The 56,130-nt window shown below is 64.3% G+C and carries 51 protein-coding genes and 3 pseudogenes (1 of these 54 only partly in view); 30 read left to right on the top strand and 24 right to left on the bottom strand.

The genetic code is table 11. The annotated features are described in order from the left end of the window. From FJ957_RS30330 to FJ957_RS30305, 5 genes and pseudogenes are all read left to right on the top strand, one after another. Positions 1–851, top strand: partial view of a LacI family DNA-binding transcriptional regulator gene (locus tag FJ957_RS30330; protein ID WP_140836837.1) — the 3' portion only. 199 nt of this gene lie to the left of the window's left edge; the window shows 851 of its 1,050 coding nt (coding positions 200–1,050); its start codon lies beyond the left edge, outside the window; its stop codon occupies positions 849–851. Positions 852–926: 75 nt separating this feature from the next. Further along, positions 927–2,175: pseudogene (locus FJ957_RS30325) on the top strand (sugar ABC transporter substrate-binding protein). Between the two features lie 462 nt (positions 2,176–2,637). Continuing rightward, the gene (locus FJ957_RS30315) at positions 2,638–3,558 is read left to right on the top strand and encodes a sugar ABC transporter permease (protein ID WP_140836834.1); all 921 of its coding nucleotides are present in this window, start codon (positions 2,638–2,640) and stop codon (positions 3,556–3,558) included. Next, on the top strand, positions 3,558–4,415 hold the full coding sequence (locus tag FJ957_RS30310; protein WP_140836833.1) for a carbohydrate ABC transporter permease: 858 nt from the start codon (positions 3,558–3,560) through the stop codon (positions 4,413–4,415). Before FJ957_RS30315 ends, FJ957_RS30310 begins: the two co-directional genes overlap by 1 nt. Before the next feature lie 18 nt (positions 4,416–4,433). Beyond that, the gene (locus FJ957_RS30305; RefSeq protein ID WP_140836831.1) at positions 4,434–6,398 is read left to right on the top strand and encodes a glycoside hydrolase family 127 protein; all 1,965 of its coding nucleotides are present in this window, start codon (positions 4,434–4,436) and stop codon (positions 6,396–6,398) included. Positions 6,399–6,409: 11 nt separating this feature from the next. Here the strand turns inward: FJ957_RS30305 and FJ957_RS30300 are convergent, their stop codons facing one another. Both FJ957_RS30300 and FJ957_RS30295 read right to left on the bottom strand, forming a co-directional pair. Continuing rightward, positions 6,410–7,219: an endonuclease/exonuclease/phosphatase family protein gene (locus tag FJ957_RS30300; RefSeq protein ID WP_181177513.1), complete on the bottom strand. Its 810-nt coding sequence runs from the start codon at positions 7,217–7,219 to the stop codon at positions 6,410–6,412. Positions 7,220–7,243: 24 nt separating this feature from the next. Then, positions 7,244–8,704 (bottom strand): phospholipase D-like domain-containing protein, encoded by a 1,461-nt coding sequence (locus FJ957_RS30295; RefSeq protein ID WP_140836862.1) that lies wholly within the window; start codon positions 8,702–8,704, stop codon positions 7,244–7,246. 220 nt (positions 8,705–8,924) lie between these two features. Between FJ957_RS30295 and FJ957_RS30290 the strand changes: the two are divergent. Continuing rightward, a pseudogene (locus FJ957_RS30290) lies at positions 8,925–9,116 on the top strand (helix-turn-helix domain-containing protein); the annotation flags it as partial. Positions 9,117–9,120: 4 nt separating this feature from the next. Here FJ957_RS30290 and FJ957_RS30285 read toward each other — a convergent pair. The 4 genes and pseudogenes from FJ957_RS30285 to FJ957_RS30270 all read right to left on the bottom strand — a co-directional run bounded on the left by FJ957_RS30285 (position 9,121) and on the right by FJ957_RS30270 (position 12,135). Beyond that, positions 9,121–9,795: a class I SAM-dependent methyltransferase gene (locus FJ957_RS30285; protein ID WP_246686010.1), complete on the bottom strand. Its 675-nt coding sequence runs from the start codon at positions 9,793–9,795 to the stop codon at positions 9,121–9,123. A 37-nt stretch (positions 9,796–9,832) separates the two neighbouring features. Beyond that, complete coding sequence (locus tag FJ957_RS30280) at positions 9,833–10,855, bottom strand: aminopeptidase (protein WP_140836829.1); 1,023 nt, start codon at positions 10,853–10,855, stop codon at positions 9,833–9,835. A 191-nt stretch (positions 10,856–11,046) separates the two neighbouring features. Next, a pseudogene (locus FJ957_RS30275) lies at positions 11,047–11,235 on the bottom strand (hypothetical protein); the annotation flags it as partial. Between the two features lie 150 nt (positions 11,236–11,385). Further along, complete coding sequence (locus FJ957_RS30270) at positions 11,386–12,135, bottom strand: DUF899 domain-containing protein (RefSeq protein ID WP_140656496.1); 750 nt, start codon at positions 12,133–12,135, stop codon at positions 11,386–11,388. A 121-nt stretch (positions 12,136–12,256) separates the two neighbouring features. Between FJ957_RS30270 and FJ957_RS30265 the strand changes: the two genes are divergently transcribed. The 3 genes from FJ957_RS30265 (at position 12,257) to FJ957_RS30255 (ending at position 15,253) form a co-directional block, all read left to right on the top strand. Further along, positions 12,257–13,477, top strand: a complete 1,221-nt coding sequence (locus FJ957_RS30265; protein ID WP_140836827.1) for a helix-turn-helix domain-containing protein — start codon at positions 12,257–12,259, stop codon at positions 13,475–13,477. Positions 13,478–13,504: 27 nt separating this feature from the next. Next, on the top strand, positions 13,505–14,509 hold the full coding sequence (locus tag FJ957_RS30260; protein WP_140836825.1) for an NAD(P)-dependent alcohol dehydrogenase: 1,005 nt from the start codon (positions 13,505–13,507) through the stop codon (positions 14,507–14,509). Positions 14,510–14,611: 102 nt separating this feature from the next. Then, on the top strand, positions 14,612–15,253 hold the full coding sequence (locus tag FJ957_RS30255; protein WP_140836823.1) for a glutamine cyclotransferase: 642 nt from the start codon (positions 14,612–14,614) through the stop codon (positions 15,251–15,253). 25 nt (positions 15,254–15,278) lie between these two features. Here FJ957_RS30255 and FJ957_RS30250 read toward each other — a convergent pair whose 3' ends face one another. The 3 genes from FJ957_RS30250 to FJ957_RS30240 form a co-directional block, all read right to left on the bottom strand. Further along, the gene (locus tag FJ957_RS30250) at positions 15,279–16,367 is read right to left on the bottom strand and encodes an acyltransferase family protein (protein ID WP_140836821.1); all 1,089 of its coding nucleotides are present in this window, start codon (positions 16,365–16,367) and stop codon (positions 15,279–15,281) included. A gap of 108 nt (positions 16,368–16,475) precedes the next feature. Beyond that, positions 16,476–17,738: an MFS transporter gene (locus tag FJ957_RS30245; RefSeq protein WP_246686009.1), complete on the bottom strand. Its 1,263-nt coding sequence runs from the start codon at positions 17,736–17,738 to the stop codon at positions 16,476–16,478. Next, positions 17,735–18,538 carry an MBL fold metallo-hydrolase gene (locus FJ957_RS30240; RefSeq protein WP_246686008.1) on the bottom strand — a complete coding sequence of 268 codons (804 nt, stop codon included), beginning with the start codon at positions 18,536–18,538 and terminating at the stop codon, positions 17,735–17,737. Before FJ957_RS30240 ends, FJ957_RS30245 begins: the two co-directional genes overlap by 4 nt. A 41-nt stretch (positions 18,539–18,579) precedes the next feature. Here FJ957_RS30240 and FJ957_RS30235 point away from each other — a divergent pair, with 41 nt between their 5' ends. Then, positions 18,580–19,245 (top strand): metalloregulator ArsR/SmtB family transcription factor, encoded by a 666-nt coding sequence (locus FJ957_RS30235; protein WP_140836815.1) that lies wholly within the window; start codon positions 18,580–18,582, stop codon positions 19,243–19,245. Positions 19,246–19,324: 79 nt separating this feature from the next. Here the strand turns inward: FJ957_RS30235 and FJ957_RS30230 are convergent, their stop codons facing one another. Then, on the bottom strand, positions 19,325–20,827 hold the full coding sequence (locus FJ957_RS30230; RefSeq protein WP_140836811.1) for a winged helix-turn-helix domain-containing tetratricopeptide repeat protein: 1,503 nt from the start codon (positions 20,825–20,827) through the stop codon (positions 19,325–19,327). Between the two features lie 171 nt (positions 20,828–20,998). Between FJ957_RS30230 and FJ957_RS30225 the strand changes: the two genes are divergently transcribed. Beyond that, positions 20,999–21,721, top strand: coding sequence for a phytochelatin synthase family protein (locus FJ957_RS30225; protein ID WP_140836809.1), 723 nt, complete (start codon positions 20,999–21,001; stop codon positions 21,719–21,721). A gap of 141 nt (positions 21,722–21,862) precedes the next feature. On the opposite strand, the gene efp is transcribed toward FJ957_RS30225, so the two are convergent. Further along, entirely contained in the window at positions 21,863–22,432 is a 570-nt protein-coding gene (gene efp / locus FJ957_RS30220) for an elongation factor P (protein WP_210243271.1), read from the bottom strand. Between the two features lie 129 nt (positions 22,433–22,561). Between efp and epmA the strand changes: the two genes are divergently transcribed. After that, positions 22,562–23,602, top strand: a complete 1,041-nt coding sequence (epmA, locus tag FJ957_RS30215) for an EF-P lysine aminoacylase EpmA (RefSeq protein WP_140836803.1) — start codon at positions 22,562–22,564, stop codon at positions 23,600–23,602. Positions 23,603–23,604: 2 nt separating this feature from the next. Here epmA and FJ957_RS30210 read toward each other — a convergent pair whose 3' ends face one another. Together FJ957_RS30210 and FJ957_RS30205 are read right to left on the bottom strand one after the other, a co-directional pair. Next, positions 23,605–24,711, bottom strand: a complete 1,107-nt coding sequence (locus FJ957_RS30210) for a glycosyltransferase family A protein (protein ID WP_140836801.1) — start codon at positions 24,709–24,711, stop codon at positions 23,605–23,607. Beyond that, positions 24,711–26,426: a glycosyltransferase gene (locus tag FJ957_RS30205; RefSeq protein WP_181180774.1), complete on the bottom strand. Its 1,716-nt coding sequence runs from the start codon at positions 26,424–26,426 to the stop codon at positions 24,711–24,713. The genes FJ957_RS30210 and FJ957_RS30205 overlap by 1 nt, the downstream gene beginning before the upstream one ends. Before the next feature lie 409 nt (positions 26,427–26,835). Between FJ957_RS30205 and FJ957_RS30200 the strand changes: the two genes are divergently transcribed. From FJ957_RS30200 to lpxK, 6 genes are all read left to right on the top strand, one after another. After that, positions 26,836–28,179 carry a TldD/PmbA family protein gene (locus tag FJ957_RS30200; protein ID WP_140836796.1) on the top strand — a complete coding sequence of 448 codons (1,344 nt, stop codon included), beginning with the start codon at positions 26,836–26,838 and terminating at the stop codon, positions 28,177–28,179. Next, a complete protein-coding gene (locus FJ957_RS30195; protein ID WP_140836794.1) occupies positions 28,166–28,975 on the top strand; it encodes a 3'(2'),5'-bisphosphate nucleotidase CysQ in 810 nt (269 codons plus the stop codon). Before FJ957_RS30200 ends, FJ957_RS30195 begins: the two co-directional genes overlap by 14 nt. A gap of 73 nt (positions 28,976–29,048) precedes the next feature. Beyond that, positions 29,049–29,294 (top strand): DUF4170 domain-containing protein, encoded by a 246-nt coding sequence (locus FJ957_RS30190; protein ID WP_140836792.1) that lies wholly within the window; start codon positions 29,049–29,051, stop codon positions 29,292–29,294. A gap of 5 nt (positions 29,295–29,299) precedes the next feature. Further along, on the top strand, positions 29,300–30,079 hold the full coding sequence (locus tag FJ957_RS30185; RefSeq protein WP_140836789.1) for a lysophospholipid acyltransferase family protein: 780 nt from the start codon (positions 29,300–29,302) through the stop codon (positions 30,077–30,079). After that, positions 30,076–31,392, top strand: a complete 1,317-nt coding sequence (waaA, locus tag FJ957_RS30180; protein ID WP_140836787.1) for a lipid IV(A) 3-deoxy-D-manno-octulosonic acid transferase — start codon at positions 30,076–30,078, stop codon at positions 31,390–31,392. Before FJ957_RS30185 ends, waaA begins: the two co-directional genes overlap by 4 nt. Before the next feature lie 74 nt (positions 31,393–31,466). Further along, on the top strand, positions 31,467–32,495 hold the full coding sequence (gene lpxK / locus FJ957_RS30175; protein WP_140836846.1) for a tetraacyldisaccharide 4'-kinase: 1,029 nt from the start codon (positions 31,467–31,469) through the stop codon (positions 32,493–32,495). A 75-nt stretch (positions 32,496–32,570) separates the two neighbouring features. On the opposite strand, the gene FJ957_RS30170 is transcribed toward lpxK, so the two are convergent. The 3 genes from FJ957_RS30170 to FJ957_RS30165 all read right to left on the bottom strand — a co-directional run bounded on the left by FJ957_RS30170 (position 32,571) and on the right by FJ957_RS30165 (position 34,064). After that, the gene (locus FJ957_RS30170; protein WP_246686007.1) at positions 32,571–33,509 is read right to left on the bottom strand and encodes a UDP-glucuronic acid decarboxylase family protein; all 939 of its coding nucleotides are present in this window, start codon (positions 33,507–33,509) and stop codon (positions 32,571–32,573) included. A gap of 107 nt (positions 33,510–33,616) precedes the next feature. After that, positions 33,617–33,739 carry a hypothetical protein gene (locus tag FJ957_RS32500; RefSeq protein WP_281407703.1) on the bottom strand — a complete coding sequence of 41 codons (123 nt, stop codon included), beginning with the start codon at positions 33,737–33,739 and terminating at the stop codon, positions 33,617–33,619. Between the two features lie 91 nt (positions 33,740–33,830). Further along, positions 33,831–34,064, bottom strand: a complete 234-nt coding sequence (locus tag FJ957_RS30165) for a DUF2093 domain-containing protein (protein WP_140836778.1) — start codon at positions 34,062–34,064, stop codon at positions 33,831–33,833. Positions 34,065–34,178: 114 nt separating this feature from the next. Between FJ957_RS30165 and FJ957_RS30160 the strand changes: the two genes are divergently transcribed. Continuing rightward, positions 34,179–34,784 carry a hypothetical protein gene (locus FJ957_RS30160; protein WP_140836772.1) on the top strand — a complete coding sequence of 202 codons (606 nt, stop codon included), beginning with the start codon at positions 34,179–34,181 and terminating at the stop codon, positions 34,782–34,784. Positions 34,785–34,791: 7 nt separating this feature from the next. On the opposite strand, the gene FJ957_RS30155 is transcribed toward FJ957_RS30160, so the two are convergent. Then, the gene (locus tag FJ957_RS30155; RefSeq protein WP_140836765.1) at positions 34,792–35,718 is read right to left on the bottom strand and encodes a LysR substrate-binding domain-containing protein; all 927 of its coding nucleotides are present in this window, start codon (positions 35,716–35,718) and stop codon (positions 34,792–34,794) included. Between the two features lie 90 nt (positions 35,719–35,808). On the opposite strand from FJ957_RS30155, the gene FJ957_RS30150 reads away from it, so the two are divergent. Next, positions 35,809–36,702, top strand: coding sequence for an EamA family transporter (locus FJ957_RS30150; protein ID WP_140836761.1), 894 nt, complete (start codon positions 35,809–35,811; stop codon positions 36,700–36,702). Between the two features lie 120 nt (positions 36,703–36,822). Continuing rightward, complete coding sequence (locus FJ957_RS30145; protein ID WP_140836759.1) at positions 36,823–37,581, top strand: hypothetical protein; 759 nt, start codon at positions 36,823–36,825, stop codon at positions 37,579–37,581. A 19-nt stretch (positions 37,582–37,600) separates the two neighbouring features. On the opposite strand, the gene mutL is transcribed toward FJ957_RS30145, so the two are convergent. Both mutL and FJ957_RS30135 read right to left on the bottom strand, forming a co-directional pair. Beyond that, positions 37,601–39,475, bottom strand: a complete 1,875-nt coding sequence (mutL, locus tag FJ957_RS30140; RefSeq protein ID WP_140836757.1) for a DNA mismatch repair endonuclease MutL — start codon at positions 39,473–39,475, stop codon at positions 37,601–37,603. 61 nt (positions 39,476–39,536) lie between these two features. Continuing rightward, entirely contained in the window at positions 39,537–40,499 is a 963-nt protein-coding gene (locus FJ957_RS30135; protein ID WP_140836752.1) for a helix-turn-helix domain-containing protein, read from the bottom strand. Between the two features lie 108 nt (positions 40,500–40,607). Between FJ957_RS30135 and FJ957_RS30130 the strand changes: the two genes are divergently transcribed. Then, complete coding sequence (locus FJ957_RS30130; protein ID WP_140641219.1) at positions 40,608–40,916, top strand: antibiotic biosynthesis monooxygenase; 309 nt, start codon at positions 40,608–40,610, stop codon at positions 40,914–40,916. 52 nt (positions 40,917–40,968) lie between these two features. On the opposite strand, the gene FJ957_RS30125 is transcribed toward FJ957_RS30130, so the two are convergent. After that, positions 40,969–41,871, bottom strand: coding sequence for a LysR substrate-binding domain-containing protein (locus tag FJ957_RS30125; protein WP_140641221.1), 903 nt, complete (start codon positions 41,869–41,871; stop codon positions 40,969–40,971). Positions 41,872–41,960: 89 nt separating this feature from the next. On the opposite strand from FJ957_RS30125, the gene FJ957_RS30120 reads away from it, so the two are divergent. From FJ957_RS30120 to FJ957_RS30105, 4 genes are all read left to right on the top strand, one after another. Beyond that, a complete protein-coding gene (locus FJ957_RS30120) occupies positions 41,961–43,511 on the top strand; it encodes a trimethylamine methyltransferase family protein (protein WP_140836750.1) in 1,551 nt (516 codons plus the stop codon). A gap of 63 nt (positions 43,512–43,574) precedes the next feature. Next, on the top strand, positions 43,575–45,224 hold the full coding sequence (locus FJ957_RS30115) for an ABC transporter substrate-binding protein (RefSeq protein ID WP_140836748.1): 1,650 nt from the start codon (positions 43,575–43,577) through the stop codon (positions 45,222–45,224). A gap of 94 nt (positions 45,225–45,318) precedes the next feature. After that, a complete protein-coding gene (locus FJ957_RS30110; protein WP_140836746.1) occupies positions 45,319–45,792 on the top strand; it encodes a DUF3828 domain-containing protein in 474 nt (157 codons plus the stop codon). A 4-nt stretch (positions 45,793–45,796) separates the two neighbouring features. Then, positions 45,797–46,411 carry a hypothetical protein gene (locus FJ957_RS30105; protein WP_140836744.1) on the top strand — a complete coding sequence of 205 codons (615 nt, stop codon included), beginning with the start codon at positions 45,797–45,799 and terminating at the stop codon, positions 46,409–46,411. Positions 46,412–46,422: 11 nt separating this feature from the next. On the opposite strand, the gene queF is transcribed toward FJ957_RS30105, so the two are convergent. Beyond that, positions 46,423–46,884 carry a preQ(1) synthase gene (gene queF, locus FJ957_RS30100; RefSeq protein ID WP_140836742.1) on the bottom strand — a complete coding sequence of 154 codons (462 nt, stop codon included), beginning with the start codon at positions 46,882–46,884 and terminating at the stop codon, positions 46,423–46,425. A 119-nt stretch (positions 46,885–47,003) separates the two neighbouring features. On the opposite strand from queF, the gene FJ957_RS30095 reads away from it, so the two are divergent. Then, positions 47,004–49,049, top strand: coding sequence for an NADH:flavin oxidoreductase (locus FJ957_RS30095; protein WP_140836735.1), 2,046 nt, complete (start codon positions 47,004–47,006; stop codon positions 49,047–49,049). Positions 49,050–49,176: 127 nt separating this feature from the next. Here the strand turns inward: FJ957_RS30095 and FJ957_RS30090 are convergent, their stop codons facing one another. Further along, complete coding sequence (locus FJ957_RS30090) at positions 49,177–49,584, bottom strand: hypothetical protein (RefSeq protein ID WP_140836728.1); 408 nt, start codon at positions 49,582–49,584, stop codon at positions 49,177–49,179. 162 nt (positions 49,585–49,746) lie between these two features. On the opposite strand from FJ957_RS30090, the gene FJ957_RS30085 reads away from it, so the two are divergent. Continuing rightward, positions 49,747–50,154, top strand: a complete 408-nt coding sequence (locus FJ957_RS30085) for a MarR family winged helix-turn-helix transcriptional regulator (protein WP_246686006.1) — start codon at positions 49,747–49,749, stop codon at positions 50,152–50,154. Here the strand turns inward: FJ957_RS30085 and FJ957_RS30080 are convergent. After that, positions 50,145–50,879: a polysaccharide deacetylase family protein gene (locus tag FJ957_RS30080; RefSeq protein ID WP_140836719.1), complete on the bottom strand. Its 735-nt coding sequence runs from the start codon at positions 50,877–50,879 to the stop codon at positions 50,145–50,147. The genes FJ957_RS30085 and FJ957_RS30080 overlap by 10 nt on opposite strands. A 70-nt stretch (positions 50,880–50,949) precedes the next feature. After that, entirely contained in the window at positions 50,950–53,019 is a 2,070-nt protein-coding gene (locus FJ957_RS30075) for an EAL domain-containing protein (RefSeq protein WP_140836717.1), read from the bottom strand. Between the two features lie 299 nt (positions 53,020–53,318). Here FJ957_RS30075 and FJ957_RS30070 point away from each other — a divergent pair, with 299 nt between their 5' ends. Together FJ957_RS30070 and tdh are read left to right on the top strand one after the other, a co-directional pair. Next, positions 53,319–54,506, top strand: coding sequence for a glycine C-acetyltransferase (locus FJ957_RS30070; protein WP_140836714.1), 1,188 nt, complete (start codon positions 53,319–53,321; stop codon positions 54,504–54,506). A 53-nt stretch (positions 54,507–54,559) separates the two neighbouring features. Beyond that, positions 54,560–55,594 (top strand): L-threonine 3-dehydrogenase, encoded by a 1,035-nt coding sequence (tdh, locus tag FJ957_RS30065; protein ID WP_140836712.1) that lies wholly within the window; start codon positions 54,560–54,562, stop codon positions 55,592–55,594. The last annotated feature ends 536 nt before the right edge of the window (positions 55,595–56,130 follow it).

The following is a 56,130-nucleotide window of genomic DNA, read 5'->3' as shown; positions in this document are numbered from 1 at the left end:
GCCTGTTGCGAAAACGCTCCTTCACCGTCGGGCTGCTCACCAACGATACTTATGGCCGCTTCTCGCTGCCGCTGATGGCCGGCGTTTCGGATGCGCTGGTCGACAAGGGCGTGTCGGTGTTCCTGTGCAATGTCGAAGACGACCAGCGGCTTGGCCAACTGCATGTCGAGGCCATGCTCGACAAGCGCGTCGACGGTATCGTCGCCACCGGAAAACGCATCGACCGCCATCTGCCGGTCGATCTCTCCAACCTGCGCATTCCGGTCGTCTACGCCTTCACCCAGCCCGATCCCGGCGCGGTCGGCCTCGTCTCCGACGACGCCGGCGGCGCGCGGCTGGCGGTCGAGCAGTTTGTGCGGGTCGGGCGGCGGCGCATCGCCCACGTCACCGGACCGGCGAGCTTCGCGGTGGTGCATATGCGGGCCGAGGCCTATCGCGACGTTCTGAACGAGAACGGCCTGGCCTTGAGCGAGCCGCTGCTCGGCGCCTGGTCGGAAGCCTGGGGTCACGATGCGGTGGCAAGACTGTTCGGCAAGGCCGGCAGGGAAGGCTGGCCGGACGCCGTCTTCTGCGGCAACGACCAGATCGCCCGCGCCGTTATCGATGCGCTGCGCGAGCGCGGCATTGGCGTGCCCGACGATGTCGCCGTCATCGGCTTTGACAATTGGGAGATCGTGGCCGAGGCGACGCGTCCGCCGCTGACCTCCGTCGACATGAACCTGGCGAGCCTCGGGCGCGAGGCCGGGCTTGCCCTGCTTTCGCTCGTCGAGGGCCATCCGGCCGCGCCGGGCATCAGGAAACTGCCGTGCCGGCTGGTGGTGCGTCAGTCATGCGGCAGTCCGCCGCAATGAAGTAACAAGGCCGCGCGCCCGAACAAGCCGGGCGGCGTGGCCAGAACAGGGAGGAGAACCATGAGGAGGAGTAACGTGAAGACCATGTTTGCCAAGCTGGCCTTGGCCGCGGCCGTCATCGGCGGCGGCCTGCAGGCGGCGTCCGCCGAGACCGCCAACATCTGGGTGCGCGCCGACGGCTCGAACTTCATGCCGCGCATCGTCGACGCCTTCAACAAGACGAACAAGGACCAGGTCAAGCTCGACATCATCCCCAACGCCGAGATCATCCCGAAATATGGCGCGGCCGCCGCCGGCGGCACGGCGCCCGACGCGCTCTCGCTGGATCTCATCTACACGCCCTCCTTCGCCGCCGCCGGCCAGTTGGAAGACATCACCGACTGGGCGAAATCCTTGCCCTATTTTTCGAGCCTGTCGCCGGCGCATGTGAAGACCGGCACCTACAAGGACCGCATCTACGGCCTGCCGTTCTCGGCCGACGCTTCGGTGTTGATCTGGAACAAGAAGCTGTTCAAGCAGGCGGGGCTGGACCCTGAGAAGGGCCCGACCAACTGGGCCGAGATCGAGGCCGACGCCGAAAAGGTCAATGCGCTTGGCGGCGACATCAAGGGCTTCTACTTCTCCGGCAATTGCGGCGGCTGCAACATCTTCACCTTCACGCCGCTGATCTGGGCCTCGGGCGGCGACATCCTGTCCGAGGACGGTTCGAAGGCGACGCTCGACAGCCCGCAGCTGCGCGGCGCGATCGACCTCTACCGTTCGATGGTCAAGAAAGGGCTGGTGCCCGAGGGCGCGCAGACCGACACCGGCGCCAATTTCTTCGCCGCCTTCGCCGGCGGCAAGATCGGCATCTCGCCCGTCGGGCGCCTTCGCCATCGGCGCACTCAACACGCAGTACCCGGACGTCGACTACGGCATCACCTTCCTGCCGGGCAAGGATGGCGGCTGGTCATCCTTCGCCGGCGGCGACAATTTCGTCGTCACCAAGGGCACCAAGAAGATCGCCGTGGTGAAGGAATTCCTCGATTTCGCCTATTCGCTCGAGGGCCAGACCATCCTCGCCAAATATGGCAGCCTGCCGGTGCGCAACGACATCGCCAAGGATGCGCTGAAGGATCTCGACCCGCGCTACCAGGTGGCGGCCGAGGCGATGGCCAAGGGCAGGACGCCCTATTCGGTGGTGTTCAACGACCTGATCAACTCCGCCAACGGGCCGTGGACGCAGATGATCAACGAAGTCTTCTTCGGCGACGACGTCGACGGCGCCATCAAGAACGCGCAGGAGACCATGCAGTCGATCATCGACCAGGCGCCGAACAGGTAGACCAGGGCCAGCCGGCGGCGAGGATCGCGCAACGCCTCGCCGCCAAGGCTCTGACCGGCCGCCCGCCCCGTCTCCCTGGTCGGGCGGCCGGATGATCCATCGCTGAATGGCAGGGACTGACGCGTTGAGAAAAGCCCCCCTCATCCGGCCGCTTCGCGGTCACCTTCTCCCCGGTGGGGAGAAGAGTTTGGCGCCGACGCTTTCGATCTCCTCTCCCCTTGGGGAGAGGTCGGATTGCCCCGGATTGCCCTTCGCAATCCGGTCGGCAATCCGGGTGAGGGGGCACCGGCGGGCTGGCTCCACCTTCTCCCGTTGTGGGAAAAGGGGGCCGAGCGAAGCTCGGTCGGATGAGGGGCGCTCCAGGGAACGCCGACGCCTCACTCCGCTGGAACACCCCTCATCTGTCTCGGCGCTGCGCGCCGATCCACCTTCTCCCGCAAGGGGAGAAGGGGAGGCCCAGCCATGACCGCCATCGCCACCACCTCCGCGCCCGTCCGCGCACGCATCAGCGTCAGCCGCCGGCAATGGGTTGGCCTGCTCTATGTCGCGCCGGCTGTCGCTCTTGTCGTCGTCTTCTTCGTCATCCCGCTCGGCATGACGGCGTGGATGTCGCTGCACAACTGGCCGCTGATGGGCGAGCATTCCTTCATCGGCCTCGACAACTACTTTGCCATCCTGCGCGACATGCGCTTCTGGAATGCGCTGAAATTCACCTTCTACTATACGGTGATCGTCACCATCGCGATCTTCGCCGTCGCCTTCCCGCTGGCGATCTTCATCGAGCGGCCGCGCCCGCTCACCAATCTCTACCGCACCGCCTTCTTCATGCCGGCGGTGGTCGGCTTCGCGTCGGCGAGCCTGCTCTGGTCATGGCTCTTGAATGTCGATTCCGGTCTGTTCAGCCCGGCCGCCTTCGACCTCGGCCTGACCGGCAAGAAGGTCAATCTTCTCGCCACCTTCCAGCCGGCCTTCTGGTCGATCATCGCCATGGTGGTCTGGAAGGTCGCCGGCTTCACCATGATCATCCTGATGACCGGCCTGCAATCGATCCCGCAGGACCTGCAGGAGGCCGCCGTCATCGATGGCGCCGGCCCGTTCGCCAGGTTCAGGGCGATTACCTTGCCGCTGATGCGCCGCACGCTGGCGCTGGCGCTGATCCTGTCGGTCGCCGGCTCGATCCTCGCCTTCGACCAGTTCTACATTATCCTGCGCGGCGGCCCGCGCAACCAAACGCTGACGGCGGTCTACTGGATCTTCAACCAGTCCTTCGTCTCGTTCAAGCTCGGCTACGGTGCCGCGCTCTCGATGGTGCTGCTGGTCATCCTGGTGGCGCTCAGCCTCATCCAGCTCTGGCTGCTGCGCAAGCCCGAGGGGCTCGACTGATGGCCGAGACGATGTCGCAAAACCGCAAAGCGGCCTTCAGCCTCGCCAGGCATTCGACCGGCATCGTCGCCTCGGTGCTGTTTCTGGCGCCGATCGTGTGGACGGTGCTGTCGACCTTCAAACCGGCGCAGGAAGCGCGCCAGCCGCCGCTGCCGCCCTGGCCGACCACCGGTTTCTCGATCGAGAATTATCAGACGCTGAACTCTTTCGGCGACGGGCTCTGGGTCTCGGCGCAGAACAGCATCTATGTCTCGGTGATGACGGTGCTGCTCTCGGTGCTGGTCAGCGTGCTCGCCGGCTACGGTTTTTCGCGCTTCCGCTTTCCGTTCCGGGATTTCATCTTCGTCCTCATCCTGTCGACGATCATGATCCCATTCCAGTCGATCTTGACGCCGATCTTCCTGGTGCTGACGAAACTGGGCCTGCACAACACGCTGACCGGGCTGGTCTGCGTCTATGTCACGCTGCAGCTGCCGTTCTCGATCTTCATGATGCGCAACGCCTTCGACGCCGTGCCGCGCGAGATCGAGGAGGCCGCGCGCATGGACGGCGCCAACAACGTCACCATGCTGGTGAAGGTGATGCTGCCGCTGGTCTGGCCGGGCGTCGTCACCATCGCGCTGTTCGCCTTCCTCGGCGCCTGGAACGAGTTCCTGGCAGCACTCGTGCTGATGACCGACCAGTCCAAATTCACCTTGCCGGTGATGATGACGGCGCTTCAGTCCGGCCGCTTCGGCGCCATCGACTGGGGCGCCGTGCAGGCCGGCGTCACGGTGATGATGGTGCCCTGCCTGATCCTCTTCCTGGCGCTGCAGCGCTTCTACATCCGCGGCCTGATGGCCGGGGCCGTCAAGTAATTCGAATGGAGTGAAATCATGACCGCATCGCTGCCCGCCGCGCAGACCGACACCTCCGCCAGGCTGAAGCTTGCCTTCCGGCCGCTTCCCGTGCCGCAGGTCGATGTCCGCGGCTTCTGGGGCGACCGTGTCGACGCGGTCGCCGCCAGGACCGCCGGCATCCTCTACGACCGCTGCGTCGAGGCCCGCATGCTGGAGCAGATCGATCCGGACGTGCCGTCGCCGGGCGTCGTCATCCCCTTCCATGTCAGCGACGGCTTTACCGCGCGCACCGTGACCACCCAGATGTTCTGGGATTCCGATTGGGGCAAGACGATCGAGACCGCGGCCTATTCGCTCTACCGCCGCCGAAATCCCGATCTGGAAAAGAAGATCGACGCCGTCATCGACATGTACGGCAAGCTGCAGCAGGAGGACGGCTATCTGTCGAGCTGGTACCAGCGCATCCAGCCCGGCCTGCGCTGGACGAACCTGCGCGACTGCCACGAGCTCTACTGCGCCGGCCATCTGATCGAGGGCGCCGTCGCTTACTTTCAGGCGACGGGAAAACGCAAGCTGCTCGACATCATGAGCCGCTACGCCGACCATATCGCCGACACCTTCGGTCCCGAGCCCGGCAAGCGGAAGGGCTATTGCGGCCATGAGGAGATCGAGCTGGCGCTGGTCCGGCTCGCCCGCGTCACCGGCAATGATAAGTATATGAAGCTGGCTAAATACTTCATCGACCAGCGCGGCCAGCAGCCGCATTACTTCGATGAGGAGGCGCTGGCGCGCGGCGCCGACCCCAAGGATTTCCATTTCAAGACCTACGAATACAACCAGTCGCACAAGCCGGTGCGCGAGCAGGACAAGGTCGTAGGCCATGCGGTGAGAGCCATGTACCTCTATTCCGGCATGGCCGACATCGCCACCGAATATGGCGACGATACGCTCAAGGTGGCGCTCGAGCGGCTGTGGGACGATCTCACGACGAAGAGCCTCTACGTCACCGGCGGTCTGGGTCCGTCGGCCGACAATGAAGGCTTCACCAACGACTACGACCTGCCCAACGAGACCGCCTACGCCGAGACCTGCGCTTCGGTCGGCCTGGTGTTCTGGGCGAGCCGCATGCTGGGCATGGGTCCGAACGCGCGCTACGCCGACATGATGGAGCGCGCTTTATACAACGGCTCGATCTCGGGCCTGTCGCTCGACGGCTCGCTGTTCTTCTACGAGAACCCGCTGGAGAGCCGGGGCGGCCACCATCGCTGGAAATGGCACCGCTGCCCGTGCTGCCCGCCCAATATCGGCCGCATGGTGGCCTCGATCGGCAGCTATTTCTACGGACTCGCCGACGATGCGCTGGCGGTCCACCTCTATGGCGATTCGACCGCGCGCTTCGAGATCGCCGGCCGGCAGGTTACCCTGGTCCAGACCTGCAACTATCCCTGGGATGGCGCGGTCGCGATCGAGGTCGGGCCGGAGGCGCCGATTGCGTTCACGCTTCATCTGCGCGTGCCTGCCTGGTGCCGCAAGGCAGCGCTTCGGATCAACGGCAAGCTGGTCGATCTCGAAGCGGCGACGGCCGACGGCTATGCCGCGATCCGCCGCGAATGGCGACAGGGCGATAAGGTCGAGCTCGATCTCGAAATGTCGATGGCGCGCCTCTTCGCCAACCCGCAGGTGCGGCAGGACATCGGCCGCGTCGCGCTGGCGCGCGGCCCACTGATCTACTGCGTCGAGGAAACCGACAATGGCGGCGAGCTGCATCGCATAGCGCTATCGCGCACGGCCAAGCTCGAGGCGCACAAGGAGCCGACCCTGCTCGGCGGCGTGGTCACGCTTTCGGCCATCGGCAGCCGGGCCGAAACGAAGAACTGGGGTCACGATCTCTATCGCCCCGAACCGCCGGCGACGAAGGAGACGAAGCTCAAGGCCGTTCCCTATTTCGCCTGGGACAACCGCGACCCCGGCGAGATGCTGGTCTGGCTAAGGGAGGGGTAGGGCAGCCTATCTCAAAGATGCACGAAGGCCGTCAGCGGCAAATGATCGGAGGCAACGCGCGACAGCGGCGTGTCATGCGCCTCGACCGCCGAGACCAGATCGTGCCGGTTGCCCATGATGCGGTCGAGCGCCAGCACCGGCAGGCCGGATGGGAAAGTCGGCACCGCCGGCGGCGTCGGGCCGAAGGTCGTGTGCAGCGTGTTCAGCGCCGAGCGGTTGCCGAGCCGCCATTCGTTGAGGTCGCCGAGCAAAAGCGTCGGCCTTTCGTCGGCGCTGTTCATGATGTCGAGCACGACGCGGGCCTGTTCCGAGCGCGAGCGGCGCAGCAGGCCGAGATGGGCGGCAATGACGCGCAGCGACCGTTTCTCGTCGAGATCGATCTCGGCGACCAGCGCGCCGCGCGGCTCCAGCCCCGGCAGCTTGATCTGATGGACGTCGCGCACGCTGCCGCGCTTGAACAACAGCACATTGCCGCGCCAGCCATGCCCCTTGCCGTTGCCGCTGACCGGCACCGGCACCAGCCCCGTCTCCAGTTCGAGGCGGGCAAGGTCGAGCAGCCCGGCCCTGTCGCCGAAGCGGTTGTCGGCCTCCTGCAGCGCGATCACGTCGGGGCTCATTTCGCGGATGACGCGCGCCGTCCGATCCGGATCGAACCTGCGGTCGGTGCCGATGCATTTGTGGACGTTGTAGGAGGCAACGACGATCTCGGCGCCGTTGACGCGCTTGCGCGGCGTCGCCCTCGCCTTGCGCGCGCTTCTGCCGCGGATCGAGAGCAGCACGGTCTCGGGCAGGCTGCGTCCTTTGATGTCGTCTATCTCCATGATCCCGGCGCTCGATTTCCTGCTCTAAAGATAGGGCGATCCCAGCCACAGCAAACGGTCGAAGACGCGGATTATGAACGGCCTTTCCCTCAGCGTCTGCAGCGTCACCGGCTGGGCCGTGGAGATGGCCGCCGCGATGCGGGCGTCGATCTCGGCGGCGAAGTTTTCATCCAGGACTTCCATGTCGATCTCGAAATTCAGCCTGAGCGAGCGGGCGTCCAGATTGGAGGAGCCGACATAGGCCCACACGCCGTCGATCGCCATCAGCTTGGAATGGTCGAACGAGCCTTCATGGCGCCAGACGCGGCAATAGTGCTTCAAGACCTGGTCGAACTGCGCCGTCATCGCATGGTCGACGAGGAAGAGATTGTTCACCGCCGGCACGACGATGTCGATTTCGACGCCGCGCCGGCCGGCCGTGGTCAGCGCGCTGATGAATTCGCGGTCCGGCAGGAAATAGGGCGACATGATGCGGATCGATTTGCGGGCCACCGAAAATGCGCCCATCAGCAGCTTGAGATTGGTTTCGTTGGACGCGTCCGGTCCGGTCGCCACCGCGCGCACCAGCATCGGCTGTCCGGGCGGCGGCACCGCGCGCTCGACCTGCCAGGGCCCGTCTTTCAGGGCCTCGTTGCCGGCAAAGCGCCAGTCCTCGGCGGCAACCGAGAACAGATCGGCCACCACCGGCCCGGTGACTTCGAAATGCGTGTCGCGCGAACTGTCGGAACCGGCGAATTCGGCCGAGAATCCCTTGCGGATGTTCATGCCTCCCGTGAACGCCAGCGTGCCGTCGACGATCAGGATCTTCCTGTGGGTCCTGAGGTTCGCATAAGGAAGTCTCAGGCCCATGACGATGTTGCCGTTGAAGAGATCGACGGTGACGCCAGCTTCCCTGAGCTGCTTCAGGATGCTGGGCACCGAGTAGCGCACGCCGACGGCGTCGATCAGCACCCGCACGGTGATGCCGCGCTTGACGGCATTGCCCAGCGACTGGACGAAAAGCGCGCCCACCGCGTCATTGTCGAAGATATAGGTTTCGAGCAGCACGCTTCTTTGCGCCGCGTCGATCGCCCGGCACATCGCCGTATAGGCCTCGTCGCCGGTCTTGAGCACGGCGATGGTGTTTCCCGATGTGAGCGGACGCCGCGCCACCCTGTCGCCAAGCGTCTTCAGTCCGGTAAAACGCTGGCCGTATTCGGCACTGATCAAGGCTTCGAGCGCGACGTCGCGGTCGTGCCTGGCGGCGGCCGCCTCGCTGGAAACGGGACGCATGGCGCTGATCGTCGCGCGGCGGATGCGGTTGATGCCGGCGATGGCGTAGATGATCGCGCCGAGAAAGGGAGACAAGAGCATCACGCCCACCCAGCCGGTGGCCGCGCGCACGTCCTCCTTCGTCATGATGGCATGCACGATCCCCACCGCCGCCATCGCCAGCGACAGGATCAGGATAAGCGTCGACCAGTGACTCGCAATCGCCTCGAACATCGGCCGACTATTGTGCGAGCCGGCGCGGAAGGCAATGCGGGTGGGTTGTTCCCGCGCTCCTTCGGATACCTGAGACCGGGTGGCAAGAACCGTGGTCATGCGCTCGGCCAGTTCCGCGACCGACCCCGTCTTTTCCCAGGCATAGAGCGCCCGGGCCCAGTCCGTCCGGAAAGAGCCGGGGCAGGCGGCTGTAACCCGAACGCCGAACGGAGCCACTCCGAAAGCGATGCGGCTGCACGAGGCAAGACTGATGATCGTATGCAAGGGCACGATCGCTCAGCTCGCGGCTTCGGTCGGCTATGCGAGCGCGGCTCAGTTCAGCCGCGACTTCAAGCGGCATTTTGGACGGACGGCTTCTGAGGAGATGAACTGGGTCCGTCGTCACCTGGGCGAGCTCGCCTGGGCGGAGTAGTCCGCTATTGGCGCTCAGCCGGCTTCAGGGGCCTTTGGCTTCCTGAAGAAGCCCGACAGAATGTTCGGACCCGCTTCGCCGGGCCGCAGCCTGATTCGTCCTCGAAGCAGTTCAGCGTCACGCACTCGAAGCCGCTGGCCGCGAGGAGCGCTACCAGCGAGTCGCGGTCGAAATGGTGCAGGTGCTCGTTGGGCAGCCGCATGCGCCACTTGGCGAACCATGTATCGCCGTCGGCGCCGAGCTCGCGCCAGCGGCAATAGGGGACGGCGACGGCCAGGTGACGGGTCTGAAGGCGCGAGAGGAAACTGAGATCCGGGATGTGCTCGAGCACGTCGAACATGGCGACGAGGTCCCAGGTGCCGGCGAGGGCCTGATCCCAATCGACGAAGCGAACCCCCTTGGGCAGGGGGAATTCAGCGATCTCGCAGCCGGCGCAATCGGCGACGCCGGTTATCCTGGCGGCTTCGATGAATGTGCCGGTGCCATATCCGATTTCCAGCACGGAACGAGGAATCTCCCCGGTGATGCCGAGCACCCAGCCAAGCCGCTGATAGCCGAGCTTGATGGTCCGGTCGCTCAGGTCCTCGTAGTAGGAGATGTATTTCTTGTCGTATTTGATCGGCGTGAAGTCGATCTGGTGGATCACGCCGAACCTGTCCACCTCATAGTTGTCCAACATGTCCGCGCGGCCTCCGGATGCCGAGTTCCTTACATGGTCAATGACACGCAGCCACGGTTCTGAGCGCCTCTGCACGGGAAGGCGCGGGCAAGGCCCCGATCCGCCGAACGGAGGCGTAGAACCTTGGATAGTCGCCGGAGCACAAGTCGAGCAAGCGAAGAAACGCCGGAACCTCTTCGCTGTAGACGGCGGTCGCGGCAAGCTTTGCGTTGTTGATCGGGCTATCGAACCAGGCGTCATATCCGCGGTATCCGGCCCATCGCTTGCCGCGCATTTGCCGGTAGCGTATCCGCAACCTGTCGATCGTGGCGGCTTTGGCGGCCGCCATCCGCTCCGGACTGCGCGGGCTTCCATAGACCTGGCTCAACTCGTCACGGGTTTTCGATATCAGTCCGAGAAAATCCGCCTTGCGCTTGCGATCGACGTCGTAACTGCGCAATCCGGCGCGATTGCCGATGGCGCGCAGCCATTTCCTCGTACCGGTGGTTTCGACGGCAACCGCGAAAGCCTCGTTGAACGCGGAGTCGCCGTTCACATAGACTTTCTGATGCGCCAGCTCATGGAAGACAAGGCTTGCCAGATAGCTGTCGTTCTGACGCAGCATGGTGCTGAGCAGCGGGTCGCTGAACCAGCCCAGCGTGGAATAGGCCGTGATGCCCGTCACATAGACGTCCAGCCCCTGTCGCTGCAGTTCAGCGGCATTTCCGAGCGCGTCCTTGCGCGAAAAATAACCCTTGTAGGGAACGCAGCCGAACACCGGAAAGCACCATGTTACCGGCGCGAGAGAGAATTGCGGCGCGGCAAAGACCGCCAAGGTCACGTCGTTCCGGCCGACGTCGACATAACTGCGATAGCTGCTGTTGTCGGGCAGCGCCAGTTCTTCCGTGGCAAAGCGACGTATGGCGCTGGCCGACGTCAGCTTGCCGCGCAACGCCTCTGGCGTCGAAGGATCATGGATCAGCTTCGCAACATTCTTGCGCGCGGCCATGATCCCGACATGGCCTTCCAAGGATTGCGCATAGTAGGAAATGCTGGTGCACCCGGTCACGCCGGACGCCATGATCGCAGCGGCAAGTAATCGAAAAACGCGCTTCACAGCTTGCCCACCGCCTGCTCATCTCCCATGGAGCAAATGTCTCCATTTGCTCCCGTGTCTCAGGCGCGTCTATTTTCGTCAAGACCTGGAGGGTAACGGGCCGGACACTCGATTTCGCAGCGGTGATCAGGCAATACGGCGCTCAAACGAAGATCTCACCCTCGCCGCGCGGCCAGCCGCAGCCACGGCGCGAGATGGAACGCTGCCATCAGGAGATACATCGGCACCATGCCGCTGAGCGTCGAGGCGCCCGACATGCACATCATATCGTGCCCGCCATAGGCAGCCGTCAGCAACGCCATTGCTGCGAAGGTGGGCGCCGCGGCGAGACAGAGCCAGTCGGCGAGGCCGAAGCCGCTCAGGCCGGCCCGGCGAGGGGAGTCGATGCTCATGATATCCACCTTCTGAAGCGGGCAGGTTTCAAGCCCATAGGAACAAGGGCGAAGCGATCGGCTCCGGCGGCGCAACTCCACGCCGCCGGTTCCGCTTCATGCTCAGGCGTTCTTGTTGCGGAACGCGGCTTCACCGGCATCCGACACTTCGACCCATCTCTGGTCGGGCGCGGCGCCTGCTTCGTAGCTGTCGTGCCAGTTCCACCATTTGTAGGTCTGGGTCTGCGGATAGCCCTCGGGCGAGTCCTCCCACACCTCCTGACGGCCGAGTGGCGTGACGTCGAGATAGCTCCACACGGTGCCGAACGCTTCGTCGCCACGGTTGTTGACGAAATAGGTGCGGAAGATGCGCTTGCCGTCATGGATGAAGACGTTGTGGCCATGCCATTCGTCGACCCCGAAATCCTTATCCCAGCTGTCGGTGATGGTGTACCAGGGCATCTTCCAGTCCATGCGCTCCTTCAGCCGCTGGATGTCGGCCTGCGGCGCGCGCGAGGCATAGGCAAGCGTGGTGTCGCGGGCGTTGAGGTGGGCGAGGTTGCCGACCTGGTCAGCGCCGAGCGAGCAGCCGCGGCAGGCATGTTCGGGCCAGCCAAAGACGCCGGGCTCGAAGAAGGCGCGGTAGACGACGAGCTGGCGGCGGCCTTCGAAGAGGTCGAGCAGGCTCGCCTTGCCGTTCGGGCCTTCGAACACATAGTCCTTCTTGACTTCCATCCACGGCATGCGGCGGCGTTCGGCGGCCAGAGCGTCGCGGGCGCGGGTGACGGCCTTTTCCTTCACCAACATCTCTTCATAGGCGCCTTCCCACGCTTCCTGCGAAACGACCGGCGGTGTCTTCATGTGTTGGGTCATTGCTCTTGTCCCGTTCTTGGGTTTGGTTGGGGGTGACGGGGACAGACATAGGGCCGCATCCGGCGATGGTGAGAGTTACAAGTGTGGCGCGATTTGCTCCGGCGGGTTTTGAGGCGGCGGCATGGACTCGCTGATCAACGCCGCCGGCCGCGCGCTTGCCGCGGGCGATCCGCTCGGCGCCTTGAAGCGCGTCGCGCTGCGCGACGATGCGCCGGCGCTGGCGCTGCGCGGCATCGCGATGGCGCAGCTCGGCGATTTCGCCAAGGCCAAAGCCTTGCTGAAGGACGCCGCCCGCGCCTTCAGTCCGAGGGAAGCGGTAGCGCGCGCGCGTTGCGTCGTCGCCGAGGCCGAGATCGCGCTGGTTTCGCGCGACCTTGGCTGGCCGGAGAAGGCTCTGCGATCCGCCCGTGCGACGCTCGCCGCGCGTGGCGACCGGCTGAACGCTGCCTATGCCGGCAGTCTTGAGGCGCGCCGCCTCATCCTGATTGGCCGCCTCGACGAAGCCGAGCGCCTGCTGGCGGACTTCGATCCGGCGCCGCTGCCGCCGGTGGCGCGCGTCGCGCACGAACTGGCCGCCGCCGGCATAGCCGTCCGCCGCCTCAGGACCAAGGCGGCGCGCTCGGCCTTCGGCCGGGCATCGCTTGCCGCCTATCAAGCCAACATCCCGGCATTGCAGGCCGAAGTCGAAGCGGCATCCCTGGTGCTGAACACGCCGGTCGGCCGGCTGATCGCGCGCGGCGCCGAGAAAGAACTGCTACTCGACGAGGTCGAAGCGCTGCTGACCTCGGGCGCGCTGGTCGTCGATGCCTGCCGCAACGTCGTGCGCCAGGCCGACGCGGTCGTTTCGCTTGCGACCCGGCCTGTATTGTTCGCGCTGGCGCGCACGCTTGCCGAGGCATGGCCGGCGGATGCCTCGCGCGAAGTGCTGCTGAGGCGCGCCTTTCGCGCCAGGCACGCCGATGAATCGCATCGCGCGCGGCTCAGGGTCGAGATGGGACGGCTGCGCGCCGAGCTCGCCGGGCTGGCAGAAATCAACGCGACGGCCGCCGGTTTCACGCTCACGCCGGCCAGCGCCGCTGAAGTCGTCGTGCTGGCGCCGCCGGTCGAGGCGGAGCATGGTGCGGTGATGGCCTTCCTGACCGACGGCGAGGCCTGGTCGAGCTCGGCTCTGGCGATCGCGCTTGGCGCCAGCGCGCGCACCGTCCAGCGCGCGCTGGAGCAGCTTTCGGCCGAACACAAGGTGCAGGCCGTCGGCCGCGGCCGGGCGCGCCGTTGGATGATGCCGCCGGTGACCGGATTCCCGACTGTGTTGTTACTCCCGGGCCCGCTGCCCAGCGACTAGTTCCCGATGCTGGATCGAGGAGACGTCATGAAGCTGATCAGATTGCGGGCGCCAGGCGGCCTGGAAAAACTGGAACTGGTTGAGGAGGATCGGCCCGAAGCCGGACCGGGAGAGTTGCTGGTCCGGATCCGGTCGTGCTCGCTGAATTTCCACGACAGCATGGTTGTCACGGGCAAGAAGCCCTGCGCCGACGGTCGTATTCCGCTATCCGATGGCGCGGGCGAGGTGGTTGCTGTCGGGGACGGTGTCGAAGCATTCAAGGCTGGCGATGCCGTCGTCAGTTGCTATTGGCCCGATTGGCTGGGCGGCGAGGCTTCGCGCGCGAACAAGCGGGGCGAATTGGGCGACGATCTCGATGGCTATGCGCGGGAGTATGCGTGCATGCCCTGGCAGGCTTTCACGAAAGCGCCGGCGGGTTACACCCACGTGGAGGCGGCTACACTCACTTGCGCCGGGGTCACTGCCTGGAGAGGCCTGGTGGTGTGCGGTCAGGTGAAGCCCGGCGATACGGTGCTGATCCTTGGCGCGGGCAGCGTGTCGCTGTTCGCGCTGCAGTTCGCCAAGATGGCTGGTGCTCGTGTTATTGCTACATCCTCCTCTGATGCGAAACTCGAAAAGCTACGGCGACTCGGCGCCGATGCTCTCATCAACTACAAGGCCGTGCCGGACTGGGGGAGCAAGGCGAGGGACCTGACCGATGGGCGCGGTGTCGATCATGTAGTCGAGGTCGGCGGTCCAGGCACGCTGGCCCAGTCGATAACGGCTTGCAGGATAGGCGGTCACATCGCTCTGATCGGGGTGTTGACCGGCTTCGCCGGAGAAGTGTCGATCCCGGCGCTGTTTTCCAATCAGATCCGCGTTAGTGGAATTTCCATCGGGAACAGGGCTGACCAGGAAGACATGATCCGGGCGATAACGGTCAATGGCCTCAGGCCCGTGATCGGTCGCAGTTTTCCGCTGCACGAAATTGCTTCGGCCTTCAGGTCGTATGAGAGCCAAAAGCATTTCGGCAAGGTCTGCGTCGAACTTTAAGGTGCCGGCTTCGGTAAATTCGCGACTGTGTTGTTACTCTCAGGTTTGCAGCCGGGCGGCTAGAGTCGAAGCTGACACAAGAGACCGATGGAGATTTGGAAAATGAAACGAGCCGCTGCCGAGATCCTGCGTGAATACGGACCGTTCCCCGGCGTCGAGCGCGTCAACGGCGTTACCTATGATGGCGAAAATGTCTGGTTCGCCAGTGGCGACAAGCTGAACGCGTTCGATCCCGACAGCGGCATGATCGTGCGTACGATCGATGTCGCCTCGCATGCCGGTACTGCCTTCGACGGCGAATATCTCTACCAGATTGCCGAGGATCGTATCCACAAGGTCGACCCGAAGATCGGCAAGGTCGTCGCAACCATTCCTGCCCCCGGCAACAGGGGTGACTCAGGCATGGCCTGGGCCGAGGGTTCGCTCTGGGTCGGCGAATACCGGGCACACAAGATCCATCAGATCGATCCTGAAACGGGCAAGGTGATCCGCACGATCGAATCGAAGCGCGTCGTCACCGGCGTCACCTGGGTCGATGGCGAGCTCTGGCATGCCACCTGGGAGGGCGAGGAGGGCGATCTGGTGCGCGTCGATCCCGACACAGGCGACGTGCTGCAGGAACTGGCGATGCCCTCCGGCGTGTCGGGGCTGGAATCCGACGGCGGCGGCTGCTTCTTCTGCGGCGGCGGGAGCAGCGGCAAGATCAAGGCAGCGCGGCGCCCGGGACACGGCGGTGGCAAGTAACGGGCTAATGGGTAGGGCGGCCTGATCAGGCCGCCTCGCGTGCCGGCCGCGGCATGGGCTTGCTGGAGGCCTTGGCGGCGTTCGGCCCGTCGACATGCGCCCAGGCCGGCCGCTCGAACAGGAAGGTACCGAAGCCGATGCGCTTGATGATGAAATAGAGCACCACCGGGCTGACGACCGAGACGAGCAATACGGCGAGGCTCAGCATGCCGGTATCGGTCAGAAGGCCACTTGCCAGCATGACACCGCGGAAGATCGACATCGGGATGGTGAAGGCGACATAGACGACCAGCGAATGCTCGCCGAGCCAGCGCAGCCATTCCATAAAGGCGAATTTCGACAGCAAGCCGCCGGCGACGCAGAGCGCCACCGCGCCGGCGACGGCAAGCGACAGATGCAGCGGCGGCCATGCCGCCAGGCCCATCTGCATGCCGACCGGCTGCACGGCGTAGCCCGGCGAATAGACGAGCAGGCCGTTGACGAGCGCCCAGGCAAGCAGGCCCGCAACGGCGATTGCCGGGCGAGCCTGTGTCCATTCGACCAGCCGGAATATCAGCGGCGCCAGGACGAAGCCGAGATAGAAGAACACGAAATAGGCCGCGAACTGCTCGAGCGCATAGCTGTCCGGCTTCGGCGCCCACATCTGCAGCGCGGCGGCAGCCAAGATGACGATCCAGTGCGGCACGCGAAGCTCCCGCAGCAGTCGTATGACGATCCCGAAAACCGCCAGCATGTAGATGAACCACAGGACGCCGTAGGGCTGGACGGCGGCCATCGCGAGATCGTGGAGCATGCCGGCCGGATCGCCGCTGAAGATACCGATCTTCAGCCCGATCGAGATGATCGCCCAAAGCACATAGAAATAGAGGTAATGAACGACGCGGCGGTCGACATAGCGGCGCAATGGCCGGTCGATCACCTGCGACAGGAACAGGCCCGAGATCAGGAAGAATTCCGGCATGCGGAAGGGCGTCGCGAAGCCGATGACATAATGCAGGAAGCCGACGCCGCCGGTGTATTCACCGGTGTTGTAGGCCGAGTACATCATCACCACCAGGAGGATGGACAGGCCCTTAGCCGTATCCACCCACGGCATGCGGTTCGGGTTGCTCATGCGCGATCTCGAGGAAAATTCAACTGCCGCAATTGTAGCGGACACGCAAATCCCGCGCAGCATCAAGCTTCCATTAACGTAAACGGGGCCCTCGTTACGGAGGCGGTCTCAACTGTCGGCCGATGTTGGAACCACGGCGGCGGCACGCGTCTCGCGCATCGCCATCGCGACGATCGCACCCGACAGGAAGGTCAGCGCCGCGATTGCCCCGATCGCCGCGGAAAAGCCGAAGACGTCGGCGATCAGCCCTGCCGACAGCGCCCCGATCGCATAGCCAAGATCACGCCAGAAGCGATAGACACTGAGCGAGCGCGCCCGCCAGGAGGGATGCGATGCGTCCGACACCGCCGCGATCAGGCACGGATAGACCATCGCCGTGCCGAGGCCCAGCAGCAGGCTCGCCAGCAGCCACCAGCCGAAATCGCGCGTCATGGCGGTGAGCATAAGCCCTGCCGCCTGCACCCACATGCCGGCGACGATCAGTCCCTTGCGGCCCCAGCGGTCGCTTAATGGCCCGGTGGCGACCTGGAAGATGCCCCACACCGCCGGATAGACCGCCTTGAGGATGCCGATGCGCTCGATGCCGAGCCCGTTGGCAACGAAGAAGAGCGGAAACAGCCCCCAGCTCATGCCGTCGTTCAGATTGTTGACCAGGCCGGCTTGCGAGGCCGCGAACAGGTTGCGATCGCCAAATGAGGTCCGCATGAAGATCTCGCGGAAGCCGAGCGGCGAAGCTGCCTTCGGATGGTTCGCCAGCTCCAGCCGCACATGCTCGCGCGTGTCGCGCACAAGCAGGATCGATAGCGCGGCACCCAGGATCGCATAGCCGACGCCGAGATAGATCGGCACGGGACGAAAGCCGTAGCGGCTCGCGAGGTAGCCAGTCAGGAATGCGGTGACGCCGACGGCGAGGTAGCCGGCGAACTCGTTGAGGCCGACGGCAAGCCCGCGCGACTTCGGCCCGACCAGGTCCACCTTCATGATCACCGTCATCGACCAGGCGAAGCCCTGGTTGATGCCGAGCAGCGCGTTGGCGGCGACAATCCAGCCCCAGCTCGGTGCTGAGATGATGATGAAGGGCACCGGCAGGCCGAACAGCCAGCCGAGGATCAGCACGCGCTTGCGGCCCCATGTGTCGGCGAGCTGGCCGGAGACGAGGTTGGCGCATGCCTTGACCACGCCGAAACTGACGATGAAGGAGACGACTAGCGTGGTGGAAGCGACGCCGAACTCCTCCGCGCCGATCAGCGGCACCACGGTCCGCTCGATGCCGACCATGCCGCCGACGAAGGCGTTGATCAGCACCAGCAGCGCGAACTGCTTCCAGTTGGCCTTGAGGCCAAGCGCGACGGCGGGCGCCGCTGTGCTCAAGATTTCGCCCCGGCGTTGACGGCCCGGGTCCGCGCTGCCTGCGTCGGCGGAGGAGGGATGTCGGCGGTCATGGCGGCGACGAACTCACCCTCGTCCTCGATGCGGAAGGCCTTGTTGAAGCGCCGCTCGAAGCCGATGGTCGATGTCGGCTTGCCACTCAGCGAGCGGCCGCAGACAGAACCGGAATAGGCGCCGGGCAGCACCTCGATGTGATCGGGCAATTCCTTCAGGCGACGCACGCTGGCGTAGAGCGCGCGGGCGCCGTCCTCGGCGTTTGAAGCAAGCTCGGTGCGGCCGAGATCGCCGACCATCAGCGTGTGCCCGGTGAGCACGAACCAGGGTTCGGTCGATCGCGTCCGGTCGGTGACCAAAAGGCTCAAATGTTCCGGCGTGTGGCCCGGCGTATGCATGACGGTCGCCGTCACATTGCCGAGCTCCAGCACCTCGCCGTCCTTGACACGCCGGAACGGGAAGTCGGCCGCAGCGCCTTCGAACAGCACGTATTCGGCGCCGGTCGCCTCGGAAAGCGTACGCCCCACCGAGATATGGTCGGCGTGGATATGCGTGTCGACGACATAGAGGATGCGCATGCCGGTCGCGCGCGCCGCCTCGACATAGGGCGCGATGTCGCCGAGCGGATCGACCACGGCCGCGGAAGCCTTGCCGCCGCAGCCGAACAGGTAGGAGGCGGCAACCGGGTCGCTATGTAGGAACTGCCTGAGTATCATCGCTTTTTCCTCCGAGCAGGCGAACGTGCCGGGCAGCGTGCCCTGCTTGACAGTCCGAGCTGAAACTGTCATTCAATAATTCCATTGAATGACGATGCGTCTCAGAAAGGCCGATGTCAATCCGCAATCCGAAACAGGCGCTCTACGAACAGTTCGCGATCGTCGCCAAGGCGCTCGGCCATCCGCTGCGCCTGGAAATGATCGAGCATTTGGCGCAGGGCGCGCGCAGCGTCGAGGCGCTCGCGGCGAAGCTCGGCCAGCCGGTCGCCAACATTTCCCAGCACCTCCAGGCGCTGCGTCGCGCCGGCATCGTCTCGGCCGAACGCGACGGCAAGTTTGTCCACTACGCACTCGCGGATGAAAGCGTGCTCTCCGCTTTCGCCTCGGTGCGCGGCGTTGCCGAACGGCATCTCGCCGAGGTCGACCGCATCGTGCGCGGCTATTTCGATGCGCGCGACGACATGCGGCCGGTCACGCGCCACGAGCTCCGCACGCTGATGCGCGACGGGCTGGTGACGCTGGTCGACGTGCGCCCGGCGGACGAGTTCGCGCTCGGCCATGTGCCCGGCGCAATCAATGTGCCGTTGGGGGAAGTCAGGGCGTGGTCTGCCACCGTCGCTCCGGACCGGGAGGTCGTCGCCTATTGCCGTGGCCCGTGGTGCGTGATGTCCTTCGAGGCTGTCGCGGCGCTGCGCTCGCTCGGGTATTCCGCGCGCCGGCTGGAGGATGGTATGCCGGAGTGGAGAGCTGCGGGCTTACCGGTCGAAGCGGCCGCCTAACTGCGGGCAATGATGCCGAGCATCAGCAGCGCAAACTGCCTCCAGTTGGCCTTGAGGCCAAGCGCGATGGTGGTGGCGTTCACGCGGGAAAACCGGCTTTTCTAAAGCCGGAAGTGAAAAGCTCGAGCGCGGCTGGGTCGGCGAACGGGAGACCTGAAATCATTCGAACGGTAACCTCAGGTTTCCTTGTCAGCGCTTCCTCGACTTCAGCGCGCGCCTTCTCCATTTCACCCAAATGTGCGTATGAGGCTGCGAGGAAGGCATGAATGAAGAACTGGTCGCCGGCCTCCCGATACGAACCGACGGCTTCCGAGTACCTTCCAAGCAGGAAAAGGGAACTACCCTTCACCTCCCAGAACCATATCGGAGGGAAGGGGTCGCGCAGCAGCGCGCTTTCGAGCACGTTGAGCGCCGTCTCTGCCCGTCCGCCGTAGTTTAGCCAGCTTGCGTAATCCCCCGCGATGTTCACGTCCAACGGGTTCAGCGAGCGTGCTCGCTCGAAATGCACCCCGGCATCGCCATGCTGGCGCATGTGCGTAAGCACCAGCCCCATGCTCTGGTGACAGACGCCATCGCTCCTGTCGAGATCGAGCGCCGTTCGCGCCGAGTCCCAGGCCTTCCGCAGCGTCCGCGGATCGTTATCGTACCAAAATCTGCCAACAAGGGCCTGCGCGAGGAAGGCGTGGCCTTGAGCGAACGTCGAATCGAGCTCGACACACCGAACGAACAGGGGCTCGGACGTGTCCAGTTCATATCGGTGGAAGTCCGAGCGCCCCTGCAGGTAGTAGTCGTATGCATCCCAATCGGCCGGAGGCTTGCGTCTGGTGCGGCTCGTCGAATCGGCCTCCGCCTGGCCTTCGACAATCGAGGCGATAAGAGCCGCAATCTCGTCTTGCAATGCAAAGATGTCGTCGGTGGCCCGGTCGTACCGTTGGGCCCACAGGTGGGTGCCGGTGGCGGCGTCAATCAATTGTGTAGTGATCCGAATGCGATCACCGATCTTCCTTATGCTGCCTTCGACGAGGTAGCGAACTCCGAGTGCGCGATGCACTTCGGCAATGTCCAATGCCCGATGGCGAAACTGAAAAGATGAATTGCGCGCGATGACAAGGAGAGAGCGAAACCTGGCCAGCTCCGTGATTATGTCCTCGGTTATGCCGTCGCCGAGATATTGCTGGTCCTGATCGCCGCCCAAATTGGCAAAAGGCAGCACTGCGATCGATGGCTTGCCGGACGGCGGTATCGGTTTGCCGGATGCGCTCGCCACCGGCTCGACAGTCCCGGTGAAGCGATAGCCGACGCGCGGCACCGTGGCGATCCACTCGCCGCCGTTGTCAGCCGGACCGAGAGCCTTTCTTAGTGTCGCGATCTGGACGGTAAGGTTGCCCTCCTCAACGGCGGTGCCCGGCCACGCAGCATCCATCAGCTCGGCCTTGGTCAGGATATCACCGGGTCGTGCCGTAAGCGCGGCAAGCAGCGTCAGCCCTCGATGCCCAACGGCGATCGGGATCTCCTCTTTAAGGAGCGTCCCGATGTCGGGATCGAATATGAACGGACCAAAAGCGATGCGAGTCCCCTGCATGAGGGCATATTAGACGTTTCGAAAGCTTTCGGAAAAGGGCGTTCAAGAACGGCAGACCGCAGCCGAGGGTTTGTCCGGCGGCTTGGCGGGCGCGCCGGCAGATCAACGTGGCGATGGCTTCCGAAAGCTGATAGCATCCCTCAACGCTTCTCGACCGGGCTGAGGGTCACCATGTCCGCGCGTTTCTATTCGCTCTTGCTGGCGTTTCTATTGATTGCACCCAGCGCCTTCTCGGAGACGCTGAAGCTTCCCGACAATCTGACGGGATTCAGTTCCCCTTCCGGTGAGAGCTTTCTCGCCGAGAGCACGGCGAAGGAAGCTTATTTTCCTCTCGCAAGCAACTTTCTCACACAAAAAACGCAGGCTTATTGCGGCGTGGCCAGCATCGTCATGGTGCTGAACGCGCTCAACATTCCGGCGCCCGCGGCGCCCGAGTACGAACCCTATAGGACGTTCACACAGGATAATGTCCTGAACGAGCGCACGGAGGCCATTCTGCCTCGCCAGGTCCTGGACAAGCAGGGAATGACGCTCGACCAGATCGGGGCCATTCTTTCCACGCAGCCGATCAAGGCTGAGGTCCGCCATGCATCGGACGCCAGTCCCGAGCAGTTCCGGACCCAGGCCAGTTCGTCCCTTGCCAAACCCGGAAACTTCGTCATCGTCAACTATCTGCGCAAGGCGATGGGCCAGGAAAAGGGCGGGCATATATCCCCGCTGGCCGCTTACGACGAGAAAACGGACAGGTTCCTGATCCTCGATGTCGCTCGTTACAAATATCCGCCCGTGTGGGTGAAAACAGCCGACCTGTTCGCGGCGATGAACACGGTCGACGGCGACAACGAGAACAGAACTCGCGGATACGTGCTTATATCGTCCCTTCCGGGACAGTAGTTCAACGGAACCTGCCGCCAAGAGTGCACACAGGGGATATCGTAGCCCGCCAGGCCTGTCGGATTCATTCCCGGAACACGGCACCGACCGCGAGCCCGCCTGGGTCGCAGGCGAGCTGTGGTCAGTGCGCTGCTGTAAGCCTCAGTCCTTGGCGCGCTCGACGTAGGAGCCGTCGGCCGTCATCACCACGATGCGCGTGCCGGCGGAGATGTGCGGCGGCACGGTCGTGCGCACGCCGTTGGATAGCATCGCCGGCTTGTAGGACGAAGACGCCGTCTGGCCCTTGGTGACCGGCTCGGTGTCGACCACCTCGAAGGTGGCGCGCTGCGGCAGCACCAGCGAGATCGGCACGCCGTTGAACTGCGCGAGCTGGACAGCCATGCCTTCCTGCAGATAGGGCGCCATGTCACCGACCACGGCTTCCGAGGCCACGACCTGGTCGTAGCTTTCCGGGTTCATGAAGTGAAAACCTTCGCCGTCGGAATAGAGGAAGGTGTGCTCGCGCTCCTCGACATAGGCGCGCTCGACCATTTCGGTCGTGCGGTAGCGTTCCGAGACCTTCACCCCGTCGCCGATGCGGCGCATGTCGAGCTGGGTCACCGGCGTGCCCTTGCCAGGGTGGATGTTTTCGGCAAAGAGGATGACATAGAGCTTGCCGTCCTTATCGACGACGTTGCCTTTGCGTAAGGAACTGGCGATGACCTTGACCACGGTATTCGATCCCATTCGAGTTTGTCGGCCTGCAAGCGTCGATTTCCGCGAAGCGGCGACGGCGGCCATCGCGTGCGCCCTAGCGCATCTTGCGCCGAACCGCCAGCCTGCCGCGCGATTTTCCTGCCCATGACCGCCGCCTCGCCCTGGTGGACGCCGCATATCCATGCCGACCGCCGGCCCCGGCTGATGGCGCGCAATGCCATCGCCGCCGCCCTTCGCGGCTGGTTCGCGCAACGCGATTTCGTCGAGGTGACGACCTCGGCGCTGCAGGTTTCACCGGGCAACGAGGCGCACCTTGCCGCCTTCGCCACCGAGGCGATCGGGCCCGACACATCGCGCCGGCCGCTTTATCTCCACACGTCGCCCGAATTCGCCTGCAAGAAGCTGCTCGCCGCCGGCGAGGAACGCATCTTCAGCCTCGGCCCCGTCTGGCGCAACCGCGAGCGCGGGCCGCTGCATCACCCTGAATTCACCATGCTCGAATGGTACCGCGTCGGCGATACGGTTGAACGCCTGATGGACGATTGCGCCGACTTCCTGGCGCTCGCCGCGGAAAAAGCCGGCGCCACAAGCTTCCGTTTCCGCGGTCGCGAGGCCGATCCCTTCGCCGAACCGGAGCGGCTGAGCGTGGCGGAGGCTTTCCTGCGCCATGCCGGCATCGACCTCCTGGCGACCGTCTCGGTCGACGGCGGCACCGATCGCGACGCGCTTCACGAAGCGCTGGTCCGAGCCGGACTGCGCACCGCGCCCGACGACAACTGGGCCGACCTTTTCAGCCGGGTGATGGTCGAAAAGATCGAGCCGGCGCTGGGGCAGGGGCGCGCCACCATCCTTTACGGCTATCCGATTTCGGAAGCGGCACTCGCCCGGCCGAGTGCCGAGGATCCGCGTATTGCCGAGCGCTTCGAGCTCTATTGCTGCGGCGTCGAGCTCGCAAACGCCTTCGGCGAGCTCACCGACCCTGCCGAGCAGCGTCGCCGCTTCATCGCCGAGATGGACGAGAAGGAGCGTGTCTATGGCGAGCGCTATCCGCTGGACGAGGATTTCCTCGCCGCCTTGGCCAACATGCCGCAAGCCAGCGGCTCGGCCCTCGGCTTCGATCGGCTGGTGATGCTGGCGACGGGCGCCGCAAGGATCGACGACGTGATCTGGGCGCCGGTGGCGTGATGTCAGCCGCCGTTGGCCTTTGAGTCAGGTCGGGATTTTCCCCGACTCTGCGAGGCCAGGAATCGTTTGTAACCTTTGCGCCCCATGCGGGCGCGCAAAGCTTCCCGCGTCTCGGCTTCTCCGCATGCCGCCAGGATCTCGTCGAAGTGATCGGCCAAAATATCCTGAATTGCAGGGTCGTTGAAATATGCGTTCAACGGAACCCCATCCGGCACGCTGGGGGCATCCATCAGGGTCCAGAAAGCACGTCCGTGGGTGGAGACAAAATCCCGGGCACGTGAAGCCAGTTCGCGCACGATGGCGCTTCGCCGCGCGCACGAGCGCTGATGGGCGGCTTTGCTGAATGTCCTCAGGCCCGGCATGGAGGGCTGCGCGCCATGCACGTTGCTTCCGTGAATTCGGTAGGCCGAAAGCGGAAGATCTATACAGGCCGAACCAGCCAAGGCATGCACGAACGGCATGAAATAATTGTCGGTCGCGGCATTGCCGACAACGGCCCGAGATGGCTTGCATCGGGCAAGGTAATGCCGCTTGTACAAGTTCGCCGTTCCAGGCGACCAGTGCCAGCCGGGTTCGTGCGGTTCTATCACCGTGGACTGTTGCCAAAGTAGCTCGCGCTCTCGTCCTCCCAAGATCATGTGATCTGAATTTGAGCGATCGGGATCGAAGGGCCTGCCCACCCTGCGGTGCAGCAGCCATGCAAAACCGGAAGACAGCGGCCGCCCGGCATGATCGGTTTCAAGAACGCCGCTCGAGGTTGCCGCGATCGTCGGGCAGTCGCGATGAAGCTGGGCGTGGAAGGCCGCGAAGGTCGCGAACAGGAAATCGTCGGCGTCCATGATACAGACCAATTCCCCCGCCAGGCGATCCAGGACGTCAAGGAACGCGCCCATCTGGTGCAGGTTGCTGTCCAGATATTCGAACGCCAGCCTGGGGTCGGTGTTCTCGAACCCCGCGATGACATCGCGGCTGTCGTCGGTCGAGGCGTTGTCGACGACGAGGCATTCGAAATCGTCATAAGTTTGCGACAGAACGCTCGATATCGCTTGGCCGACATAGCGCCCGTAATTGTGGTTGATGATGAGGAAGCTGATTTTCGGCGCGGTCATTATCGTTTCGACTTCCTCTTCAGGAAGGCGCGAAGATCGCGGGATAACGTTTTGCGAAGGACGCGCATTGGAATTCGGCCTCCGAAACCGGCTTTGAGAATAGATCTTGCCTGAGCGCCGGAAAACCGGGCCGTGACCTCCCTGCTGAATCCTTTGGCACCGAAGACAGACCTCAATTGCGGCGCGTTGCGCTTGAATATCTCGACCGCGATCTCATTGCTGAAATAGTCGCGCAACTTGTCAGGGTTTTCCCGTGTGACCCGGTCTACGACAGGCCAAAACTCTGCCCCCAGAAGCCAGTCGAAACGGTCGCTTTGTTCGATCAGGAACCTTACGCTTTCATATGTGAATTGCTCCAACTTGATGGTGTAATCTCTTGTTCCGCCACGCATGCCCTCGATGCTTTCACCGGTCGCGAAATAGTTGCTCGAGTGCAGGCGATAGCCGGACAAGGGCATGTCGATCAGCGCGCTGCCGGCTACCGCATGGCATATCGTATTGAAATAGCCGTCGGCCGACGCCATCCAAGGTTTGCCGCCATCGTCCAACCGCAACAGACGCAGGACCGAGGTGCGGAACATGTTGGCGCTGCCCGGCGCCCAGAGCCAGCCGATGTGCCACCGCGGTATGGTCGCCGTGCTGGCGTCGAGGAGCCGGTATCGCGACGGGGTGACGGTCGGCAGCCGCAGCACGGTCCGCTCACCTCGGAGGCCTCGTTGCGCGTCCGGTCTGTTCAACTGGAGTTGCTGGTACGAGGCCGTCAGGGCCGTGCCTGTCGAGTCCATCTCCGCGACGTTGGCCGAGGTGAAGCCGACGCTTCGTTGCAATGCCATATGCACCTGGATGTGCGTCGAAGCGTAGTTGTCGAACAGCACGTCATCCGCGTCCACGAAGGTGACGAACCCGCCATTCACCTTGTCCAGAGCCCACAGGGCGGCGCCGAGCTGGCCATGGTTCCGCGCCAGCGTCTCGACCCGGAAACGCGGATCGCCTTCTGCATGCCGGGCGATCACCTCCGCGCTGTCGTCGGTCGAGCCGTTGTTGATGACGATGCATTCGAAATGCGGATAGTCCTGCCGGCGTATGGAATCGATCGCGGCGCCGACATAGCGGCCGTAATTCCAGTTGATGACGACGAAGCTGACGAGCGGCGGCGACAGCGCGCCGCCAGCCAGTCCCTCGATGTCGCGTCCGGCGATCGTGAATGACTTGGTCGCGACGATCCCGCTCTTGCGAATGACGATCTGCTGGCCCCTGTGCAACAGCTCGTACTCTCCGGCGACCTGGCTCAGGAAGGCTTCGATCCCCGCCTTGAGGCGCTTGGCCATTGGCAGATCCGGCTCCCACCGGTAATCGTCCAGGATCATCACACCGTCATTGTCGAGCAGGTCCCAGGCCAGTCGGGCATCGCTGTAGGCGGACGTGGCGCAATGGTCGCCGTCGACATAGATCACGTCGTATAGCCGGTGTTCGGCGGCAAGGCCCGGCAGGACCATTACCGAGTGGCCCTTGCGTTTCTCGACCCGGCCGGCGAAGGGCTTGAGGTTGCGGTCGAAGCGCCGTTCGACCTCGGCCGTGTCCGATTCATACTTCGAGCCAGGTCCGACATGCTCTCCGCTGCCCTGGAAGCTGTCCACGCAGGTGATGCGGGATTTTGGCAGGAACTGCAGGAAAAACAGCGCCGAACGGCCCTCGAACGAGCCGATTTCGAGCACCGCCGTCGCCGTGCCGGCTTTGTCGCCGAGAAGCTCCTCCCAAAGCTTCAGGTGATGGGAGGTCCAGTCATAGGCAAACTCTCCACCGACGAAATACTCCATCCTTCCCCCATAGGCTCGACCCTACTGACTTGGCCCGTCAGCTCGGCGCCGAAGCGGGCACGCGGCCAAGCCCCCGTCATGAGAGCGTGAAACGCTCTTCCAGCGATCGGAACCCCTTCCTGTCGCTTTTGGTCGCGGTATCCTGATTGTCCCGCGCCCATTGCACAAGCGGCAATGGAACAATAGATGGTGCGTCAGCATCCGGAGATGGTGCCTCAGCGTCCAGCGATGGGTGCCGTGGCGCCCAAGAATCGACGCGCGGGCGGGTCCGACCTGACAGACCGCGTGAACAAACAGGAACAACCTCATGACCGATAAGCTCGACGCAGCGAAATTGACCGATCGCGTCGCGGCCCTCGTCGAGGCTGCCAGGCGCGCCGGCGCCGACGCGGCCGACGCGGTCGCGGTGCGCGGCCGTTCGGCCGGCGTCTCGGTCCGGCTGGGCAAGGTCGAGGGCACCGAATCGTCGGAGAGCGAGGATGTCTCGCTGCGCGTCTTCGTCGGCCAGCGCGTGGCGAGCGTCTCGGCCACCGCCGCATCCGACCCGAAGGCGCTTGCCGAGCGCGCGGTCGCCATGGCCAAGGTTTCGCCCGAGGATCCGTTCCAGGGTCTCGCCGATCCGGCGCTGCTCGCCCGCAATTTGCGCGATCTCGACCTCTTCGATCCGACCGAAGTTTCGGCCGACCAGCTCAAGGAAGCCGCCCTTGCCGCCGAAGCAGCCGCATTGGCCGTCAAGGGCGTAACCAATTCCGCGGGCAGCAGCGCCGGCGCCGGCCTGGGAGGCCTGGTTCTCGCCACTTCGCATGGCTTTGTCGGCCAGTACGTCGCCTCGCGTTTCTCGCGCTCGACCAGCGTCATCGCGGGTGAGGGCACGGCGATGGAGCGCGACTATGAATTCTCCTCGCGCCAGCATTTCGCCGATCTCGACGCACCGGAAGAGATCGGCCGCAAGGCCGGCGAACGCGCGGTGCGCCGCCTCGGCGCCCGCAAGGCGGCGACCGGCCCGGTCGACGTGGTGTTCGATCCGCGCGTCGCGCGCGGCATAGCCGGCCATCTGGCCGGCGCCATCAACGGCGCCGCGGTCGCCCGCAAGACCAGCTTCCTGCGCGACATGATGGGCAGAGAAGTGGCCTCGGCCGCCATCACCGTCACCGACGACCCTTTGCGGCGGCGCGGCCAGGCCTCGCGCCCCTTCGATGGCGAGGGCATCGAGGGCGAGAAGCTGCTGATGGTCGAGAAGGGCGTCTTGAACCTCTGGTTCCTGTCGACCTCGGCCGCGCGCGAGCTCGGCCTCGTCACCAATGGCCGCGGCTCGCGCAGCGGCTCGTCGGTTTCGCCGTCCTCGACCAACTTTGCCATCGAGCCGGGCGGGCGTTCGCCGGAAGATCTGATCGCGTCGTTGAAGAGTGGCTTCTATGTCACCGAGGTGTTCGGCCAGGGCGTCGACATGGTGACCGGCGAATACAGCCGCGGCGCCTCCGGCTACTGGATCGAGAACGGCGCGTTGGCCTATCCGGTGGCCGAGGTCACGATCGCCTCGAACCTGAAGACCATGTTCCTCAACATGGTGCCGGCCAACGATCTCGACCGCAATTTCGGCACGGCGGCGCCGACGCTCCTGATTGAAGGGATGACCCTTGCCGGCGCTTGACCAGTTGACTTCGAATGAGGCCCGCGACGACCTCGCTCTGCTGCGCGAGGCCGCTCGCGAGGCTGGCGCCATCGCCATGCGTTATTTCGGCAACAACCCGCAGGTGTGGATGAAGGGCGGTACCTCGCCGGTAAGCGAGGCAGACCATGCGGTGGACGCCTATCTGCGCGAGACCTTGCTCCGGGCGCGTCCGGATTATGGCTGGCTGTCGGAGGAAACCGCCGACGACCATGCCAGATTGTCTGCCCGCCGCACCTTCGTCGTCGACCCGATCGACGGCACGCGCGGCTTTCTCGATGGCCTGCATTCCTGGTGCGTCAGCGTCGCCGTGGTCGAGGACGGGCGCTCGCTCGCCGGCGTGCTCGAATGCCCGGCCAAGCGCGAGACCTATTGGGCGCTGCCGGGCGAGGGCGCCTATCTCAACGACAAGCGCATCCATGTGCGGCCGCTGGGCGAAAGCGTCGATATCGGCGGCCCCAAGCCGCTGGTCGACTTGATGCCGCAGGCTTGGCAGGAAAGGCTGCGGCGGACGGCCTACATTCCTTCGCTTGCCTATCGGCTGGCGATGATCGCCGCAGGCAAGCTCGACGCGGCCTTCGTCAAGCCGAGCGCGCATGACTGGGACATCGCCGCCGCCGATCTCATCCTTGCCGAGGCGGGCGGAGCATTGCTCGACCGTGCCGGCAAGCCGCCGCGCTATGCCGGCGAGGTGATCAATCACGGCGCGCTCGCCGCCGGCAGCGGCGAATTGCTCGGCGTGCTTGCCGGCGTCATTGCCGGGCTTGACGAAGGGTGAGGCGGCCGGCAGTTCCAAAACCGGCCGCTTTGGTCTAGACCTGTCACAATTCATGAATATGCGAAGGATCGGCATGACCGCGGAAGACGGAAAGAAGCAGCTTTTGCACCTGGTGTTCGGCGGCGAGCTGAAAAAGCTGGGTGGAACCGAGTTCCGCGATCTCGACTCTCTCGACATTGTCGGCATCTATCCTGACTATCAAACCGCGCTTGGCGCCTGGAAAGCCAAGGCGCAGGCCAGTGTCGACAATGCTCATATGCGCTATTTCGTTGTTCATCTGCACCGTTTGCTCGATCCAGAATCGAAGGTCGGCGGTTGACGTCGATGGAGCATGAAGCGGTGAAAGGGCCGACCCGGCGGCGCGCCGACAGACGCGGCGGAACGCGCACGCTGTGGCGGCGCATCCGTGAGCCGTTGGCGCAGTCGAGTTTCGTCAAGAACTTCATCGCCAGCCTGTTCGCCTGGTTCCTGCGGTTGATTCGCGTCACCAGCCCGCTCGTCGAAGGCTCGACCCGGGTCGCCGGCGGCGCTCATGCGCATCTTGAGCCGGGCATCATCGCGCTCTGGCACGGCCAGCATCTTTTGACCCCTGCCTATTACCCCGAGGGCCGGCCGCTGGTCGCCATGGTTTCGCGCAGCGCCGACGCCGAGCTCCAGGCGCTGATGATCGAGAAATTCGGCATCGAGGCGGTGCGCGGCTCCGGCGGCCGCAATAGTTCGAGGCATTTGGACAAGGGCGGCGCCAAAGCCTTGATCGCGCTGAGGAAGGCGCTCGTCGCCGGCAAGAACGTTGCCATGATCGCCGACATTCCGAATGGCACGCCGCGTGACGCGGGGCTTGGCATCGTTCTTCTGGCAAGGCTTTCCGGCCGGCCGATCCTGCCCTCGGCCATCGCCACCAGTCGTCGCAAAGTGCTGGAGAAGAGCTGGGACAAGACCACCATCAACCTGCCATTCGGCCGCTCCGCCGTTATCGTGGGGCCGCCGGTCTTCGTGCCGGCCGATGCCGACGAGGCCGAGATGGAGCGCAAGCGCCAGGAGATCACAGCCTCTCTCAATGCCGCGACGGCCGAGGCCTATCGCCTCGTGGACGGCGGAAAATGAGCGAGCGTTGGGCACGCGCGGCCCTCACTGCCTACCGCTATGCGGGGGCGGCCGCCTATCCGCTGATCGGACCCTATGTCGCCTGGCGCGCCTCGCGCGGCAAGGAGGATCGCGTCCGCCGCCGCGAGCGCTACGGCGTTGCCGGCCGTCCCCGGCCGGAAGGGCCGGTGATCTGGATCCATGCGGCGAGCGTCGGCGAGACGATCGCGGTGGTGCCGCTGGTCGAGAGCATCCTCGACTATGGCGTCAACATCGTCCTGACCACCGGCACCGTGACCTCGGCCAAGGTCGCCGAAGAGCGTCTCGGCAGCCGCATCATCCACCAATATGTGCCGCTCGATCTCAAGCCAGCGGTAAGCCGCTTCCTCGATCACTGGCGGCCGGAACTGGCGATCATCGCCGAATCGGAAATCTGGCCGATGACCATCCTGGAACTTGGCGCCCGCAACGTGCCGCAGGTTCTGGTCAACGGCCGGCTGTCGGACCGCTCCTTCATGTCCTGGAAGAAGCGCTCCAGCGTTGCCGAGGCGCTGTTCGAGAATCTCGCCCATGTCATCGCCCAGTCGGATGTCGACGGCGAGCGCTTCCGCGCGCTCGGCGCCCGGCCCGTCACCGTCTCCGGTAACCTCAAGGTCGACACCAACCCGCCGCCCGTCGACGAGCGGGCTCTAGCCACCCTGCAGCGCCAGATCGGCGATCGCCCGACCTGGGCGGCGATCTCGACCCATGACGGCGAGGAGGTGGTGGCTGCCGAGGTCCATGCCAGCCTGCACAAGCGCCATCATGGGCTCGTGACCATCATCGTGCCGCGTCACCCCGACCGCGCCGACGCGCTTGCCGCGCAGATTTCCGGCATGGGGCTGACGGTCGCACGGCGCGGCAAGGGCGACCGCATCTCGCCCGACACCGATATCCTTCTGGGCGATACGATCGGCGAAATGGGCCTTTATCTGAGGCTGACCGAGATCGCTTTTGTCGGCCGCTCGCTGACCTCTGAAGGCGGCCAGAACCCGCTCGAGCCGGCGATGCTCGAAACCGCCGTGCTTGCCGGTCGCAACGTGCAGAATTTCCGCGAGGCCTATCAGCGCCTGCTCGACAGCGGCGGCGCCAAGCTGGTGCGCGACCGCGACATGCTGACCGGTGCCGTCAATTTCCTTTTGACCAATGAAGCGGCGCGCCATGAAATGATGGCTGCGGGGGCCGCCACCGTCGACGAAATGCGCGGCGCGCTTGCCCGCACGCTGAAATCGCTGGAGCCCTATATCCAGCCTCTGGTCGTCAAGGCGCGCCTGAAAGGCGCAAACGGGCGCTAGCGCATGATGCCAAAAATCGGGACCGGTTTTTGGAAAAGTCCATGCGCGAAGCCGAGACGCATGGGGGAGGCGCGATGACCAGCGAAGCGCCACCCTTCTGGTGGGAAAGGCCGGACTGGCGCGTCTTCGCGTTGTCGCCGGCATCGGCGGTCTATGGGCTGGTCGCCGGCCGCCGCATGCGCCGTGCCCCGCGCGAGAAGGTCGAGGCGCCGGTGTTGTGCGTCGGCAACCTCACCGTTGGCGGCAGCGGCAAGACCCCGGTCGCCATTGCCTTGGCCAAACAGGCCAGGCACATGCAACTCACGCCAGGCTTCCTGTCGCGCGGTCACGGCGGTTCTTTCGCCAAGCCGCATGTCGTCGACGCGCATCATGACGCCGCCAAGCATGTCGGCGACGAGCCGCTGCTTCTGGCCGAACATGCGCCCGTCGCGGTGACGGCGAACCGCGCCGCCGGCGCGAAGCTGCTCATCGAGGAACATGGCTGCGACTTCCTGATCATGGATGACGGCTTCCAGTCGGCGCGAATCCACATCGACTATGCGCTGGTCGTGGTCGACGCCCGCTTCGGCATCGGCAACGGCCGCGTCATCCCGGGCGGGCCGCTCCGCGCCAGGGTCGTCGACCAACTGGTCTTCACCAGCGGCTTGCTGAAGATGGGCGAGGGGGCCGCCGCCGATGGCGTCGTGCGCCAGGCGGCGCGCGCCGGCCGGCCAATCTTCCTGGCGCATGTCGAGCCAGCCAACTCGTCGCGCTTCGCCGGCGGGCGCTTCCTGGCCTTCGCCGGCATCGGCCATCCGGAGAAATTCTTCGACACGGTGCGCGGCGCGGGCGGCGAGGTCGCGCTGTCGCGAGCCTTCCCGGATCATTATTTCTACGCCCAGGACGAGCTTGCCGACCTCCTGGCGCTTGCCCGTCAGGAGGGACTGCGCCTCGTCACGACGGCAAAGGACGCCGCTCGGCTGCGCCATGGCGAGACGCCCGCCGGGTTCCTCGCCCAACTGGACGTGCTGGATATCGAGGCCGTGTTCGAGCTCGATCATGTGCCCGAACGCATAATCGACGAAACGCTCGACGCCTGGCGCCTGCGCAAGATGCGGGGCTAATGCATGTCGCGCAAAAGCGCAGCGGTTTTGCGACAACGACGTGCATGAAAACAAGACTTAAAACGGCGCCCGCCGTCAATTGCCGTCGATCACGCGGCGGAAGTAGCGAACCGTCTCGCCGAGCCCATCGTCGAGAGCGACGCGAGGAGACCAGTCCAGCGTCGCTCGCGCCAGATCTATGTCGGGCTGGCGCTGGCGGGGATCGTCTTGCGGGAGGGGTTCGAACTCGATTTTGGACTTGCCGCCGACAAGGCTCAATACCAGTTCGGCCAGTTCCAGGATCGTGACTTCCGTCGGGTTGCCGACATTGAGAGGGCCTACGAAATCGTCGGGCGTTGCCATCATCCGAACCATCGCGTCGACGAGGTCGTCGATATAGCAGAAGCTGCGCGTATGGCTTCCGTCGCCGTAGATTGTTATGGGGTCGTTCCGCAGGGCCTGGACGATGAAATTGCTGACCACGCGTCCATCCGACGGGTGCATGCGGGGTCCGTAAGTATTGAATATGCGCACCACCTTGATGGGTAATTTCGACTGGCGCCAGTAGTCGAAGAACAGCGCCTCGGCGCATCTCTTGCCTTCGTCGTAGCAGCTGCGCGGCCCGATCGGATTGACGTGGCCCCAATAGGCCTCGGTCTGAGGATGGACTTGCGGATCGCCATAGACCTCGGATGTCGATGCCTGAAGGATCCTGGCTCCGGAAGCGCATGCGAGATCGAGCATGTTGATCGCCCCATAGACGCAGGTCCTGGTCGTCTCGATCGGAATGCGCTGATAGTGAACGGGCGAGGCCGGGCAGGCGAGATTGAAGATTTCTTCCGTTTCGACTTTGAGAGGCACGGTAACGTCGTGCCTCAGAAACTCGAAATGTGGATTGCCCAGAAGATGACCGATATTTTTCTCCGAGCCGGTCGAAAAATTGTCGGCACATATTACCTGGCGTTCCTGCGCCAGCAGCAGATCGCATAGATGCGAGCCGATAAAGCCGGCCCCACCCGTCACAAGAACCTTCACAATAAACCCCCGGACCCGTCGCCCTTTGCTGTCTATAGCCCCAGAAAGGCGAAAGTGTCAGCACTGAAACGACGGGCCATCGACGGGAAGGGAAGAAGTGGCTGCGGCTATACTGCGCGCCGCATCGCCTGCGGGATCACCTCGTCGCGCTCGACATTGAGCTTGCTTTCGAAGGCGAAATGCCAATCCCTGTCGCGCGGCTCGGAAGTCGAGGCGTCGCCGCGCCGCATGATAAGCAGCAGGCGAACAAAGATCTTGAGAGATTTTCTGAAGTCTTTCAGTGCCCTAAGCGGTCGAGGTCGATGGCCGCGGCTCGCATGCTTATCCCCGCTTGCGCAATTCCGGGTGCATCTCGATCTCGCGGGCAAGCGACACCGCCGCGCTCACATAGGGCTCCTGCCGGGCGACGCTCCAATATTTGAGTTCGTCGAGCGGAATGTTCTCGCCCGTCACCGCACAGCGCACGAAAGAGCCGGGACTGGTGACCTGGAAGTCGCCGTCGAGATAACGGATCCGGGCTTCCCTGCCGCCCGGGCCTTCGAAACGGTTCATCATGAAAGGACGCTGCAGTTCATCGGGTTTCAATCGCCATAAATCGCAAGCAACGTCAAGCTTGACGCAATGCTCATCCGATATGGCTGCAGCGGCAAATGGTTCCGGAAGCCCGGCATGGACATCACACCGACCCGCTTGAACACGCTGATCAATGAGGCGCTCACCCCGCAGGCGGTGCCCTCGCCCAAGGCCGATCCGGCGACGGCGGCTTTGATCAAGACGCTGGTCCAGCCGCCCGCGCCCACGACGGGGCAGGCGGCGCAAATCGCGGCCCAGTCGCTGCAAAGCGCGCTGCCGCGCCCTGCGGTTCAGGCATCGCAACGCCTGTCGTCTTCCGAGGTCGAGGACGCCTACCGGGCCGTCATGGAGCCCGATGCCGCCACCGACGATAGGCCGGCAAGATCCTCGACGGGCAAGGCGGCGACGGATACCGATCAGGCTCGACGCGGCTTCGTCCCGCCACCGGCAGCGGTTACCGACAATACGTCCAGGCCCGCGGTTGCGCCGCCGGCATTATCCACATTTTCGCCGGCTATCGCTTCCGCTTCAGCGCTGGTCGCGGCCAATGCCAACGCGCCTCAGCCGCGCGGTGCCTCCGTCCGCCCGGCTGGACATGCCCCGCGATCGGAATCCGCGCCGATATCCCTTTGGACGATCTCGGTTGTCACGGCCATCGTCTCGGCGGTGACGGCAACGATCACGGTGCTGCTGCTTCGCTAACCCTGCTCTAGACGTCGTCCTGCAGGAAGGCTTCGAGTTTTTCCGGAGCAAGCCCCGCCTGTTCGGCGATGCGCCTGGCAAGATCCGCCGCCGCCGCGCGCGGCCGGCCGACCGGGCGGTCCATCCAATAAGACACCGGATTGAGCGCAACGCGCTCATCGACGGCGACGACACGGCCGGATTGGACCTGGTCCGCCGTGAGCGGCGGTCGCGCCAGCGCGATACCCAGCCCGTGCGCCGCCGCGTCGAGCACCAGATTATAGTCTTCGAAACGCCGGTCCTGCGGGCGCGGGCGATAATCCACGTCCTGCGCCGCGAACCAGGCGCGCCAGCCCGACGCGTCGGAATCGTTGATGAGCGGGAACTTCAGCAGCCGGGCAGGATCGCCTTGCCCGATCTCCTTGGCGAATTCCGGCGAGGCGATGGGAAAAATCTGTTCCTCGAAAAGCTGCACCGAGACGCGGCCCGGGATGCGGCCGCGCCCGCAGCGCACCGAAAGGTCGATGCCTTCGTCGGCGAGGTCGGCTTGGCGGTTGTCGACGTCGAGCACGATGCGCAGCTTGGTCGGATGGTTCTCCAATGCGGCCATGCGCGGCATCAGCCACAGCCCGCTTACCGACGGGATCGAGGCCAGCCGCACCACGGCGGTGCCGCGCGGCTCGACCCAGCGGTCGGAGTTGAACGAGATCAGCGCGAAAGCCTCGGCGGTCCGCAGATGCAGCCGGTTACCCTCGATCGTCAGCGTCACGCCGCGGGCGTTGCGCTCAAACACCTTCAAGCCGAGCCAGTCCTCCAGCTTGGCGATCTGGCGGCTCACCGCGCCATGGGTGAGGTTAAGCTTTTCAGCCGCCGCGGAAAAACTCCCCGTACGCGCCGCCGCATCGAAGGCGCGCAAGGTTTCAAGCGGCAGTATCTGGTCAGAGCTGTGATCCATACTCACAGCTGACCCTCGAATTGGTCGTTTGTCAATTGCCCGGCAATGGCGTTTTCTGCGTCCATGACACGGAAAGACGAGGTTACGGCAATGAACGCTTACACCGGCACGTTGAATGAGACACAGCGCATGGACACCACCGCTGCGGTCGCGGTGACGTTGACGGTCATCGGCTGGGCCTCGGCCTTCCCGGCGATCCGCGCCGGCCTTGCCGCCTTCCAGCCGCTGGAGTTAGGGGCGCTGCGCTTTGCGATCGCGGCGGTTCCGGCCGCCATCTTCCTCGCGGTGAAACGCCCGGCTCTGCCCAGGATCGACGAATTGTGGCGCTTCGGCTTCGGCGGCGCCATCTTCGTCGCGCTCTACACCGCCATGCTCAATTTCGGCGAGCTCACCGTCTCGGCGGGCGCGGCCGGCTTCATCATCAATGTCAGCCCGATCTTCACCGCCATCATGGCGATGGCGCTGCTCGGCGAACGCTTCTCGCGTTTGGCGTGGCTCGGCACGGTCATTTCCTTTGCCGGCATCGGCATCATCGCGGTCGCGGACGGACACGGCCTACATTTCAACGCCGGCGCGCTGCTTGTCCTGGGTTCCGCCCTGTGCTCCGCCGTCAACACCATCGTCCAGAAGCCGCTTTTTGCCCGCCATCATCCGCTGACGATTTCCGCCTCCAATATGGTGCTCGGCGCGCTCTGCCTGTCGCCGTTCCTGCCGGAAGCGTTTTCGCAGGCAGCGGTCGCCAACACCGCCGGTCTTGGCGCCGTCATCTATCTCGGCATCGTGCCCTCGTTGATCGCCTATGCCGCCTGGGCAACCGCGCTGTCGCGCCTGCCTGCCGCCCGCGCCTCGAACTTTCTCTACCTCGTCTCGCCGACCTCCGCCTTGATCGGCTTCTTCTGGCTGGGCGAAGTGCCGTCGCTGCTCGGCATCCTGGGCGGCGCGCTGGCGCTGGGTGGCGTCATCGTGGTGAATTTGAAGCGCTGATTCAACGGGTTGTGGCCGCTTCCAGACTCGAACCGACAAGTTGAGTTTGGCAACCAGGCGGCCCCTGTGATGCGGTCGTGCGGCAAGCTATCCTGATCCGCCTTGACGGAGGGGATCGGTATGGGCAGAGGCTTCATTGCCACGGTTTTCTGCCTGCTGCTGCTGAGCGGGAAAGCCTTCGCGGGCTGGTACCAGGTGGAGAATTACGAAGGCTCCATCGGACCGAACCCGGTCCATCTCTCCCTGCAGCGCTATGCCAGCTTCGGCAGCGGCATCACCGTCGAGGGAAGCTATTTCTACGACGCCAGGCAAAGCCCCATTGCAATCTACGGCAAGGCGGACGGCCAAAGGCTCACGCTATGCGAAATCGCGGACGACAAGGAATTCGAGCGCGTGTTGGTGAGGGGGTCGAAGACACCCGTCGACACCACCGGGTGTCCGTTCTCGCTCGAACTCGGCGAAGATGCCGCGACGGGAAACTGGAGCAAGGGCGCGGACAAATACCCCGTCACGCTGAAGAAGGTCGCGAGCCTTGACGACACCGGCGACTTGAAACTCGGCGGAACCGTCGAGATTCCGTTTTGGGCCGAGACGGCCACCGATCGGTTTTCCGGCATCTACACGAAATCCGACGCCGGCATCTGCATGACCGGACTGCGGGTCATCAACAAGCGGAAAAGCAAGGCCGTTCAGGAAATCGGCTTCGATGACCCGGACTGCAACGCCGGCATGCTGATGACCCCCATCTACATGAATGTGCAGAAGTGGGTGGAGGGCGGCAAGGACATCATCGCGGTGAATTTCCGCGGTGGCGGCGCCGGCCACACCGAGGACTACGCCTTCAGTCCCAAGGCCAAAAAATACCGCAAAAGGAAATGATGCCGGTCGTCAGGCGCGCTCACCGTCGCCCGAACAGCCTTTCTATGTCGGCGAGCTTGAGCTCGATATAGGTCGGGCGGCCATGGTTGCAGGTGCCGGACCCGGGCGTCGCCTCCATCTGGCGCAGCAGCGCATTCATCTCCTCGGCCTTGAGCAGCCGGCCCGAGCGCACCGAGCCGTGGCAGGCCATGGTCGCGGCGATCTTGTCCAGCCGTTCCTTCAGCGTCTCGACGGTGTCGTTGTCGGCGATCTCGTCGGCAAGGTCGCGCACCAGCTGCTGCACATTGGTCTCGCCGAGCATGGACGGCGTCTCGCGCACCGCCACCGCGCCGGGGCCGAAGCGCTCGAGGCCGAGGCCGAATTTGGCGAGCGTGTCGGAATGCATGGCCAGCCGCTCGGCATCCTCTTCCGGCAGGTCGACGATCTCGGGCAAAAGCAGTATCTGCGAGGGTACCGCGCGCGCATGCAGCGCGTTCTTCAGCGCTTCATAGACCAGCCGCTCATGCGCGGCATGCTGGTCGACGATGACAAGCGAATCCCTCGTTTGGGCGACGATGTAGTTCTCATGCACCTGCGCGCGCGCCGCACCCAGCACCATGCCGAGCAGCGCCTCAGTCGGTTCGGCCATGCCGGCGCGGACATCGGCGCTGGCGAGCGGGCCGGTGTCGAAGGCGGCCTGCTCGTTTTCGGCAAAGCCGTTGGACCGCGGCCTTGGTTCGCCGTAGCCCATGTCGAGTGGTCGCTGCGCCGAGCGCAACGGATCGAAGCCTCCGGAGCCGGAAGCGTGATAAGCGGCTTCGTAGCTGCGATGGCCGTTGGCCGGGCCGGCATGCGAGTAGGGCGCCGCCCCCGGTCGGAATGCCGCCATCATGCCGGCGGCCCCCGTGGTCGCCGCGCGGATGCCGGCGCCGGCCAGCGCCTCGCGGATGGCGCCGACGATCAGCCCGCGCACCAGTCCGGGATCGCGGAACCGCACATCGGCCTTGGCCGGATGGACATTGACGTCGACGGTCGATGGATCGAGCGACAGGAACAGCACGGTCACCGCATGCCGGTCGCGCGGCAGGACGTCGGCGAAGGCGCCGCGGATCGCGCCGGCGATCAACTTGTCGCGCACCGGCCGTCCGTTGACATAGGCATATTGCTGCAGCGCGTTCGCCCGTGTGTAGGACGGGATCGAGACGTGGCCGGCGAGGTGGACACCCTCCCGCGCGGCATCGATGGCAATGGCATTGTCGGGAAAATCCTTGCCCATCACCTGCGCGACGCGGGCAAGGCGACCTTCCGGCGTGTCGTCCGTAGCCGGCAGTTCCAGCGTCGAGCGGTCGGGACCGGCAAGCGTGAAGCGCACGGCCGGGAAAGCGATCGCGATGCGCTTCACCACATCGCCGGTGGCCGAGCTTTCCGCGCGCTCGCCCTTCATGAATTTCAGCCTGGCCGGCGTGGCGAAGAAGAGGTCGCGCACTTCGACCGTGGTGCCGCGATTGGCCGCCGCCGGCTTCACCGGTAAGACGCGGCCGCCGTCGATGCCGATCTCGGCCGCGCTGTCGCCGCTTGCCGTGCGCGAGCGGATCGACAGCCGCGCGACGGAACCGATCGAGGGCAGCGCTTCGCCGCGGAAGCCGAGCGAGCGGATGTCGTGGATGTCGTCGGAGAGCTTCGAGGTGCAGTGCCGCGCGATCGCCAGCGCCAGCTCCTTTTCAGGAATGCCCGAGCCGTCATCGGTGACGCGGATGAGGTTCAGCCCGCCGCCCGCCGTGACGACCTCGACCTTGCTGGCACCCGCGTCGAGCGCATTCTCGACCAGCTCCTTCACCACGCTCGCCGGACGCTCGATGACCTCGCCGGCGGCGATCTGGTTGATCATCGTTTCGGAAAGCTGGCAGATGGGCATGAGGGGATTATAGGCGGATTCGCGGCCGGTGGGGGAGGGGCAGAATGACGGCGTCGGTGGATCAGCTGGCGGCGCGGATCTCGCGCACCCCCTTGCGCAGCCGTCGCCGCAACAAGTTGCGCAGCGTCACGCCATCGCCGTAGCCGACCTTGGCCGCGATCTCCTCGACGCTGTCCGATGTGGTTTTCAAGAGATGCACCGCCTGTTCGACGCGCAGGTCCTGGAAGAAGGAAAGCGGCGTCTTGCCCAGCACATCGTTGACGCGCCGTGACAGTGTGCGCTTGCTGGCGCCGAGCGCCGCGGCCGCCTCATCGAGGTTGAAACCGTCGGCAAGCCGTCCACGCGCCCAGCGTTCGAAGCGCTCGACCAGCGGATTCGAATGGGCAAGGTGATCTGAAATTGCGTAGGCAGATTGCAGCGGCCGGCTGTCGACGATCAGATATTTCGCGGTCAGCGCAGCGAGCTCCGGACTTGCCTGCCGGATCACCAGCAAAGCGAGATCGATATGGCCGAGCGCTGCGCCCGCGGTGACGAATTGGCCGTCATTGACCAGCATGCGCGAAGCGTCGAGCCGTATTCCGGGATAACGCTGCCTGAACATCGGCGCCAACCACCATGTCGTCGTCGATGGCCGTCCGTCGAGCAGGCCGCTTTCGGCGAGAACGAAGGTGCCGATGCACGCCGCGCCGATGCGTGTGCCGTCGCCGGCACGAGCCTGCAGCGCTTCGACCGCCGCGCCGACATCGCTCCGCTTCAGGGCAGCGCCCAGTGGCTCGGGCATTTTCTGGCCGAGCGCAGGGATCAAAAGCCAGTCGGGGGCTGGTTCGCTGCCAATCGGCACGACCGGCACTTGCATTCCCTGTGCGGTGCGCACGCTGTCGCTAACCCCCACGATGGTGGTGACGAAGCGGTTGGGCGGCGCCGGCAGCATGGCGGCGAGTTCGTTGGCCGTGCCGAAGACGTCCAGAACGCAGGCCAGCCCGGTGTCGAATGCGCCGTCGAGAACAAGTACGGAAATGTTCATGGCAAGAATGATATCAAAGAAGTCATTTCTGCCAATACTGTTTTCGCTTCAGTGCTGCGACCCTGCTCCGCGACGGTCGATCTGGCCGTGCACCGAAGGAGAGAAGAAATGATCAAGCTTGCACTGTTCGCCCGTTTCGAAGCCAAGCCCGGCAAGGAAAAGGACGTCGCCGCCTTCCTGCAGGCCGGGCTGCAGCTTGCCAACCGGGAGGCCGGGACGCCGATCTGGTTTGCCCTGCAGCTTTCGCCAAGCGTCTTCGGCGTTTTCGACGCCTTTCACGACGAAGCCGGGCGCGAGGCGCATCTCACCGGCGAGATCGCCAAGGCCTTGATGGCCAATGCAGAGACGCTGTTTGCCGGACCGCCGACCATCGACAGGATCGATGTGCTCGGGTTGAAGAACGACGGCTCGGTGTGAACCTGTCGGCCGCACCGTGAACTGGCTATACGCCGGCTTGCGGTGCGCAGTTTCACGCCTGCGCCACCAGCCAATCCCTGACCCTGCGCGCATTGTCACTGAGGTCGCGGTTCTTCGGCCAGATCACGTGGAAGCCGATACCGGTCCGCATCACATGGTCGGTCACCGGCACCAGCAGCCCGGACGCAACCAGCCGCTCGACCAGATGCCGCCATCCGAGCGAGATGCCTTGCCCCTCCATCACCGCCTGGATCACCAGGGCATAATCGTTGATGCGCAAGCCGCGCTCTGCGTTGCGCAGGCTGGTTCCGGCCGAAGCAAACCATTCATCCCAGTTCGGCGCCTCGCGATAGGGCTCCTCGAGATGGATCAGCCGGTGCGTGGCCAGTTCCTCGACCGTCCTCGGCTTGCCGAATTTGGCGAGATAGCTCGGTCCCGCGACCGGGAAGATCTCCTCGTCGGAGAGCGACAGCGAGTGATAGTCCGGCCAGTCGCGCGGCACGCCGCCGCGCACGCCGAGCGGAATGCCCTCGGCGATGATGTCGAGATCGCGGTCGGCGGTCTGGATGCGCAGGTCGACGCCCGGCAGTTCGTCGCGGAACTGCTGCAGGCGCGGCATCATCCAGAACGAGCCGAAGGCTGTCGAGGCGGCAAGCGTCACGTGCCCGCCCGTCGCCTGCAGGCGCAGGTCCTCCGCCGATTTGCGGATATGCGACAGGCCGAGCGAGACGTCGGCATGGAAGCGCTCGCCGGCCTCCGTCAGAATCACCTGGCGGTGGCGCCGCTGGAAGAGCTTGGCGCCGAGCTGCTCCTCCAGCCCGCGCACGGCATAGGAGACGGCCGCCTGGGTCATGCCGAGCTCGCGTCCGGCGGCGGTGAAGCTCGACAGCCGGCCCGCGGCTTCGAAGACGATGAGGCTGCCGGCTGAGGGCAGGAGGTGGCGCAGGCTTCGCATAAGGTGAGCTTATACAGAAGATCAGGATTTTCCAGCGTCACAGCCATATTTTGCCTCGCTAACGTGAGTGGCGGGAAGAAGGAGGCTCCATGAACGCACCGGCCGTTGAATTGACCGAACAGACCCACCGCCGCGGCGGGGGCCGTCTTGGCCGCAAGGCGCTGAGAAGCACGCCGATCGCGTCCTTCCCGACCCTTGTCCGCAAGATCCCCGCCTATGAGATCGTGCCTGACGAGGCGGTGGAGCTGATCCACGAGGAATCGCTCAAGATCCTCGAGGAGGTTGGGTGCGAATTCCGCGACGACGGGGCGATCGAGCTCTGGAAAGCGGCCGGCGCGGACGTGCGCGAGACGCGTGTCCGCATCGACCGCGCTTTGCTGATGGAACTCGTCTCGAAGGTTCCGGCGGAATTCACGCTCAACGCGCGCAACCCCGAGCGCACCGTGCGCGTCGGCGGCAAGAACTCGATCTTCGTGCCGATGTATGGCGCGCCCTATATCCGCGACCTCGACAACAAGCGCCGTTACGGCACGCTCGCCGACCTCAACAATTTCCACAAGATGGCCTACATGGCGCCGGCGCTGCATTCGTCGAGCTCGGTCATCTGCGAGCCGATGGAAATCGCCGTGCCGAAGCGGCATCTGCACATCATCCATTCGGCCCTGAAACATTCCGACAAGCCGTTCATGGGCATCGTGACGTCGAAGGAACGCGCCGAGGACACGATGGCGATGGCTGGCATCGTCTTCGGCGAGGACTTCGTGCGCGACAACCCTGTGCTGGTGGCGATCACCAACTGCAATTCGCCGCTGGTGTGGGATGCCACCATGATCGACGCCATGCGGGTCTATGCCAGCCACAATCAGCCGCTGATCCTGGCGCCCTTCGCGCTGTGCGGCGCGTCGACCTCGGCCTCCGCCGTCGGGGCTGTGGCGCAGGTCAACGCCGAGGCGCTTGCCGGCGTGGCCCTGACCCAGCTCATCCGCCCGGGCTCGCCGCAGATCTACGGCCAATTCATGGTCACCGTCGACATGAAGACCGGCGCTCCGATGGGCGGCACGCCGGAGGCGGCCCAGATGATGTATCTGATGGGCGCGCTGGCCAGGAAATACAAATTGCCCTGGCGCACCTCCGGCTTCCATGTCGGCTCCAAGCTCAACGACGCGCAGGCCGGCTATGAGGCGAACATGCTGATGCATGCCGCGATCCTGTCCGGCGCCAATTACATTTGGCATTCCGCCGGCTGGCTGGAAGCGGGCCTCACCTGCGGCTATTCGAAATTCGCCACCGACTGCGAGCAGCTCGTCGGCTGGTACAAATATGCCGGCGGCGTGCCTTTCGACGATTTCAAGGAGGCGATGGCGGCGATCCGCGAGGTCGGTCCGCAAGGGCATTTCCTCGGCACGCAGCACACGCTCGAGCATTTCGAGAGCGCCTTCTTCATGCCCAACATCATGGACTTCAATTCCTTCGAGCAATGGAACGCCGAAGGCGCGAAGGACCACGATACGCGCGGCCGCGACAAGGCGCGCGCCATGCTCGCCGACTACCAGGAGCCGAAGCTCGACGAGGGCATTGCCGAGGGTCTCGCGGATTTGATCGCGCGGCGTGAGGAAAAGCTGCCGGACAGCGTTAGTTGATGGATAGCAGCGTTAGTTGAACCAAACGGGCGAAGACTCGATCAAATCAATGGGAGAACGAGAATGACATTTTTCAGAAGCAATGGTGACCGGGTCCCGGCCGCTATCGAAGCGATGGCGGAGGAGGCGCGGGCGGGGCGTGTCGACCGGCGCGAATTCCTGGCTCTGGCGAGCGCCTTCGGCGCATCGACGGCTTTCGCCTATGGCATGCTCGGCCTTGCCGCGCCGACCAAGGCGCTCGCCGATGAGCCCAAGAAGGGCGGAACGCTGCATGTCGCGATGTCGGTCAAGGCGCAGAAGGACCCGCGCACCTATGACTGGACCGAAATGGCGAATGTCACTCGCACTTGGCTCGAACCGCTGGTGCGCTACACGCACCAGTTCACCTTCGAGCCGGTGCTGCTCGAAAGCTGGGACGTCAATGACGACGCCACCGAATACACGCTGCATCTGCGCAAGGGCGTCACCTGGAACAATGGCGACGCCTTCAACGCCGACGACGTGGTCGCCAATCTGAACCGCTGGTGCGAGAAGGGGGCGTCCGGCAATTCCATGGCCGCCCGTGTCGGCGCGCTGATCGACGCCAAGACCGGCAAGGCCAAGGATGGCGCGATCACCAAGGTCGACGACCACACGGTCAAGCTGAAACTCAACGAAGCCGATATCGCCATCATCCCGGGCTTCACCGACTATCCGGCCCTGGTCGTGCACCGCGACTTCGACAAGGATGGCGCCGATCCGGTCAAGAAGCCGATCGGCACCGGAGCCTTCGAGCTGGTGTCTTATTCGGTGGGGTCGAAGGCGGTCGTCAAGCGCCGCGAGAACGGCAAGTGGTGGGGCGGCGAGGCGCCGCTCGACGGTGTGGAATTCATCGATTACGGCACCGACTTCAACGCGACTCTCAATGCCTTCGATTCCGGCGAGATCGATCTCGATTTCGAGACGCCGGCCGACTTCATCGATCCGCTCGACAAGATGGACCTGGTGAAATCGGAGGTGGCGACGGCAACCACGCTCGTTGCCCGCACCAACGTCACGCACAAGCCCTATGACGACAAGCGGGTGCGCAACGCGCTGCAAATGGCGGTCGACAACAACCAGGTGATGCAGCTCGGCTACAATGGGCGCGGCACGGTCGGCGAGAACCACCACGTCAGCCCGATCCATCCCGAATACTACCCGCTGCCCAAGAAGGAGCGCGACGCCGCCGGCGCCAAGAAGCTGATGGCCGACGCTGGCCAGGCCGACTTCGAGCATGAGCTGATCACGGTCGAGGACGAATGGCAGAAGAATACCGGCGATGCGATCGCCGGCCAGTTGCGCGACGCCGGCATCAAGGTGAAGCGCACGGTGCTGCCGGGCTCGACCTTCTGGAACGACTGGACGAAATATCCTTATTCCATGACCATCTGGTACATGCGCCCGCTGGGCGTCCAGGTGCTGGCGCTCGGCTACCGCACCGGCGAGGCCTGGAACGAAACGGCCTATTCCAACCCGGATTTCGACGCCAAGCTCAAGGAGGCGCTGTCGCTCATCGACGTCGCCAAGCGCAAGGAGGTGATGAAGGATGTCGAGACGATCCTGCAGGATTCCGGCGTCATCATCCAGCCCTTCTGGCAGAAGCTCTACTGCCATATGAACAAGAAGGTGAAGAACTACACGATGCACCAGACCTACGAAATGGACTTCCAAAACGTCTGGCTGGATGCCTGAGCGCGCCTGGACTTCATGAGCCGCAAAAAAGCCGATATGCAGGATGCGTGGTGGCGATCTTGCCACCACGCCGCCGAACCTCCGGAGATCCTGCATGAAGCCGATAGTGCTTGCCGCTGCCATGTCGATGGCCTTGCCCGGCGCCGCGCTCGCCGGGCCGGCTTCCCACGCCGTGAAGTTCTTCTACGTGCCGGAAGTGAAGTTCGAGGCGGACGCCAAATATCGCGACCGCTTCACCGAGCCGGTCACCAGGCTGTTCGAAGCCAACGACAAGGCGCAGAAGGAGAAGCCCGACGAGGTGTCCTGCATCGATTTCGACCCCGGCCTCGACGCCCAGGATTTCGATCAGAAGACGCTGTCGAAGACGCTGAAGCTCACCGAGACCGTCAATGGCGATACGGCCGAGGTGACGGCGAACTTCAATCTTTTCCCGGAAGGCAATGACTCCAAACGCGAAATGGTGTGGTCGTTGAAGAAAGTGGACGGCAAGTGGAAGATCGCCGACATCACCTCGAAGACCAGCGACTGGAAGCTCAGCGCGCTGGAATGCGGCGCCTCGACGGAGTGATGCCGTGCTTCGTCGTCTCGTCGTTGCGCTGTCGAGCTTGTCGATGCTGGCCGCGGGGCTGAACGGCGGCGTCTCGGCGCAGGGGCTCTTCGGCGCGCCGCCGCCGAACGCGTCCTCGGGCGACAATGCGCCTGCGGACGACAAGTCGCCGCCTGCGGTCGATACCTCGCCGCCCGCCGCAACTCAGGCGCCGGAAAGCAAGCCGGCCGAACTGCCGCCGCCCGCGCCTGTCCTGCCTGGATCGCCGACGGCGGTGGTCAAGCCCTTCTACGACCATCTCGGGCTTGAGCTCGATCCGGCCCAGCGCAAGAACTTCGCCGATCCGGCGAAAACCGTGCTCGACAAGAGCGATGCGCTGCGCGCCTCGGGGCAGGGCGAATGCCTGGATCCCAACATGGCGCTCGACAATGCAGATTATGACAAGCTCGCCATCGACAAGAGCCTGCGCACCATCGAGGCCGTCAATGGCGACCAGGCCAAGGTGGTCGTCGCCTTCGTCGTCGAAGGCCATCAGCATCGCCTCGAATGGAAGCTGAAGAAGATCGGCGGCGGCTGGAAGATCTCCGATCTTCTGTCGGTGACCGGCGAGTGGGCGCTCAGCCAGTACCAGTGCGAGTGATGGCGATCAGCTCAACCCCTTCCGCGATAAGGCGCGACGCCGGTATCCGGCAGCCATACGTCCTTGGGCGGCGCGCCGGTCTGCCAGAAGACGTCGATGGGGATGCCGCCGCGCGGGAACCAGTAGCCGCCGACGCGCAGCCAGAGCGGCTTCGTCGCCTCGACGATGCGGCGGCCGATCATCACCGTGCATTCCTCATGGAAGGCGCCGTGGTTGCGGAACGAGGTCATGAACAACTTCAGCGACTTCGATTCCACCAGCGTCCGGTCGGGTGCGTAGTCGATAAGGATGTGGGCGAAGTCGGGCTGGCCGGTGACCGGACAGAGCGAGGTGAATTCCGGGCAAGTGAAACGCACGATCGCCGGCGGGCCGTCGCCGCGCTGGAACGGCACAGTCTCCAGGACCGCCTGTTCGGGGCTCTGTGGTGTCTCGACGTGCTTGCCGAGCTGGGTGAGGTTCTTGGCGTCGGTCATGGGCAACTCCTTGCTGCCGCCGACGGTTCTACGGGCGGCAGCGCAATCATTTGGCGCCGCGTTCAATCGGGCGCGGCGCGCTCATTAGCACAATTTGATTTTGAAACGGCAGGAAGAAGATGACCAGCAACGACCCGCTTCTCCAACCCTACCAGCTCAAGCATCTGACGCTGAAGAACCGGGTGATGTCGACCAGCCATGAGCCGGCCTATTCCGAGGACGGCATGCCGAAGGAGCGCTACCGGCTCTACCACGCCGAAAAGGCCAAGGGCGGCATGGCGCTGACCATGACGGCGGGCTCGGCGATCGTTTCGCGCGACAGCCCGGCCGCCTTCGGCAATCTGCATGTCTATGACGACCGCATCGTGCCGTGGCTCGCCGAGCTCGCGGATGCCTGCCATGAGCATGACTGCAAGGTGATGATCCAGATCACCCATCTCGGCCGCCGCACGGGCTGGAACAAGGCCGATTGGCTGCCGGTGCTGTCGGCCTCGCCGGTGCGCGAGCCGGCGCATCGCGCCTTCCCGAAGACCATTGAGGAGTGGGACATCGAGCGCATCGTCGCTGACTATGCTTCGGCCGCGCAGCGCTGCCAGGCCGCCGGCCTCGACGGCATCGAGTTCGAATCCTACGGCCATCTGATGGATGGCTTCTGGTCGCCGCTGACCAACCATCGCGACGACGAGTTCGGCGGTTCGCTCGACAACCGGCTGCGCTTCACCGACATGGTGCTCGACGAGGTGCGCGCCGCGGTCGGCGAGAAATTCATCGTCGGTATTCGCATGGTCGCCGACGAGGATTTCGAAAAGGGCATCTCGAAGGAGGTGGGCGTCGAGATCGCCAGGCGGCTCGCCAATTCTGGCAAGGTCGATTTCCTCAACATCATCCGCGGCACGATCGAAACCGATGCAGCGCTGACCAAGGTCATCCCGGTGACCGGCATGCGCTCGTCGCCGCATCTCGATTTCGCCGGCGAGGTGAGAGCGGCGACGAAATTCCCGACCTTCCATGCGGCGCGCATTTCCGATGTCGCCACCGCCCGCCACGCCATCGCCACCGGCAAGCTCGACATGGTCGGCATGACGCGCGCCCATATTGCTGATCCGCATATCATCCGCAAAGTGATGGAAGGCCGCGAACATGAGATCCGCCCTTGCGTCGGCGCCACCTATTGCCTCGACCGAATCTATGAGGGCGGCGAGGCGCTTTGCGTCCACAATGCCGCGACCGGCCGGGAAGCGACCGTTCCGCACATCATCGCAAAGAGCGGAGGAGCGAAGAAGAAAGTCGTGGTCGTGGGCGCGGGCGCCGGCGGTCTCGAAGCGGCTCGCGTGGCGGCCGAGCGCGGCCACCAGGTCATGGTGCTCGAAGCCTCCAGCCAGGCGGGCGGCCAGGTGCGGCTCGCCACGCAGAACCCGCGCCGCAAGGAACTGATCGGCATCATCGACTGGCGGCTCGCCGAATTGGATAGGCTTGGCGTCGAGATCCGCTACGATACCTGGGCCGAGAGGGATGATGTGCTGGCGCTGGCGCCCGATGTGGTGATCGTCGCTACCGGCGGCCTGCCGCAGAACCCGCCGCTGACGGCCGGCGACAATCTCGTCACCTCGAGCTGGGACATCATGGCCGGCAGTGTCAAGCCGGCCGAGAACGTACTGCTTTACGACGACAATGGCGGCCATCAGGGCATGGGCGCCGCCGAGCTCATCGCCAACAGCGGCTCCAGGCTGGAGCTTGTCTCGCCCGAGCGCTTCTTCGCGCCGGAAATGGGTGGCCTGAACCACGTGCCCTACATGCGCGCTTTCCATGAAAAAGGCGTCACCGTCACCATCAACACCCGCCTGCGCTCGGTGCGGCGCGAGGGCAACCAACTCGTCGCCGAGCTGGCATCGGACTTCGCCGATGGCTGGCGTGGCGAGCGGCGCGTCGACCAGGTGGTGGTCGAGCATGGCACAGCGCCGCTCGACGATCTTTATCTGTCGCTCAAGCCCCTGTCGAAGAATGGCGGCGCGGTCGACTATGAGCGGCTGGTGAGCGGCGGCGACATCTTCCCCGCGCGCAATGCCGAAGGCGGCTTCGTGATGTTTCGCATCGGCGACGCGGTCGCCTCGCGCAACATCCACGCCGCCATCTATGACGGCATCCGGTTCGGAATCCGGATCTGATTGGCTGGGGCATGATCCCCGAGATCATGCTCAAAAAAACAGACGCGCAACGGACCATTGCAAGGAGAGCCACCTGCCGCTTCGGTCCGTTGCGCCGCGCCCGGTCGGTTTCGCCGGCCGTGCGATTTCAAAATAGCTTGGCAGTCGCCATGCAAAACACGGTGATGACCAGCAGCCCGCCGGCGATGCGTTCGCCTCTGGTCATTTTCGCCCGCAGCTGGGTCTGCGTCGCAGCGTCGGCGCCGGCAAGCTGCCTGCTGGCAGAGGCAACAAGCGCGCCCTGCACGCCGGCGGCGATCAGCGCCGTCAAAATGCCGAGCGCCAGCACCTTCTCCATCGGGCCGAACGCGCCCTCGTGGAAGAAATACCAGAGCAGTATGCCGGTCAGGAAAACTATGCCGGAGGCACCGAGCTGCGGCCGGATGAAACGCTCAGCCTTGATCTCCGGATCGCGGGCAACCGCTATGGTCGTGCCGGCCCAGAACACGCCGGCCATGACGTGCAGGCCGATGGTGACGATGTAGACATATTGCATGACCGCATTCCTCTCTGCCGCCCGCCGCGCCGCAGCTACGCCATCAATAAGACAAAGTTAGATATCTAACGATTAGATGTCAATGCATGAAGCCGAGTTCCACCTTGCCATTGCGTGCTCTACTGTCAGGTCATGACACCGTTTGACCGTCCGCCCGTCGGCATGAATCTCGCACGCACCTCGAAGGTGGTGGCGCAGGCTTTCGATGCCGCGCTGGCCGACACTGGCGGCACGCTGCCGGTCTGGCTGACCTTGCTGTCGGTCAAGTCGAAGGAATTGGCCAACCAGCGCGAGCTTGCCGGCATGATCGGCATCCAGGGCGCGACGCTGACGCATCATCTCAACGCCATGGAAGCGCAAGGGTTGTTGACGCGCCGCCGCGATCCGGAAAACCGCAGGGTCCACCAGGTGGCGCTGACCGAGGCCGGCGAAACGCTGTTCGAAAGGCTCCGTCTCGCGGCCGTCGCTTTCGACAAGCGGCTGCGGGCCGGTATTCCCGACGACAAGCTCTCCGAATTCACGGAGGTGCTTGCGGCACTTAGGCGCAACGCTGAGCCGCCTCAGTCGTAACCCGCTATCGCGCCGAAGGCGTAGTGGCGCAACTTGAGCGCCGCGATCAACGCCGTCAGCTTCGCCTTGCCGTCGAAGGTGTCCTGGAACATCTCGTCATGCATGAGCAGGATCAGCTTGTTCGGCTTGGCGAAATGACCGTAGCCGAACAGATGATCGATCTCGCTGACCAGGTGGTCGACGCTCTGCACGGGCTTGCCGCTGTCCTCATGTACCCATTCGTGGTCCCAGCCATAGAGCCAGAAGCCCGACGCCGCGACGAATTCGTAGTCCGGATCCTCGCGCCCTGCCTCCGCCAGCCCCAGCGAATTGTCGTCCTTCGAGTAATTGGGCAGCCGGAACACGTCGCGTCCCGGCAGTCGCGCATGCACGGCCGGCTTCAAGCCCAGCACGGCATTCGCCCTGAGCATGTCGGCGACCACGCCTTCGGTGTCGCCGTAGAAATGCCGGTAGTGATTGTAGGCATGGCTGTAGCTGTGGTTGCCGATCGTCACCAGCGGCATCGATTTCGCCCGCTGCAGCAGCGCCCGGTTGGTGGCGTTCGCCTCGGCATGCATGCCGACCATGAACAGCGTCGCCGGCACCTGCTCGGCCTGCAGCACGTCGAGGATATTGTTGGTGCCGTTCAGCGGCCCGTCGTCGAAGGTGAGATATACAGTGCGATCGGCGGCCAAAGCCGGCGACGCGACAAGCAGCAGAAGCGACAGGATAAAACGAAGCGGCATCCGCAGGATCCGGTTGCGATCAATAGGCGGCCATGCCGACACCGGCGTGTCAAGCTTGTCGACGATCGCGCTAGGCCAAGCTGCCTTGCAGCACTTTCAGCTTCGCCTTCTTCGGGCTGCGCGCCAAAAGCCATTCGCGCGCCTTGTCCTGCGGCATCGGGAAGGCGATCGAATAGCCCTGCACCTGGTCGCAGCCGATCGCCATCAGCGAGTCGAGCTCCGCTTCGGTCTCCGCGCCTTCGGCGACAATCGAAATGCCGAGCCCCCGGGCAAGCTCGGTGATAGCGCGCACGATCTTGCTGTTGTCGCCGTTCTCGTTGATGTTCTGGACGAAGCGGCGGTCGATCTTCAGCCGGTCGATCTCGTTCGGGTTGACGTGACTGAGCGAGGCATAGCCGGTGCCGAAATCGTCAAGTTCGAGATGCACGCCGGCGGCGCGGATGTGGCGGAGCTTCGCGGCGATCCCGGTCTTCTCGTCGTCGAGGATGACGGATTCGACAATTTCCAGCGCCAGCTTCTGCGGCGCCAGCCCCACGCGCTCCAGCGTGCCGAACAAGAAGGCGTCGAAATCGGGCTCGCGCAGCTCCGTGCCCGAGACGTTGACGGCGATGCGCCCGAAATCGATGCCGGCGCGGTCCCATTCGGCGGCTTCCTCGATCGCCTTGCCGATGACGATGCGGCCGATATCCGGCATGAAGCCACATTTCTCGGCGACCGGAATGAACTCGCCGGGCGAGATCATGCCGCGCGTCTCGTGCCTCCAGCGCACCAACGCCTCGATGCCGCTGATCTTGCCGCTGGTCAGCGACACCTGCGGCTGGAAATAGACCTCGAAGCTCTTATTGGCGATCGCCGTGCGGATGTCCTGTTCGAGCTGCTTGCGATAGTCGAGCTCGCGGCGCAGTTCCTCGGAGAAGAAGGAGAAATTGCCGCCGCCAAGCTTCTTGGCGGAATAAAGCGCGAGATCGGCATGGACGAGCAGGTCCTGCGCGTTGTCGGCGTCGACCGGATAGACCGCTATGCCGGCGCTGGCTCCGGGCATGATGGTCGTGCCCTGGAACGTGATCGGCTCGTTGATCTCGTCGAGGATGCGGTTGGCCAGCGCATGGATGTCCTCGGTGGTGCCGGCGCCGTTGAGGATCATGACGAACTCGTCGCCGCCGAGCCTGGCGCAGAGATCCGACGCGCGGCAGGAATCGCGCATGCGCTGCGCCGTCACCACCAGCACATAGTCGCCGGCGGCGTGGCCAAGCGTGTCGTTGATCTGCTTGAAGCGGTCGAGATCGAGCTGGATCACCGCAAGGCGCTCGCGGCGGCGGTGCGCCCCCTTGATCAGCGTGTCGAAATGGTCGGTGAGGAAGGTGCGATTGTGCAGTCCGGTCAGGCCGTCATGCACGGCGATGAAGGCCATCGAGTTGCGGGCGTCGACCAGTTCGCGCGTCTTGCGCAGGATGGCGTTGGACATCGGCCGGAAGATGAACAGCGCCACCAGCACGATGACGCCGAGGGTGGCGAAGAACAGCGTGCGATGCAGGTCGAGGATGTTGCTTGATTTTTCGTCGGCGAAGGCGCTGATGCGCTGGCCGAGCGCGGCATAGCCGGACATTGTCGCGTTGGCGACGGAGGCGTCGAGGCCGACGCGTTCGCCGCCGCCCTTGTAGCCGTCGTTCTGCATGCCAAGCTGCGACGCGAAGGACGAGACCAGCCTGTCGCCATTGGCGACGAGGCCGACCGAGAAGTAGTCGAGGTGGAAAGGCTTGCTGAACAGCACGTATTCGATCGACTTCGGGTCGTTGCGCGCCGGCGAGAGCGGGTCGGCGCCGGTCTCCTTGAGCAGCCGGTCGTAGTTGGTCTCGAACTCGCCCGTCGCCTGCTTGAGCGCGGTGACCAGTGCCGGCTGCTTGTCGCGCGAGGCGCCGCCGGTGGCGCTGGCCAGGAAGACGATGCGCTGCGACAGCGCCTTCTGCGTCGAGACGATGTCGAGCAGCGCATGGTTGTGCTGCTGCTGCGCCATCAATTGCTGCAGAAGAATGAAGGAAGCCACCACCATGGCGGCGATGATCGTCAGCGCCAGCCAGTACCCGGTCTTGATGAGCAGGATCAGCTTGCGTGAAACGCTCTGCACTGGCTGCTGCGACATAACTTGCTGACCCCTCCGGTCGACGGATTCCTGCCCTGATTCGTGGCGGGAAAACGCTTGCCTTGAAAGAGTTAACAGGTCGGCAAGGGGCGCTGGCGGCATGCGCGGCGGCGCGGCAAAGCTCGCAAGATGGTTATCACGTCCTTTCCCGCTCACCCCATTTTTGATCGTATCGCGGCCGCGCCTTCGCAAAGGATTGCGACCGGGCTTTCGCGGCGCCACCGAAGCGGTCGCTTTTGCGATGGATTTTTTGCAGCCATGGCGCGACAGTCCGGCCTCGAACCGAACAGGGCCGGACCATGAGCAAAGCATTCCTTTCCCACATCGACAGCGAGCTCCAGGGCCTCAAATCGGCCGGGCTCTACAAGTCCGAGCGGGTGATTTCCTCGATGCAGTCCGCCGAGATCGAGGTCGGCGGCGAAAAGGTGCTGAACTTCTGCGCCAACAACTATCTCGGCCTCGCCGATAGCCCGGATTTGCGCGACGCGGCAAAGCACGCGCTCGACCGCTACGGCTATGGCATGGCCTCGGTGCGCTTCATCTGCGGCACGCAGGAGGAACACAAGCAGCTCGAGGCGACGATCTCGTCCTTCCTCGGCATGGACGACACCATCCTCTACTCCTCCTGCTTCGACGCCAATGGCGGCCTGTTCGAGACGCTGCTCGGCGAGGAGGACGCCATCATTTCGGACGCGTTGAACCACGCCTCGATCATCGACGGAGTCCGGCTCTCCAAGGCCAAGCGCTTCCGCTACGCCAACAACGACATGGCCGATCTCGAAGCGCGGCTGAAGGAGGCGAAGGACTGCCGCTTCCGGCTGGTCGCCACCGACGGCGTGTTCTCGATGGACGGCATCATCGCGAATTTGCACGGCGTCTGCGACCTCGCCGAGAAATACGACGCCATGGTCATGGTCGACGACAGCCATGCGGTCGGCTTCGTCGGCAGGAACGGTCGCGGCTCGGCCGAGCATTGCGGCGTCGAGGGCAGGGTGGACATCATCACCGGCACGCTCGGAAAAGCGCTGGGCGGCGCCTCCGGCGGCTACACGTCGGGCAAGAGCGAGGTGGTCGACTGGCTGCGCCAGCGCTCGCGGCCCTATCTCTTCTCCAACACGCTGATGCCGGCGATCGCCGGCGCCTCGATCAGGGTGTTCGACCTGATCCGCAATGGCGACGCGCTGCGCCAGCGCCTATATGCCAATGCGGATCGGTTCCGGTCCAGGATGGGCAGGCTCGGCTTCACGCTGGCCGGCGCGGATCATCCGATCATCCCGGTGATGCTGGGCGACGCCGCACTGGCGCAGGAGATGGCGGCGCGCATGCTGAAGCGCGGCATCTATGTCATCGGCTTCTCCTTCCCGGTGGTGCCTAAAGGCCAGGCGCGCATCCGCACGCAGATGTCGGCCGCCCACTCCAGCGCCGACATCGACCGCGCGGTCGAGGCGTTCGGCGCGATCGGCAAGGAACTTGGCGTCATTTCCTGAACGGCCGGCGCCCAGAAAGCGCTTCCGCATCTAGAGATTCGAAGGGCAAAAGAATGTCGAACATGATGAAGGCGCTGGTGAAGGCCAAGGCCGAGCCGGGCATCTGGATGGAAGAGGTGCCGGTGCCGGAGATCGGCCCCAACGACGTGCTGATCAAGGTCAAGAAGACCGCGATCTGCGGCACCGACGTCCATATTTACAATTGGGACCAGTGGGCGCAGAAGACGGTGCCGGTGCCGATGGTGACGGGCCACGAATTCGTCGGCACCGTTGCCGACTACGGCGCCGCGGTCACCGAATATAAGGTCGGCCAGCGCGTCTCGGGCGAAGGCCATATCGTCTGCGGCCATTGCCGCAACTGCCGCGCCGGCAGGGGGCATCTCTGCCGCAACACGCTGGGCGTCGGCGTCAACCGCCCCGGCGCCTTCGGCGAGTATCTGGCCATCCCGCAGCACAATGTCGTGCCGATCCCCGACGACGTGCCGGACGAGATCGCGGCGATCTTCGATCCGCTCGGCAATGCGGTACACACCGCATTGTCCTTCGATCTCGTCGGCGAGGACGTGCTGGTCACCGGCGCCGGGCCGATCGGCATCATGGGCGCGCTGGTCGCGCAATGCGTCGGCGCGCGCAAGGTCGTCATCACCGACATCAACCCGGTGCGGTTGGATCTGGCGCGAAAACTCGGCGTCCAGCACGTCGTCGACGCCTCGAAGGAAAAGCTGCGCGACGTGATGCCGTCGATCGGCATGACCGAAGGTTTCGACGTCGGGTTGGAGATGTCGGGCGCCGCCCCCGCCTTCCGCGACATGATCGACACCATGAACAATGGCGGCAAGATCGCCATCCTCGGCATCGCGCCCACCGGCTTCGAGATCGACTGGAACAAGGTGATCTTCAAGATGCTGCATCTGAAAGGCATCTACGGCCGCGAGATGTTCGAGACCTGGTACAAGATGATCGCGCTCGTGCAGGGGCCGCTGGATGTCTCGGGGTTGATCACGCATCGGATCGGGATCGACGATTATCAGGCTGGGTTCGATGCGATGCGGAGCGGCAGCTCGGGCAAGGTGGTGATGGATTGGTGAGGCAGCTATCCTTCCATCACCTGAACACAGATTGGAACGCTGAGCCCAATGCTCCCGATGTAGAGTTGACCGTCGAGGGCAATACGGTTCAGCTTACCTTTCTGTTGAATTCCTGAGCTTATGCTGCCCGCAAGGGAGGGACGGGCACCCTGCGTTTCGTTGGTTGCAGTCGTTGGAGATGGGACTCCTCTAATGATCACGCCTGGTTTGCCGGTAGAGGCCTTTACAGCAGGCAGGCTCCCAAATGGGGTGAGTTCTACGAGGTGATCGGCGATAGCCGGCCGGTTGGCGAGGACGATTGGGAGGTTCTGTCGCCAGATGGACCCAAGTCGCGGCAGTTTCTGTTGTATTTTTCGGGACGACACCATCGAAGTCATTGCTGAAGACTGGTCGCTTACTCGACAGGTGCCAAGCCCTGGCTAGCCTTTTCAGGACGATTGGCTTCGACTCCAGCCTAGGTGTTTGGTCCCGGCATTTGCTGGAGCGGATTGAGTTTGAAACGTTCCGGTTGTGAGACCCACGCCTTGCAGATGAAC

It is taken from the genome of Mesorhizobium sp. B2-4-6, assembly GCF_006442775.1.
GTDB lineage: Bacteria > Pseudomonadota > Alphaproteobacteria > Rhizobiales > Rhizobiaceae > Mesorhizobium.
Note: the sequence above shows the minus strand (reverse complement) of the source record. Positions and strands in the feature narration are given on the sequence as shown.

Coding starts and splice junctions, on each gene's coding strand:
- FJ957_RS30120 (WP_140836750.1), top strand. CDS start 41,961: ATGAACGCACCGGCCGTTGAATTGACCGAACAGACCCACCGCCGCGGC.
- FJ957_RS30315 (WP_140836834.1), top strand. CDS start 2,638: ATGACCGCCATCGCCACCACCTCCGCGCCCGTCCGCGCACGCATCAGC.
- FJ957_RS30200 (WP_140836796.1), top strand. CDS start 26,836: ATGACCGATAAGCTCGACGCAGCGAAATTGACCGATCGCGTCGCGGCC.
- FJ957_RS30130 (WP_140641219.1), top strand. CDS start 40,608: ATGATCAAGCTTGCACTGTTCGCCCGTTTCGAAGCCAAGCCCGGCAAG.
- FJ957_RS32500 (WP_281407703.1), bottom strand. CDS start 33,739: ATGCGGCGCGGCGACGCCTCGACTTCCGAGCCGCGCGACAGGGATTGG.
- FJ957_RS30305 (WP_140836831.1), top strand. CDS start 4,434: ATGACCGCATCGCTGCCCGCCGCGCAGACCGACACCTCCGCCAGGCTG.
- FJ957_RS30070 (WP_140836714.1), top strand. CDS start 53,319: ATGAGCAAAGCATTCCTTTCCCACATCGACAGCGAGCTCCAGGGCCTC.
- FJ957_RS30080 (WP_140836719.1), bottom strand. CDS start 50,879: ATGCCGCTTCGTTTTATCCTGTCGCTTCTGCTGCTTGTCGCGTCGCCG.
- FJ957_RS30295 (WP_140836862.1), bottom strand. CDS start 8,704: ATGTTCGAGGCGATTGCGAGTCACTGGTCGACGCTTATCCTGATCCTG.
- FJ957_RS30265 (WP_140836827.1), top strand. CDS start 12,257: ATGGACTCGCTGATCAACGCCGCCGGCCGCGCGCTTGCCGCGGGCGAT.
- FJ957_RS30160 (WP_140836772.1), top strand. CDS start 34,179: ATGGACATCACACCGACCCGCTTGAACACGCTGATCAATGAGGCGCTC.
- FJ957_RS30085 (WP_246686006.1), top strand. CDS start 49,747: ATGAATCTCGCACGCACCTCGAAGGTGGTGGCGCAGGCTTTCGATGCC.
- FJ957_RS30075 (WP_140836717.1), bottom strand. CDS start 53,019: ATGTCGCAGCAGCCAGTGCAGAGCGTTTCACGCAAGCTGATCCTGCTC.
- FJ957_RS30300 (WP_181177513.1), bottom strand. CDS start 7,219: ATGGAGATAGACGACATCAAAGGACGCAGCCTGCCCGAGACCGTGCTG.
- FJ957_RS30145 (WP_140836759.1), top strand. CDS start 36,823: ATGGGCAGAGGCTTCATTGCCACGGTTTTCTGCCTGCTGCTGCTGAGC.
- FJ957_RS30155 (WP_140836765.1), bottom strand. CDS start 35,718: ATGGATCACAGCTCTGACCAGATACTGCCGCTTGAAACCTTGCGCGCC.
- tdh (WP_140836712.1), top strand. CDS start 54,560: ATGTCGAACATGATGAAGGCGCTGGTGAAGGCCAAGGCCGAGCCGGGC.
- FJ957_RS30285 (WP_246686010.1), bottom strand. CDS start 9,795: ATGTTGGACAACTATGAGGTGGACAGGTTCGGCGTGATCCACCAGATC.
- FJ957_RS30115 (WP_140836748.1), top strand. CDS start 43,575: ATGACATTTTTCAGAAGCAATGGTGACCGGGTCCCGGCCGCTATCGAA.
- FJ957_RS30240 (WP_246686008.1), bottom strand. CDS start 18,538: ATGACAGTTTCAGCTCGGACTGTCAAGCAGGGCACGCTGCCCGGCACG.
- FJ957_RS30095 (WP_140836735.1), top strand. CDS start 47,004: ATGACCAGCAACGACCCGCTTCTCCAACCCTACCAGCTCAAGCATCTG.
- queF (WP_140836742.1), bottom strand. CDS start 46,884: ATGACCGACGCCAAGAACCTCACCCAGCTCGGCAAGCACGTCGAGACA.
- FJ957_RS30185 (WP_140836789.1), top strand. CDS start 29,300: ATGGAGCATGAAGCGGTGAAAGGGCCGACCCGGCGGCGCGCCGACAGA.
- FJ957_RS30235 (WP_140836815.1), top strand. CDS start 18,580: ATGTCAATCCGCAATCCGAAACAGGCGCTCTACGAACAGTTCGCGATC.
- FJ957_RS30150 (WP_140836761.1), top strand. CDS start 35,809: ATGAACGCTTACACCGGCACGTTGAATGAGACACAGCGCATGGACACC.
- FJ957_RS30110 (WP_140836746.1), top strand. CDS start 45,319: ATGAAGCCGATAGTGCTTGCCGCTGCCATGTCGATGGCCTTGCCCGGC.
- FJ957_RS30260 (WP_140836825.1), top strand. CDS start 13,505: ATGAAGCTGATCAGATTGCGGGCGCCAGGCGGCCTGGAAAAACTGGAA.
- FJ957_RS30190 (WP_140836792.1), top strand. CDS start 29,049: ATGACCGCGGAAGACGGAAAGAAGCAGCTTTTGCACCTGGTGTTCGGC.
- FJ957_RS30250 (WP_140836821.1), bottom strand. CDS start 16,367: ATGAGCAACCCGAACCGCATGCCGTGGGTGGATACGGCTAAGGGCCTG.
- FJ957_RS30125 (WP_140641221.1), bottom strand. CDS start 41,871: ATGCGAAGCCTGCGCCACCTCCTGCCCTCAGCCGGCAGCCTCATCGTC.
- FJ957_RS30255 (WP_140836823.1), top strand. CDS start 14,612: ATGAAACGAGCCGCTGCCGAGATCCTGCGTGAATACGGACCGTTCCCC.
- FJ957_RS30270 (WP_140656496.1), bottom strand. CDS start 12,135: ATGACCCAACACATGAAGACACCGCCGGTCGTTTCGCAGGAAGCGTGG.
- FJ957_RS30090 (WP_140836728.1), bottom strand. CDS start 49,584: ATGCAATATGTCTACATCGTCACCATCGGCCTGCACGTCATGGCCGGC.
- FJ957_RS30165 (WP_140836778.1), bottom strand. CDS start 34,064: ATGATGAACCGTTTCGAAGGCCCGGGCGGCAGGGAAGCCCGGATCCGT.
- waaA (WP_140836787.1), top strand. CDS start 30,076: ATGAGCGAGCGTTGGGCACGCGCGGCCCTCACTGCCTACCGCTATGCG.
- mutL (WP_140836757.1), bottom strand. CDS start 39,475: ATGCCCATCTGCCAGCTTTCCGAAACGATGATCAACCAGATCGCCGCC.
- FJ957_RS30310 (WP_140836833.1), top strand. CDS start 3,558: ATGGCCGAGACGATGTCGCAAAACCGCAAAGCGGCCTTCAGCCTCGCC.
- epmA (WP_140836803.1), top strand. CDS start 22,562: ATGACCGCCGCCTCGCCCTGGTGGACGCCGCATATCCATGCCGACCGC.
- FJ957_RS30280 (WP_140836829.1), bottom strand. CDS start 10,855: ATGGCGTCCGGCGTGACCGGGTGCACCAGCATTTCCTACTATGCGCAA.
- lpxK (WP_140836846.1), top strand. CDS start 31,467: ATGACCAGCGAAGCGCCACCCTTCTGGTGGGAAAGGCCGGACTGGCGC.
- FJ957_RS30230 (WP_140836811.1), bottom strand. CDS start 20,827: ATGCAGGGGACTCGCATCGCTTTTGGTCCGTTCATATTCGATCCCGAC.
- FJ957_RS30210 (WP_140836801.1), bottom strand. CDS start 24,711: ATGACCGCGCCGAAAATCAGCTTCCTCATCATCAACCACAATTACGGG.
- FJ957_RS30225 (WP_140836809.1), top strand. CDS start 20,999: ATGTCCGCGCGTTTCTATTCGCTCTTGCTGGCGTTTCTATTGATTGCA.
- FJ957_RS30135 (WP_140836752.1), bottom strand. CDS start 40,499: ATGAACATTTCCGTACTTGTTCTCGACGGCGCATTCGACACCGGGCTG.